43 protein-coding genes, 1 tRNA gene and 2 pseudogenes are annotated in these 49,144 nt (G+C 68.0%); 20 read left to right on the forward strand and 26 right to left on the reverse strand.

Annotated elements, in window-relative coordinates:
- Positions 1 to 142: 142 nt before the first annotated feature.
- The 8 genes and pseudogenes from AC1DEY_RS18270 to AC1DEY_RS18305 all read right to left on the reverse strand — a co-directional run.
- Positions 143 to 817: pseudogene (locus tag AC1DEY_RS18270) on the reverse strand (NADPH-dependent F420 reductase); the annotation flags it as partial.
- Positions 818 to 947: 130 nt separating this feature from the next.
- Positions 948 to 1,097, reverse strand: a complete 150-nt coding sequence (locus tag AC1DEY_RS18275) for a hypothetical protein (RefSeq protein WP_441411460.1) — start codon at positions 1,095 to 1,097, stop codon at positions 948 to 950.
- A gap of 100 nt (positions 1,098 to 1,197) precedes the next feature.
- Positions 1,198 to 2,613 carry an LssY C-terminal domain-containing protein gene (locus AC1DEY_RS18280; RefSeq protein WP_476869207.1) on the reverse strand — a complete coding sequence of 472 codons (1,416 nt, stop codon included), beginning with the start codon at positions 2,611 to 2,613 and terminating at the stop codon, positions 1,198 to 1,200.
- A gap of 103 nt (positions 2,614 to 2,716) precedes the next feature.
- Positions 2,717 to 4,000 (reverse strand): S8 family serine peptidase, encoded by a 1,284-nt coding sequence (locus AC1DEY_RS18285; RefSeq protein WP_476869208.1) that lies wholly within the window; start codon positions 3,998 to 4,000, stop codon positions 2,717 to 2,719.
- Positions 4,001 to 4,408: 408 nt separating this feature from the next.
- Positions 4,409 to 5,755 (reverse strand): ammonium transporter, encoded by a 1,347-nt coding sequence (locus AC1DEY_RS18290; protein WP_476869243.1) that lies wholly within the window; start codon positions 5,753 to 5,755, stop codon positions 4,409 to 4,411.
- A 396-nt stretch (positions 5,756 to 6,151) separates the two neighbouring features.
- Complete coding sequence (locus AC1DEY_RS18295; protein WP_476869209.1) at positions 6,152 to 7,186, reverse strand: CapA family protein; 1,035 nt, start codon at positions 7,184 to 7,186, stop codon at positions 6,152 to 6,154.
- Positions 7,187 to 7,217: 31 nt separating this feature from the next.
- Positions 7,218 to 7,460, reverse strand: coding sequence for a DUF2630 family protein (locus tag AC1DEY_RS18300; RefSeq protein ID WP_476869210.1), 243 nt, complete (start codon positions 7,458 to 7,460; stop codon positions 7,218 to 7,220).
- 133 nt (positions 7,461 to 7,593) lie between these two features.
- On the reverse strand, positions 7,594 to 9,468 hold the full coding sequence (locus tag AC1DEY_RS18305; RefSeq protein ID WP_476869211.1) for a Na+/H+ antiporter: 1,875 nt from the start codon (positions 9,466 to 9,468) through the stop codon (positions 7,594 to 7,596).
- A gap of 41 nt (positions 9,469 to 9,509) precedes the next feature.
- Between AC1DEY_RS18305 and AC1DEY_RS18310 the strand changes: the two are divergent.
- From AC1DEY_RS18310 to AC1DEY_RS18320, 3 genes and pseudogenes are all read left to right on the forward strand, one after another.
- Positions 9,510 to 9,656: pseudogene (locus tag AC1DEY_RS18310) on the forward strand (DJ-1/PfpI family protein); the annotation flags it as partial.
- A gap of 206 nt (positions 9,657 to 9,862) precedes the next feature.
- Positions 9,863 to 10,276, forward strand: a complete 414-nt coding sequence (locus AC1DEY_RS18315) for a VOC family protein (RefSeq protein WP_476869212.1) — start codon at positions 9,863 to 9,865, stop codon at positions 10,274 to 10,276.
- 105 nt (positions 10,277 to 10,381) lie between these two features.
- Positions 10,382 to 10,591 (forward strand): hypothetical protein, encoded by a 210-nt coding sequence (locus tag AC1DEY_RS18320; RefSeq protein ID WP_476869213.1) that lies wholly within the window; start codon positions 10,382 to 10,384, stop codon positions 10,589 to 10,591.
- A 90-nt stretch (positions 10,592 to 10,681) separates the two neighbouring features.
- Here the strand turns inward: AC1DEY_RS18320 and AC1DEY_RS18325 are convergent, their stop codons facing one another.
- Complete coding sequence (locus AC1DEY_RS18325; protein ID WP_476869214.1) at positions 10,682 to 11,416, reverse strand: GAF and ANTAR domain-containing protein; 735 nt, start codon at positions 11,414 to 11,416, stop codon at positions 10,682 to 10,684.
- 244 nt (positions 11,417 to 11,660) lie between these two features.
- On the opposite strand from AC1DEY_RS18325, the gene mgtA reads away from it, so the two are divergent.
- A complete protein-coding gene (gene mgtA, locus AC1DEY_RS18330; RefSeq protein ID WP_476869215.1) occupies positions 11,661 to 14,396 on the forward strand; it encodes a magnesium-translocating P-type ATPase in 2,736 nt (911 codons plus the stop codon).
- Positions 14,397 to 14,543: 147 nt separating this feature from the next.
- Positions 14,544 to 15,908 carry a phosphoribosyltransferase family protein gene (locus AC1DEY_RS18335; protein ID WP_476869216.1) on the forward strand — a complete coding sequence of 455 codons (1,365 nt, stop codon included), beginning with the start codon at positions 14,544 to 14,546 and terminating at the stop codon, positions 15,906 to 15,908.
- 71 nt (positions 15,909 to 15,979) lie between these two features.
- Here AC1DEY_RS18335 and AC1DEY_RS18340 read toward each other — a convergent pair whose 3' ends face one another.
- Positions 15,980 to 16,696 (reverse strand): SRPBCC family protein, encoded by a 717-nt coding sequence (locus tag AC1DEY_RS18340; protein WP_476869217.1) that lies wholly within the window; start codon positions 16,694 to 16,696, stop codon positions 15,980 to 15,982.
- A gap of 336 nt (positions 16,697 to 17,032) precedes the next feature.
- On the opposite strand from AC1DEY_RS18340, the gene AC1DEY_RS18345 reads away from it, so the two are divergent.
- Positions 17,033 to 17,905: an NAD-dependent epimerase/dehydratase family protein gene (locus tag AC1DEY_RS18345; RefSeq protein ID WP_476869218.1), complete on the forward strand. Its 873-nt coding sequence runs from the start codon at positions 17,033 to 17,035 to the stop codon at positions 17,903 to 17,905.
- Positions 17,906 to 17,924: 19 nt separating this feature from the next.
- Positions 17,925 to 18,956: an aldo/keto reductase gene (locus AC1DEY_RS18350; protein ID WP_476869219.1), complete on the forward strand. Its 1,032-nt coding sequence runs from the start codon at positions 17,925 to 17,927 to the stop codon at positions 18,954 to 18,956.
- A 184-nt stretch (positions 18,957 to 19,140) separates the two neighbouring features.
- On the opposite strand, the gene AC1DEY_RS18355 is transcribed toward AC1DEY_RS18350, so the two are convergent.
- Positions 19,141 to 19,350 (reverse strand): hypothetical protein, encoded by a 210-nt coding sequence (locus tag AC1DEY_RS18355; protein ID WP_441411262.1) that lies wholly within the window; start codon positions 19,348 to 19,350, stop codon positions 19,141 to 19,143.
- 472 nt (positions 19,351 to 19,822) lie between these two features.
- Between AC1DEY_RS18355 and AC1DEY_RS18360 the strand changes: the two genes are divergently transcribed.
- The gene (locus AC1DEY_RS18360; RefSeq protein ID WP_476869220.1) at positions 19,823 to 20,605 is read left to right on the forward strand and encodes a phosphatase PAP2 family protein; all 783 of its coding nucleotides are present in this window, start codon (positions 19,823 to 19,825) and stop codon (positions 20,603 to 20,605) included.
- Between the two features lie 37 nt (positions 20,606 to 20,642).
- Here the strand turns inward: AC1DEY_RS18360 and AC1DEY_RS18365 are convergent, their stop codons facing one another.
- A complete protein-coding gene (locus tag AC1DEY_RS18365) occupies positions 20,643 to 21,200 on the reverse strand; it encodes a TspO/MBR family protein (RefSeq protein WP_476869221.1) in 558 nt (185 codons plus the stop codon).
- Positions 21,201 to 21,315: 115 nt separating this feature from the next.
- Here AC1DEY_RS18365 and AC1DEY_RS18370 point away from each other — a divergent pair, with 115 nt between their 5' ends.
- Positions 21,316 to 22,839 carry a GH1 family beta-glucosidase gene (locus tag AC1DEY_RS18370; protein WP_476869222.1) on the forward strand — a complete coding sequence of 508 codons (1,524 nt, stop codon included), beginning with the start codon at positions 21,316 to 21,318 and terminating at the stop codon, positions 22,837 to 22,839.
- 7 nt (positions 22,840 to 22,846) lie between these two features.
- Here the strand turns inward: AC1DEY_RS18370 and AC1DEY_RS18375 are convergent, their stop codons facing one another.
- Positions 22,847 to 23,914 (reverse strand): App1 family protein, encoded by a 1,068-nt coding sequence (locus AC1DEY_RS18375; RefSeq protein ID WP_476869223.1) that lies wholly within the window; start codon positions 23,912 to 23,914, stop codon positions 22,847 to 22,849.
- A 216-nt stretch (positions 23,915 to 24,130) separates the two neighbouring features.
- Here AC1DEY_RS18375 and AC1DEY_RS18380 point away from each other — a divergent pair, with 216 nt between their 5' ends.
- The 4 genes from AC1DEY_RS18380 (at position 24,131) to AC1DEY_RS18395 (ending at position 27,739) form a co-directional block, all read left to right on the forward strand.
- Positions 24,131 to 25,924, forward strand: a complete 1,794-nt coding sequence (locus AC1DEY_RS18380; protein ID WP_476869224.1) for a glycoside hydrolase family 15 protein — start codon at positions 24,131 to 24,133, stop codon at positions 25,922 to 25,924.
- Positions 25,925 to 26,057: 133 nt separating this feature from the next.
- Entirely contained in the window at positions 26,058 to 26,363 is a 306-nt protein-coding gene (locus AC1DEY_RS18385) for a YegP family protein (protein ID WP_476869225.1), read from the forward strand.
- A gap of 136 nt (positions 26,364 to 26,499) precedes the next feature.
- On the forward strand, positions 26,500 to 26,817 hold the full coding sequence (locus AC1DEY_RS18390) for a hypothetical protein (protein ID WP_476869226.1): 318 nt from the start codon (positions 26,500 to 26,502) through the stop codon (positions 26,815 to 26,817).
- A gap of 160 nt (positions 26,818 to 26,977) precedes the next feature.
- Positions 26,978 to 27,739 (forward strand): SDR family oxidoreductase, encoded by a 762-nt coding sequence (locus AC1DEY_RS18395; protein ID WP_476869227.1) that lies wholly within the window; start codon positions 26,978 to 26,980, stop codon positions 27,737 to 27,739.
- Between the two features lie 76 nt (positions 27,740 to 27,815).
- Here the strand turns inward: AC1DEY_RS18395 and AC1DEY_RS18400 are convergent, their stop codons facing one another.
- The 3 genes from AC1DEY_RS18400 to AC1DEY_RS18410 are packed head-to-tail and all read right to left on the reverse strand — an operon-like array spanning position 27,816 to position 30,874.
- Complete coding sequence (locus AC1DEY_RS18400; RefSeq protein WP_476869228.1) at positions 27,816 to 28,211, reverse strand: sterol carrier family protein; 396 nt, start codon at positions 28,209 to 28,211, stop codon at positions 27,816 to 27,818.
- A 17-nt stretch (positions 28,212 to 28,228) separates the two neighbouring features.
- The gene (locus AC1DEY_RS18405) at positions 28,229 to 29,245 is read right to left on the reverse strand and encodes an asparaginase (RefSeq protein ID WP_476869229.1); all 1,017 of its coding nucleotides are present in this window, start codon (positions 29,243 to 29,245) and stop codon (positions 28,229 to 28,231) included.
- A 36-nt stretch (positions 29,246 to 29,281) separates the two neighbouring features.
- On the reverse strand, positions 29,282 to 30,874 hold the full coding sequence (locus AC1DEY_RS18410) for a molybdopterin-dependent oxidoreductase (protein WP_476869230.1): 1,593 nt from the start codon (positions 30,872 to 30,874) through the stop codon (positions 29,282 to 29,284).
- 410 nt (positions 30,875 to 31,284) lie between these two features.
- Between AC1DEY_RS18410 and purD the strand changes: the two genes are divergently transcribed.
- Together purD and AC1DEY_RS18420 are read left to right on the forward strand one after the other, a co-directional pair.
- Positions 31,285 to 32,595, forward strand: a complete 1,311-nt coding sequence (gene purD, locus AC1DEY_RS18415) for a phosphoribosylamine--glycine ligase (protein ID WP_476869231.1) — start codon at positions 31,285 to 31,287, stop codon at positions 32,593 to 32,595.
- Positions 32,596 to 32,597: 2 nt separating this feature from the next.
- Positions 32,598 to 33,557 (forward strand): phosphoribosylaminoimidazolesuccinocarboxamide synthase, encoded by a 960-nt coding sequence (locus AC1DEY_RS18420; RefSeq protein WP_476869232.1) that lies wholly within the window; start codon positions 32,598 to 32,600, stop codon positions 33,555 to 33,557.
- Positions 33,558 to 33,640: 83 nt separating this feature from the next.
- Here AC1DEY_RS18420 and AC1DEY_RS18425 read toward each other — a convergent pair whose 3' ends face one another.
- The gene (locus AC1DEY_RS18425; RefSeq protein WP_441411278.1) at positions 33,641 to 34,906 is read right to left on the reverse strand and encodes a helix-turn-helix domain-containing protein; all 1,266 of its coding nucleotides are present in this window, start codon (positions 34,904 to 34,906) and stop codon (positions 33,641 to 33,643) included.
- Positions 34,907 to 35,036: 130 nt separating this feature from the next.
- Between AC1DEY_RS18425 and AC1DEY_RS18430 the strand changes: the two genes are divergently transcribed.
- On the forward strand, positions 35,037 to 35,255 hold the full coding sequence (locus AC1DEY_RS18430; RefSeq protein ID WP_441411279.1) for a hypothetical protein: 219 nt from the start codon (positions 35,037 to 35,039) through the stop codon (positions 35,253 to 35,255).
- A gap of 188 nt (positions 35,256 to 35,443) precedes the next feature.
- Here the strand turns inward: AC1DEY_RS18430 and AC1DEY_RS18435 are convergent.
- From AC1DEY_RS18435 to AC1DEY_RS18455, 5 genes are all read right to left on the reverse strand, one after another.
- A tRNA-Pro gene (locus tag AC1DEY_RS18435) sits at positions 35,444 to 35,520 on the reverse strand.
- 107 nt (positions 35,521 to 35,627) lie between these two features.
- Positions 35,628 to 37,493 carry an ABC transporter ATP-binding protein gene (locus tag AC1DEY_RS18440; protein WP_476869233.1) on the reverse strand — a complete coding sequence of 622 codons (1,866 nt, stop codon included), beginning with the start codon at positions 37,491 to 37,493 and terminating at the stop codon, positions 35,628 to 35,630.
- Entirely contained in the window at positions 37,490 to 39,343 is a 1,854-nt protein-coding gene (locus AC1DEY_RS18445; protein WP_476869234.1) for an ABC transporter ATP-binding protein, read from the reverse strand. Before AC1DEY_RS18445 ends, AC1DEY_RS18440 begins: the two co-directional genes overlap by 4 nt.
- A gap of 370 nt (positions 39,344 to 39,713) precedes the next feature.
- The gene (locus tag AC1DEY_RS18450) at positions 39,714 to 40,661 is read right to left on the reverse strand and encodes a metallophosphoesterase (protein WP_476869235.1); all 948 of its coding nucleotides are present in this window, start codon (positions 40,659 to 40,661) and stop codon (positions 39,714 to 39,716) included.
- A gap of 3 nt (positions 40,662 to 40,664) precedes the next feature.
- A complete protein-coding gene (locus AC1DEY_RS18455) occupies positions 40,665 to 42,941 on the reverse strand; it encodes a transglycosylase domain-containing protein (RefSeq protein WP_476869236.1) in 2,277 nt (758 codons plus the stop codon).
- A 37-nt stretch (positions 42,942 to 42,978) separates the two neighbouring features.
- Between AC1DEY_RS18455 and AC1DEY_RS18460 the strand changes: the two genes are divergently transcribed.
- The 3 genes from AC1DEY_RS18460 to AC1DEY_RS18470 are packed head-to-tail and all read left to right on the forward strand — an operon-like array spanning position 42,979 to position 44,655.
- Positions 42,979 to 43,134, forward strand: a complete 156-nt coding sequence (locus tag AC1DEY_RS18460; protein WP_009359196.1) for a DUF4177 domain-containing protein — start codon at positions 42,979 to 42,981, stop codon at positions 43,132 to 43,134.
- A 2-nt stretch (positions 43,135 to 43,136) separates the two neighbouring features.
- Positions 43,137 to 43,727, forward strand: a complete 591-nt coding sequence (locus tag AC1DEY_RS18465; protein ID WP_476869237.1) for a RidA family protein — start codon at positions 43,137 to 43,139, stop codon at positions 43,725 to 43,727.
- Between the two features lie 16 nt (positions 43,728 to 43,743).
- Entirely contained in the window at positions 43,744 to 44,655 is a 912-nt protein-coding gene (locus AC1DEY_RS18470) for an NUDIX hydrolase (protein WP_476869238.1), read from the forward strand.
- Positions 44,656 to 44,950: 295 nt separating this feature from the next.
- On the opposite strand, the gene AC1DEY_RS18475 is transcribed toward AC1DEY_RS18470, so the two are convergent.
- On the reverse strand, positions 44,951 to 45,628 hold the full coding sequence (locus tag AC1DEY_RS18475; protein ID WP_011693220.1) for a Crp/Fnr family transcriptional regulator: 678 nt from the start codon (positions 45,626 to 45,628) through the stop codon (positions 44,951 to 44,953).
- Between the two features lie 216 nt (positions 45,629 to 45,844).
- Between AC1DEY_RS18475 and AC1DEY_RS18480 the strand changes: the two genes are divergently transcribed.
- Entirely contained in the window at positions 45,845 to 47,029 is a 1,185-nt protein-coding gene (locus tag AC1DEY_RS18480) for a MarP family serine protease (protein ID WP_476869239.1), read from the forward strand.
- Between the two features lie 85 nt (positions 47,030 to 47,114).
- Here the strand turns inward: AC1DEY_RS18480 and AC1DEY_RS18485 are convergent, their stop codons facing one another.
- From AC1DEY_RS18485 to AC1DEY_RS18495, 3 genes are all read right to left on the reverse strand, one after another.
- Positions 47,115 to 48,248 (reverse strand): DUF2332 domain-containing protein, encoded by a 1,134-nt coding sequence (locus AC1DEY_RS18485; RefSeq protein WP_476869240.1) that lies wholly within the window; start codon positions 48,246 to 48,248, stop codon positions 47,115 to 47,117.
- A 2-nt stretch (positions 48,249 to 48,250) separates the two neighbouring features.
- Positions 48,251 to 48,727 (reverse strand): type II 3-dehydroquinate dehydratase, encoded by a 477-nt coding sequence (gene aroQ / locus AC1DEY_RS18490; protein WP_476869241.1) that lies wholly within the window; start codon positions 48,725 to 48,727, stop codon positions 48,251 to 48,253.
- A 193-nt stretch (positions 48,728 to 48,920) separates the two neighbouring features.
- Positions 48,921 to 49,144 (reverse strand): AMP-binding enzyme (locus AC1DEY_RS18495; protein ID WP_476869242.1); only part of this gene is annotated, 224 nt, incomplete at its 5' end.

Consider the following 49,144-nt stretch of genomic DNA (forward strand, 5'->3'; position numbering starts at 1 on the left):
GACGACCCGACGCACTACTCCGGGGCCCGTGCCCTGTAGTCCCGTGCCCTGCGCGAATTCGCCGGAAAGCTGCGAGGTCGCTGGAAATTTCCGGCGACCTCGCAGGCTTCCGGCGAATTCGCGCGCCAGGCCGGAGGAACCGTCAGATGGTCCGCGGGGCCTTGGCCACGTTCTCGGCCAGCTCGGCCGCGTTCTGCCGGATCACGTAGGCCGGGCGGTCCCGCTCCGTGCGCCAGCTTTCGGACAGCGGGCCCATGTTGACGGTGTCGAATCCGAATTCGTCATAGAGCCGCGTGACAAGCTCCGCCGCTTCCGGGAAGTCGCTTGCCGTGGCCAGGGCCCGGCGGTTGGGTGTGCCGCCCGGGGCGCCGTCGGTGGTGATCTGGGAGAACAAGATGTGGTTGAAGGCCTTGGCCACCTTGGACTGGGGAAGGTGCTCCTGCAGCAAGCCGGAGGTAGTGGCCTCGCCGGCATCCAGGGCCGGGAAATGCCCGTCGCGTTCCCAGTAGTAATTGTTGGTGTCGAGGACGATCTTGCCCGCCAGCGGCTCCACGGGCACGTCCGCGAGGCTTCTGAGCGGCACGGTCACGACGGCGAAGTCGCCGGCCGCCGCGGCCTCGGCCGGCGTTGCCGCCCGGGCTTTGGGCCCCAGCTCCGCAACGAGCCCCGCCAGGGATTCCGGCCCCCGGGAGTTGCTGATCACGACGTCGTAGCCGAGTTCCACGGCCTTGCGGGCGATCTGGCCGCCAATGTGTCCTGCACCGATGATTCCGATTGTTGTCATGTCCGGACCAACACCCGGACGCCCACGGATATTTCGCCAGCTACCGGGTGTGCGCCCGGGGCCGTCAGCCCACTGGCCTGCCTAGTAGCCGGAAACCTGCGAGTTCGCCGGAAAGTTCCGGCGAACTCGCAGGTTTCCAGCGAACTCGGGCGTGGGCGAAGCTTTAGGCCGTGGTCCCCGGTTCGTCGTCGATATCCGGGCCTTCTGCCGCATCCTGGGAATGGGCCCGGTCGTCAAAGGGTTCAGCCGTTGCGTCGCCCTCGGCGGGGGTCTCGCTGTGGGCGCGTTCCGGCGCCTGTGAGTCCTGGCTCATGTCCGCTCCTCTGCTGCGAATCCTGCGGTGGATTGTCGACTATTGATCATCTAGCTCCCGCAGTCACAGGGCTGTCAAGGCCTTCCGGATCCGTGCGGTGTCAGAGCGGTGCCCGGCCGGCCGGGCGGCTGGAATCCCTTTTGGGTTCCTTGCGGGGGCGCAGGGCATAGTCGCGCGCCCGTTTGCTGGAGAGTGCCAGAAGCAGCAGGATGTCCAGCGTCAGGCCGGGCAGATTGGACACCAGCGTGATGTCGGGACCGCCGTGGAGGACGTCGAAGGCCTGGATGCAGATGGCGCCCGTGCTGAGCGCCATGGCCAGTGTCCGGGCCCAGTTCCGGCCGAGGAACACAAACCAGGCCAGCAGGACGTAGGCCAGGGCAAAGACCAGGACCAGCACCGTTGCGATGCTGACGGCCACTTCAGCCTGGGCCTCCGTGATTCCCGGGCCGGTTGCGGGCCGCACCAGGGATCCCACGTGCGCGTCCCGGAAGGCCACCGTCGAGATGGCGAGCAGGACTGCCGCCGCCGCGCGGGCGGCGACGAAGATTGCCCCGATGATGGTGGGCGCCGGGCGCCTGTTCCGGCTGTCGCCCGGAAGCCTGCCGCCCGGAGAAGTTTCAGTTGGAGAAGTTTCAGTTGGAGAAGTGTCGCTTGGAGAAGTGTCCGTTGGAGGTAAGGCCGCCGGAGCCGCGGCGGTCTGCCTGAGATCCACGATCGGGAGGTCGCCGTCGGTGGTGATGGTGTCGCCTCCGCCGTTGCGTGCGTGATAGCCGGTCGAAAAGTCACGGATCACGCGGAGTTCGGCCGTGGGGTCTGCCTGGGTGATGGCTTCGACCACGTGGTCGCGTTCGGCGTCGGTGTTCTGAGCGATCTTGTGGGTGATCTGCAGGGTAAAAAGGGACAGCCCGACGCTGCGGTCATACGTGCCGGCAGCCAACCAGTCCACGGCCAGACCGCCGGGGAGCAGCCAGCCGGGCGGACAGCGCCAGAAACGGACGTGGTGCCGCTTGCCCGGGGTGCCATCAACTTCCTGCTGATAGGCAAAATCCTGTTGGCGGCCGAACAGGAACAGGGGACTCACCGGGGCCTCGAGGTAGCTGCGGTGCAGCAGCGTGGAGGAGACGATCCTCCGGCTGCTGGCCAGTGTCACGTCATCGGCCAGCGTCCAGCCCGCGGCCTGCATGACGCCGTGCACCTGCGGCCCGGATCCCAGCAGGGCCACGTTCACGGGATCGCCGAGAAGCCCGTCGCTGGTGCGCGCCCGGCCGATGAAGTAGTCGGGTACGTAGAGCCGGGTCAGGATTCTGTGCAGCCGGGGGAGCACCAGATAGGCGAGCAGGGCCCAGAAGACGAAGATGAACCAGACCTGTCCCCAGCCCCATTGGAAGCTCAGTTCTAACAGCAGCGAGGTCAGCCACACGGCCGCGACGCCACCCACTACGAAGAAGATGGTGTCCAGCAGGGAGTACGGCACCGCGTCGGCGGGGGCGGTGACCTCAACCGCGGCCTTGGTCATGGCCGTCATGTTACGCGCACCGGCGGCAGTTGGCTCGAAAGATGAAGCCCCAAAGGTTGACCCGGCCGCAGGTCTCTCGCGGCCGGGTCGTCCTTGCTGGTCCTCAGAAGCTGGTTGTCTGGGTCAGGTAGCCGTAGTACTTCGAGCTGATGGGGTGGACGGGATCGCCTTCGAATCCGTAGTCGTGGTGGCGCTTGGTGTATCCCTTCGTCAGGGACAAGTACTGTTCCATGACGTGCTCGGCTGATCCCGTGCAGGCCTTCTGGCTGATGCACAGGGCCACGGACCCTGCCACGGCCGGGCTGGCGAAGCTGGTGCCGTGGTTGATGCCGTACCCGCCCCCGGGAACGGTGGAGAGGATGCACTCGCCGGGGCCGGAGACCGTGTGGGCCTTGTCGTCGCTCGTGGTGGCGAAGTTAGAGAAGAATGCCGGATCGTCATCCTTTTGTCCGTACTTCGAAAAATCCGTGGTGCCGCAGGTTGGGGCGGCGAGGCCGCCGGGCTTCCCGTCGAAGTCGCCCATGGCGGTGGCGGTCAGCACCTGGTCGTAGGTGGCGGGCACTGTGTTCGCGAAGTCCTCACCGGCGTTGCCGGCCGCGACAGCGTAGGTGACACCGGCGCGGACTGAGCGGCAGATGGCGTAGTGCATCGGGTCCGTGCCCTTGCCGCAGTTAGGCGTGTCCGCGGCGCCGCCCGCGATGCTGATGTTGGCCACCGCGATGTCGTTGTTCGGGTCATCGTCCTTCTGTGTGGACGTCACCCAGTCGATGGCGCAGATCAGGCTCTGCTCGGAGATCAGGCCGTTGTCGTCAACCACCCGTACGGACCACAGCGGGGTTCCGGGGGCTGTCCCGATGACGCCCAGACGGTTGTTCTTGGCGCCGATGACACCCGCGACAAATGTTCCGTGCCCCAGTACGTCAATGGGTGTCACGTCCACCGGTGAGCCGGACTGGCAGTCAACGCCGCCCTTGACGTTCAGGTCCGGGTGGGTGGCATCGATGCCGCTATCGATCACGGCGACGTTGACGTTGATCCGCGAAGGCCCCTTGTCGAGCGCCTTCCGGACGTCTGAGTCCGTTCCGGCGATCCGCTCCCGCCAGAACGGCGTCTCCTGGCTGGCCGCGGATCCCAGATCCCGCGGCTGCTGGAAGGTCCGGCCCGCAGTGACGAAATCGACGTTGGGGTCGGCCTGAAGGCGTTTCGCCTGCGCCGCCGTCAGGGTGGCAGAGTAGCCGTTCACGGCGTTGCGGTAGACCTTGGATGCCGTGAATCCATAGGCGCTTTGCTGGGCGGCCGCCGCCGCCCCGGCGTCCACGACGCCGTCCTTGAGCACCACAATGTAGCTTTGCCCCGTTTCAGCCGCCGACGAGGGGGCGGCCGCCACCAGGGAAAAGCCGGAAACCAGCGCAAGGACACTCAGCGAGGCCAGCGCACGCCGAAGGGGGAGCCTGCCCCGTCTGGGAAGGGTGCTTCGCCGGTGTCTGCGCGGGACCCGCGCCACCGATGTTAGCTGCGGGTTTGACGCCTTGCGGCTGGCTTGGCTGAACATCGTGGCCTCCCATTAAGCGAGTTCGCTAATTCGAGTGCCCCCCGCCCATATCTTAAGCCTCCGGCCGTGTCTTATACCCGGGCCCTTTGAAAAAACTTGTGCAGCCCCCGGTCCGAGCCGGCCGCGGTCACGGCGGCCCGTAAGCCCTCAGGACTGCGGCTCCTGCCCAACTGACTCGCAGCAGGGGCCGTTATGAGCGCTCAAAGCGGCCCCTGCTGCGAGCCAGTTGGGAAACCCGCGGCCTCAGACCAGGCTGTCTTCCTTCACGCGTGCCGGGGTCGGCGCGCTCGTCGGTCCCCGGCCAGCCGCGTGGGCCGACGCCGCGGCGCGCACGGGGTGTCCGGCGTGTGACGTGTTGACGTGGTGGCCGAATGGGTTGAACCGGCTGAAACCGAGTTCAGCAAAGGCATAGGCGGTCTCGGCGTGCTCGGACCGGTCCACTCCGGCGAGTTCGTCCTCGCGGCTGACCCGGAACCCGAGCGTCTTGTGGATGGCGAGACCGATCACGGCGGTCCCGAGGCCGGACACCGCCACCGTGATGAGCACGGCCACGGTCTGCGCAATGACCTGGTGGAGCCCGCCGCCGTAGAGCAGGCCGCCGCCCGCGCCGTCCACCGGCAGGGCGATGAAGCCCAGCGCCAGGGTTCCGATCAGGCCGCCGCCAAGGTGGACGCCGACGACGTCGAGCGAGTCATCGAAGCCGAACTTGAACTTCAGGTCCACGAACACCGCACAGGCCGCACCGGCCACGAAGCCCAGGCCCAGCGCGGCGAGGGGGCTGATGTTGGCGCACGACGGCGTGATCGCCACCAGGCCGGCAACGGCGCCGGACGCCGCACCCAGGGAGGTGGGGTGGCCGTGGCGGACCTTTTCCACCACGAGCCAGCTGATCATGGCCGCGGCGGGAGCGGCCAGGGTGTTCACCCAGATCAGGCCGGCCTGTTCCACGGTGGTGGCGGCGCCGGCGTTGAAGCCGAACCAGCCGAACCACAGGATGCCCGCACCGAGCATGATGAAGGGGATGTTGTGCGGACGGTGGCCGGGGTCCTTGCCGAAGCCGTGCCGGTTGCCCAGGATCAGGACCAGTACCAGCGCCGCAGTGCCGGAGGCGATTTCCACGACGGTGCCGCCGGCGAAGTCGATGACCTGGCCGAAGACGGCACTCACGGCACCGCCGGCGCTCATGAGGCCGCCGCCCCAGACCATGAAGGCCAGCGGGCAGTAGACGAGGGTGATCCAGATGGGAACGAACAGGGCCCAGGAAGTGAATTTCGCGCGGTCCGCGATGGCGCCGCTGATGAGGGCCACGGTGAGGATGGCAAAGGTGGCGCTGTAGCCGGCCTTGATCAGGTCGGGCGAGCCGATGACGTTGCTCAGGCCGAAACTGGCGAACGGGTTGCCGAAGACGCCCAGGACGCCCTGCCCGGTAGTCATCGAGTAACCCCAGAGGACCCACACCACGCCGACGATCCCGACGGAGACGAAGCTCATCATCATCATGTTCAGTGAGGCCTTGGCCCGGGTCATGCCGCCGTAAAAGAGGCCAAGAGCCGGGGTCATCAGCAGAACGAGCGCCGCCGAAATGATCATCCAGACGCTTCCAGCAGTGAGTTCCACCGGGGGTCCCTTCTCGTCAGTCTTCCTTTGCCGGGACACGTCGCCACCGGCCCCCCGATCCGGATTTAATCCTCGCGGAGCCATGTTTCCGGCAGTGGGGCGGAAAGTTGCAGGCACGTTACAGGAATCGCGGCGGCGTGAAGTTCGCGTGACCGGCATGTTTCAGGCATGTAAACGGTGTCTCTTGCGGACGCCTTGTCCCGTACTGGGCGCTGGCGCCGCGAAGGGCGGAACGGCGGGGGCTGCAGGAGAATGCTGTGCCGGACGGCAGTGAGGCGCCGCCGCGAAGGAATATTGGCGTCACTGTGCGCTAGCGGAGGGTCCTCCCGCTGGCGCGAGAGTGCACCCACTGGCGGGCAGGGGCCGCGGTCAGCCCGGTCCGCTGGCCCGCTCGAGCGGAATCTCCAGGCAGCGGCCGGCCGCGTTCCAGCCAGTGGGCGTGCCGAGGTGCCGGCTCAGCCGCTGCATCCGGGCGGCAATATCGGGCCCCGCCCCGCGCGCCAGCCGGGCCTGGAACCCGGTGATGACCGTGGGATGCAGCCGCAGCATTCGGGGTTCGCCGCCGTCGGTATCGAGCACGAACACGAAGGACTGGTCATTGCGCTCTGCCGGGTCCACGGCGTAGTCGTCTATGAAGTCCCCGGCGCTGAAGATGATGGGCCGGTTCCGGTGGATCCCGACGCCGCGGAAGACATGCGGGGAGTGGCCGAAGACGACGTCGGCGCCGGCGTCGATCAGGTCCCGGGCGAGATCCCGGTGCCGGGCCGGGACGTCGTAACCCCAATTGCCTCCCCAATGGGCCGAGACGATCAGCAGTTGGACCCGGGACTTGGTCCGCCGGACCAGGTCCAGCAGATCGTCCAATCGGGCGGCACCGCCCCGGCCACCGCCGTCGTTCGCGGGAAAGCCCTTCAGTGGAACATACTCCACGGGAACGTAGTGGACTCCCGGGGCCGTGGGGCCGGCCTCCCAGTCGGGCTCGTTGTCAGTGAAGGCAATGACGCCGACGGCGGTGGTGCCCACGCGCCGCACGGCCGGCCTTCGGGCCGCGTCCAAGTCAAGGCCGGCTCCGGCATGCAGGATGCCGCGGCCATCCAGTACCGGGAGCATTTCCCGGAACGCATCCTGGCCGTAATCCAGGACGTGATTGTTGGCGAGCGAGACGACGTCGATCCCAGCCGCGAGGAGGCTGGCGACATTCTTCGGGTCGGAGCGGAAAGTGAAGACCTTGCCGGGCTCGGGCTCGCCGCCGGACGCCAGGACGCATTCGAGGTTGGCGATGCGGAGGTCCGCCTGCCGGAGGACCTCCAGCGTATCTCCCCACGGGTAGGTCGGCCCGGCCGTTGCCAGGTGCATGTTCACCAGGCGGCCCAGCATGACGTCTCCCAGCAGCGCAATCCGCATGGCCAGCCGGTCCGTCAGGTCATGGCCGGGGCTAGCTTTGGTAGCCCTCGACCTCGCTGACCGGCCGCACCTCCGCCTCGTCGGGGTTCTCTCCGTAGTCCTTTTTGGCGCGCCGCTGGCGGAGCAGGTCCCAGCACTGATCCAGCTGTTCCTCCACCTGCTGCAGCCTCAGGACATTGGGGGCTCCCGTCCCGGCCGGGGCGGAGCCTTCGCGGAGGTTGTGCTCTTCCGCCACGAGTTCCTTGATGCGCTCCAGGATGTCCTGGTTGTCCACGGTGTCCTCTTTTCGTCCGACGGCGGCGGTCCCCCTCCGCAGGTCCCTTCCCAGCCTACGGAGGGGGAGGGGCCCTGAACAGGGGTTCCCGCGGCACACCCGCCTGCGGCACACCTTGGCCTAGGGTCTTGGCCTAGCCAAGGAGTTCGTCCGGGTAACACCAGCGCCAGTCCTCGTCCGGCTCGATGCTGCGCATGACGGGGTGGCCGCTGGCTTTGAAGTGTTTGTAGGCATGGGTTCCGGACGAGGAATCGCAGCAGGCCACGTTGCCGCACTGCGCGCACATCCGCAGGTGAACCGTCGTCGTCCCTTCCCGCACGCACGCGGCGCAGAAGGGATCGGCCGGAACGGCCGGGGCCGGGGCCGATTCCAGGTGCGGGCACACGCCGCGGGGGCGGGCGATCCCCTCGCCGCCGCTGCCGCCGTCAGCGTCTGGTTCTTCCAGTGTGGCGTCCAGCATGGACTCTTCGACATCGAGGCGGTCAAGGACGTTAAGCAGGACCTCGTGCGCGTATCCGCCGCCGCGCCGCAGCTCGAGGACCTTGGCGCGCTCGGCGTCCAGCATCGCCAGCCGCAGCTGGGCGTAGCGCTGGCTGGGGGTGACCGATTCCGCGATGGGCCGTCCCAGCCGCTCCCACGCGGCAAGCCCGCGCTCCTGAGCGCGCCGCTTCAGCATCGCCACAACCTCCGGGGGGTCGGCGTCCGAGCGCAGTTCCTGGAGCCGCTGCACGCCCGCCGCCGTCGCCATCTGCATGAGCGACGCCTCGTTGAGCGCGTCCTCGCGCGCGTCCGGTCCCTTCAGGCGCAGCAGCCGGACCAGGGCCGGGAGTGTCAGGCCCTGCAGAATCAGCGTGCCGGCCACCACCACGAGGGCCATGAGGATCAGGACGGACCGGTGCTCCAACGCTGCCGGCAGGACCAGGACGGCGGCAAGGGTCACCACGCCGCGCATGCCGGCCCAGGAGACAATCACCGGAACTTTCCAGGACGGCCGGGGATCCTTGCGCCCGACCGCGGGAATGAGCCTCGGCAGGTACGTTGCGGGGAAGACCCAGACCGGGCGCAGGACCAGCACGGCCAGCAGCACCGCGGCGCAGCCGAGCCAGATCCGTTCCGGGCCCAGCGAGTCGTCCCGGACGCCCTCGATGATGGTGCGGACCTGCAGCCCGATCAGGAGGAACACAGAATTTTCCAGCAGGAACTGGACCGTGTGCCAGTTGCTGCGCTGGCTCAGCCGTGCGGCCCCGTTCGGCATGGACGGCGCCTTGGTCCCCATGATCAGCCCGGTGACGACGACGGCCAGTACGCCTGAAGCGTGGATCGCTTCCGCCGGAAGGTAGGCCACGAGCGGGGCGATCAGGGATATGGAGGTGTTGATGGAGACGTTGCGGATCCGTTTGCGGAGCGCGGTGAGCACGAAGGCCGCTGCAATGCCCACCACCAGGCCGCCGCCGGCAGCCAGGACGAAGCCGCCGGCGATCTCCGCGGCGGACACCGTTCCGGCGATGGCCGCGATGGCAGCGCGCAGGCAGACCAGCGCCGTGGCGTCGTTGACCAGCGACTCGCCTTCCAGGATGGTGACAATCCGCCGGGGCATGCCCACCTTTCGCGCGATGGCGGTCGCAGCCACGGCATCCGGCGGTGCGACGACGGCGCCCAGGGCCATGGCCGCCGCCAGCGGGATCTCGGGGAACAGCCAGGCGACCACCAACCCGATGCAGACGGTGCCGAAGATGACATAGCCCACCGACAGCAGGCCGATGGCGCGGCGGTTGGAACCGAAATCGAACAGCGAGGTCTGCAGGGCCGCCGCGTAGAGCAGCGGCGGCAGCAGCCCGACCAGCACGAGCTCGGGGTTCAGCTCGATGGTCGGGACGAAGGGGAGGAAGGAACATCCGACGCCGGCCAGCACCAGCAGGAGTGGGACTGACACGTTGATTTTGTGCCCGAGCGCGCTGCAGGCGCACACAACGGCGACCAGGGCCAGCAGCCCGAAAGCGACTTCCATTGGCCTATTCTGACAGCTTCGGGTCCGTCGCCGGAGACCCCCGCGTCGCCGGCGCGATCTGGACCGACCAGCAAGTGGTGGTGGACCAGGGCCTGGTGACCAGCCGCAGCCCGCGCGACCTCCCCGCCTTCAACGCCAAACTCGTGGCGGAAATCGCCGGAGGCGATCACGCGGGACAGACCGCGTAGCCGCGTCCCCACGCAAGCATCCGACGGCGGTACCGGCCGCCGTCGGATGCCTCCGGCTGGTTCATTTGTTGCTTTGTCTTCTTTTGTTTTGAACTTCCGCCGGGCACCTACCCACGCTGCCGGTTATGCGGCAGGATATGCCGTGTACGTGCACCGTCGTCGTTGCCGCCCGGCCGGCGCCCCCAAGCAGCAAGGAGATTTCGGACATGACCACCCTCAATCCCTACCTCGGGTTCCGCGACACCGCGAAAGATGCCATGACCTTCTACCAGACCGTATTCGGCGGGGAACTGACCATGAGTACCTTCGCCGAGTACCACGCCAGCGAAGACCCGGCCGAGCAGGAAAAGATCATGCACGCCCAGCTCAGGACGGACGGCGGCATGGTGCTCATGGGAGCGGACACACCCAACAGCATGGACTACACCCCAGGCAACAACTTCTCCGTGTCCCTCAGCGGGGCCGACGAAGCCGAACTCCGCGGCTACTTCGACAAGCTGGCCGACGGCGGCACCGTCGCGATGCCGCTCGAGAAGGCACCCTGGGGCGACATCTTCGGCATGTGCAAGGACAAGTTCGGCGTGGACTGGCTGGTGAACGTCGGTTCCGAGCCCGCCTAGGAAAGGCCGACGCCGGAGGCCCGACCCGCGCCGGTTAGAGCTATCCTGAATCCAGCCAGGACAGTGCAGGCTCGAGTCCGTCCGCCTGGCCCAGAGAGGCATGTAATGACCGAGAAGCTGCACCTCACTCCGGACGATGAATTCCCCGAGGACCTCACCAAGGTTGCGGACAAGGATCTTCAGGTCCTCGACAGCCAAGTCCAGCGCCAGCTGGATTATGAGTACGTATCGGAGGGGGAGCCGAATCCGGAGACGGAATTCCGGCACTATGACCTCGATGAGGAGTTCGAAGAGCGGGACAAGCGGGACACCTGAACACCTGAACACCCGATCCTGGCCGGGAAGGTCCCGTGCGGATCGGGTGTCTAGCCCGGTCCTGGCCGCACTGGCTGGTCCGGGACCGGGCTAGACCTCGAAGTGGGTCCGGGTAGGGCCCTGGCCGAGCGACTCGACCACTCCGGCCGCGACGGCGTGGAGCTTGATGTTCCGGGCGCTTGACGCCGACTTCAGGAGCTCAAACGCCTCCACCTGGCTGCAGCGGTTCTGCGCCATGATGATGCCGACGGCAACGTCGATCGCGGTTCGGGTTTCCAGGCTGGCCTTGAGGTTGGCGGCCGTCTCGCTGCTGTGCGCGAACCGGACCGCGAGCCGCAGGGCCATGGTTGTCTGGTGGACAAACTCACGGGCCAGTTCCGTGGCACGGTCATCGAATCGGCCCGGCCGGTGCGAATACAGGTTCAAGGCGGCGCGGGTTTCGCCTTCGAGCAGGAACGGCAGCGCCAGGATGGACCGGAAGCCGTGTCCACGCACCGTCGCGGCGTACTGCGGCCAGCGACCATCGAGCTCCAGGTCCTCAACGTAGACCGTTTCCTGTTCCCGGGACGCCGTCATGCATGGGCCGTCGCCGAAGGTGTACTGGATTTCGTCCATTGCCTGCGCGGCGGGGCTGCTGCTGGCGACGGTGGCCGCCTTACGCTGCCGCAGGAGCGTGATGCCGCAGAGGATCTCGTCTCCCGGCTCGGAGAGGCTGCGCGCGGACACCCGCGCGAGCCCGCCGAGGAAGTCCTCGACGTCGGAGCTGCTGAGCACCAGTTCATGCAGCTGCTGGTTTATTGAATTTGCGGTTGACTCGCTGACCACTTGTCTGTTGTGCCGTTTCACTCAGGTCAAGACGACCCGGCGGCGCTTCCCACCGCGGCAAGGGGCGGATACGGCAGCGGCCGGATCGAAGAACAATCCAACGGCTCGCTGCAAAACCGTACCGAGAGAGTATATACATCCCGAAAATGCGGTTCCACATACCGGGCCCGGATCCAGAGGCTGCTGACCCGTTCGTCCCGGGCATAGGCTGTGCCTTAGGCGAAATGTCGTGAACGGATTCCGCATGCCAGACCTCGATGTCAAGGACTCTCACTCCGCCCCACTGGCGATCTCCCGCGCCGCGGGCCGGCCAGTTGCCACCGTACTGGGAGAGCTGGGCTCGGGCGAGAACGGACTGACCGGTGCCGAAGCGTCCAAGCGCCTCACGGAACTGGGGCCGAATGCGGTGCGGACCCACATGGCCAGCGGGTGGTCGGTGCTGGGCCGGCAGTTGGCCAGCCCCATCCTGATCCTTCTGCTCATCACCGCGGGGCTATCCCTGTTCCTCGGGGACGCCACGAATGCGATCGTCATCGGCGTGATCCTGCTGGTCAGCGTGGGGCTGGGGTTCAGCAACGAATTTCGGGCCGAACGCGCAGCGGAGGCCTTGCATTCGCGCGTCACGCACCGCGCCGTCGTCGTCCGCGACGGAAGACCAGGTGAAATCAACGTCACCGCGCTGGTGCCCGGCGACGTCGTCCGCCTCGGGATCGGCGCGATCATTCCGGCCGACATGCGGGTGCTGACGGCGAAGGATCTCGTGTGCGATGAAAGTATTCTGACCGGGGAATCGCTGGCAGTCGCCAAGGACGCGGCGCCGGTACCGCAGGATGMGCCGCTGGCGGAGCTGAGCAGCTGCCTCTTCATGGGGACCGTGATCCAGTCCGGCAGCTGCACCGCGGTGGTGGTCGCCACCGGAGGCCGGGCGGAATTCGGCCGGATCGCACTGGGCCTGGGTGAGCGCCAGCCGCAGACCGAGTTCCAGCTGGGGTTGAAACGCTTCTCCTTTCTGCTGTTGCAGGTGGCCATCGGGCTGACGTCGCTGATCTTCGTCGCGAACCTGCTGCTGCACCGGCCCCCGATCGAATCGCTGCTGTTCTCCCTGGCGATCGCGGTCGGCATCACCCCGCAACTGCTGCCCGCGGTGGTCAGCACCAGCCTGGCCACTGGCACCCGGCAGCTGGCGCGGCGCAAGGTCCTCGTGAAGCGCCTGGTCTGCATCGAGGACTTGGGCGACATGGACATCCTGGTCACGGACAAGACGGGGACGCTGACCGAGGGCCGGATCAGTTTCAGCGGCGCGCTGCCCGCCGGCCCCGGCGTCCCGCCCGCCGAACTGCTCACGCTCGGGCTGCTGGCCACGGAGGCGGACTACGCCGAGGCGAGGCTCTCCACCGTGGGCCTGAACCCGCTGGATGCGGCCCTGTGGGAGTCCTCCGGCGCCGCGGCCTTCCGGCCGGAACGGTACGAACGCCTGGACGTCCTTGACTTCGACCACCAGCGGCGCCGGACCAGCGTGTTGGTGCGCGAAGCCGGCGGCCCTGCCCGCATCATCACGAAAGGCTCGCCGGAGGATGTCCTGGCCCTCTGCGTGGGCACGCCGGCGGACGTGCAGGCGATGCTGGACAAGCAATTCGACGCCGGATCCCGGGTGGTGGCCGTCGGAACCCGGCCCGCGGACGGGCTGGAGGACCTGACGCCGTCAGAGGAGAAGGACCTGGTCCTGGCCGGATTCCTCATCTTCCTGGACCGGCCCAAAGTCAGCGCGCGGGCCTCCCTGGACCAGCTTGAGGCGCTCGGCATCATGGTCAAGATCGCCACCGGAGACAACGCCAGGGTCGCCGAAAAGGTCTGCGACGAACTCGGTGTCCTCTCCGGCGGTACGCTCAGCGGCGCCGCGGTGGAGGCCATGTCCGATCCCGAGCTGGCCGCGGCGGCCCGGGAGGCCAGCATCTTTGCACGCGTTTCGCCCGAGCAGAAGGCCCGGGTCATCAGGCTGCTGCGGCAAAGCGGCGGTGCCGTCGGGTTCATGGGCGACGGCGTCAACGACGCCCTGGCCCTGCACGCCGCAGACATTGGCATCTCGGTCGACAGCGCCACCGACGTCGCCAAGGACGCCGCCGACGTCGTGCTGCTCGACAAGGACCTGGGGGTCCTGGCCGAGGGCGTCATGGAAGGCCGGCGGATCTTCGCCAACACCATCAAATACGTTCTGATGGGCACGTCCAGCAACTTCGGCAACATGTTCAGCGCGGCCACGGCCTCCGTGCTGTTGAGTTTCCTGCCCATGCTGCCGGGCCAGATCCTGCTCAACAACCTGCTCTACGATGCCGGCCAGCTGGCCATTCCGGGCGACCGGGTGGACAAGGAACAGTTGGTGGCGCCGTCGCACTGGGACATCGGCTTCATCCGCCGTTTCATGTTCCTGTTCGGCCCCATCAGCTCCATCTTCGACTTCGCGACCTTCGCACTCATGCTCTTCGTCTTCGACGCGGTTCCCGGCGAATTCCGGGCCGGCTGGTTCATCGAGTCGATCGTCACGCAGACGCTGATCATCTTCGTCATCAGGACCCGGCGCGTACCCTTTTTCCGGAGCAGGCCGTCGGCGGGCCTCGTATGTGCCTCCGTGGGCGTGGTGGCAATCGGGGTGTACCTGCCGTTCTCGCCCCTGGCCGGCGTGCTGGGCTTCGACCCGCTGCCGGTCCCGTTCTTCCTCGCGTTGCTCGGGATGGCAGTGGTGTACCTGGTGCTGGTGGAACTGGCGAAAGTCTGGTTCTACACGCGCGCCGCACAGCAGCCGCGCCCACCCCGGCCGGCCGCGCTCAGGCACCGCGGCCGGACCCACCGCATTGCCCGGCGGGCCGCCCGCTTCAGCATCCCCGCGGCCACGCCGCTGCTCGTCAACCGGGGCCCGGGAAGGCGCCGCTGGCGCCTCAACCGCGGCCCGGGAAGGCGCCGCTGGCGCAAAATCGGGCATTAAGGCCCTCACTGCGCTTCGGCGGCAGGCGGATAGTTGGAGGGAGCGGCCATCTGGTCCATTCCGGGCGTGGGGAGCCTGCAGGAGCGCGCCAGTTCAGCACCCGACTGATGGCCGATGGCCGACGCCTCGACTGGAAAGCCATAACCCATGAGCATCTTTGAAGACAGGGTCGACGCCGGCAGGCAGCTCGGCCGGCGTCTTGCGGAACTGCGTGGCCAGGACATCGTGGTCCTCGGCCTGCCGCGCGGCGGGGTGCCGGTCGCCTTTGAGGTCGCCGCCGCCCTGGATGCTCCCCTGGATGTGATCGTGGTGCGGAAACTTGGGCTTCCCTACCAGCCCGAGCTCGCCATGGGGGCGATCGGTGAGGGCGGCGCGAAAGTCTTGGACGAGCAGGTCCTGGCCCATTCGCGGGTCACCGCACAGGAACTGCAGGCCGTCGAGGAGCACGAACGAGCCACGCTGGAAAACCGGGTGGTCCTGTTCCGGAAGGGCCGGACGCGGCACGACCTGACCGGACGCGTGGCGGTGATCGTCGACGACGGGATCGCCACCGGGTCCACCGCCCGGGCTGCCTGCCGGGTCGCCCGCAAACAGGGGGCGGCACGGGTGATCCTGGCCGTTCCGGTTGCCCCGGCGGAGACCCTCGCCAACCTGAGCGAGCCGGATGAAGTCGTGTGCCTGGCCACGCCGCGCCAGTTCACCGCCGTCGGCTACCACTACCGGGATTTCTCGCCGACGGATGACGACGAAGTGATCCGCCTGCTCGACCTGGCGGCCAAACGCCTCGAGACCGCGCCGTCGCCATTCCGGACCGCGGCGGGTGCCCGCGCCGACGCCGCTGCCGACGTCGACGAGGAAGTGGAGATCCCGTCCCGCGCGATGCGGCTCCAGGCCCAGCTGCACCTTCCCGTGCCGGCCCGGGCCGTGGTGCTGTTCGCCCACGGCAGCGGAAGCAGCCGCCACAGCCCCCGGAACCGGTATGTGGCCGGTGTCCTGCAGCAGGCCGGGCTCGGCACGCTGCTGCTGGACTTGCTGACCACCGCGGAGGAGCGCAACCGCGCCAACGTCTTCGACATCGAGCTCCTGGCCCGCAGGCTGTCCTCGGCAACGGACTGGCTGTCCACCCGGGCAGACACTGCCGCGTGCGCCGTGGGCTACTTCGGCGCGAGCACGGGCGCCGGGGCCGCGTTGTGGGCGGCGTCGGAGCCGTCAGCGCGGATCTCGGCTGTTGTGTCGCGCGGCGGACGCCCCGACCTCGCCGGCCCGCGTTTGTCCGCCGTGAGTGCGCCAACGCTCCTGATCGTGGGCAGCCTGGATCACGAGGTCCTGGAGCTCAACCGGCGGGCGAAGGCCATGATGCGCTGCCCCAGCCAGCTCGCGGTCGTGCAGGGGGCCACGCACCTGTTTGAAGAACCTGGCACGCTCGCGGCGGCGGCCATCCTGGCCCGGGACTGGTTTGTCGACTACCTGCTGCCCCTGGGCACTCCCAGCCCGCGGGCCGCGGGTGTCTGAGGGCAACCGGGGAGGGCAACCGCTGAGGGCAGCCGGGGAGGGCAACCCCAGGCGCCTACGAGCCCAGCGCCCTAACGCCGGCGGCCCTCTGCCCTGGAGCGGATACCCAGGAGCATCCGCCGCTCCATCAGGAACTGCGCCGGTTCCAGCAGCGTGCGCAGGGCCACTCCCTCGGCCACGGGCGAATAGTCGTACCGCGTGCGGGACAAGAGCCTGGTGGCCCGGGGCCCTGCGGGCCGCAGCACCAACGTCCAGCCGACGTCCAGCCGGGGCCCGGTTGGACGCATTCCGGCCGGCGACATCTTCCCCGTGCGCAAATCGAAGGATCCGCCCAGCCCCAGCACAACCTCGGCCTCGAGGAGCCTGACCGGCAGGCCGCCGTCGGGGGACAACGGAATGATGTCGCCTACCACCAGGTGCTGCAGCTCGGGGCGAATCCTGTCGGCACTCCGGATGCCCAGGCCCGCGGCGTTTTCCAGCCAGTCGTAGGAGTAGAAGCCGCCGCGCCCGGCGCCCAACTGGACCAGCCAGGGCCACACTTCTGAAGCCGGCGCCGCAATGGTCACCGCGCGGGTGGTCTGCATGCGCGGGCCCGGAACCATCTCGTCCCCGGCGAGCGGCCCGGCGGCCTCCTGGGTGGTGGCACCCCAGCGCAGGAGCCGTGGACGCAGCGCCAGGACGTAAGCGGCCCCGGCAGCTGCGGCAACAAGCGCCGCGAGCGGTCCGCGCATCTGGCCGGGGGCGTGCTTGGCCGGCCGGGTTGCCGGCGGAGTTCCGGGGTGGTTCATTCGGCGGTCCGGTGGACCTGGTGGCAGGGATGATGCCGGTCCGCGCCGGCAACATCGCGCTGGTCACCGTTCATGGCCCCCAGCCTCCCGCCTGGTCCGGGAACTGCCTAGGGCCGAAAGTCACGCGGGCCCCCGACGGCGGCACGGCGTCCGGCCGCTGTCGACCGCCGTCGACCGCCGGGCGGATCCGGGCTGGCCGGAAGATGGAACGCGAGGGGCTGGGCACCGCGCCCGCCTCCCCATAGGGTGGAACGGTGACTGCCGGCACCGGACCAGGTGCCGGACCATTTGCCGGACCATGACGGTCAGCAGAGCCTGCCACCCGAGGAGTACCTGATGAAAGTTGCTGTTACCGGAGGAAGCGGAAAGCTGGGACGAAGCGTCGTGCGGCGCCTCAGCGACGACGGGCACGACGTGACCAACCTGGACCGGACGGGCGCGCGTGGCCGCGCGTTCACGCAGGTGGACCTGCGCATCTATGGCCAAGTGGTGGATGTGATCCTTGGCCTGGACGACCGCCACGCCGGCTTTGACGCCGTGGTGCATCTGGCCGCGATTCCGGCGCCGGGGATTGCCCCGGACGCCGCCACGTTCGAGAACAACATGCTCTCCACTTACAACGTGTTCCAGGCCGCCCGTCGGGCCGGGATCAAGAAGATCGTCTACGCCTCCAGTGAGACTGTGCTGGGGCTGCCGTTCGACGTCGACCCGCCTTACATCCCGGTGGACGAGGACTACCCGGCACGGCCGGAAAGCACTTACTCCCTGGTCAAGCACCTGGAGGAGCAGATGGCCATCCAGCTGACGCGCTGGGACCCGGAGCTGAGCATCACCGGCCTGAGGTTCTCCAATGTGATGGACCCGGAGGACTATGAGGAGTTCCCGTCCTTCGACCACGACGCCACAATGCGCAAGTGGAACCTCTGGGGCTACATTGATGGCCGGGACGGCGCGCAGGCCGTGGCCCGGGCCCTGGAGCACGCCAAGCCGGGCTTCGAGGCGTTCATCATCGCCAACGAGGACACCGTGATGAGCCGCTCCAGCGCCAGCCTCGCCGCCGAGGTGTTCCCCAACGTCACGGTGGTCAAGGACCTTGGCGAGCACGAGACCATGCTGTCGATCGACAAGGCCAAGCGGCTGCTGGGCTACGCGCCCGAGCACAGCTGGCGGACCTACCACTCGTTGCGCACCACGCCCACGGAAGACTGACCCCAACCTGAGGAGTCCCATGCAATACCGCACCCTGGGCAACAGCGGCGCCGTCGTCTCCAGCTTTGCGCTGGGCACCATGACCTTCGGCGCCGAGGCCACCGAGGAGCAGTCCCGGGCCATCCTGGATGACTACTTCGCGGCGGGAGGCAACTTCATTGACACAGCCGACGTCTACAGCTCCGGGGTGTCGGAGGAAATCATCGGCCGGTGGCTGGCCGACCGGGCAGAGGTCCGGGACCGGGCTGTGGTGGCCACGAAGGGCCGCTTCCCGATGGGCCAGGCCCCCAACGACGTCGGGACCTCCCGCCGGCACCTTGTCCGGGCGCTGGATGACTCGCTGCGCCGGCTCGGCGTCGAGCAGATCGATCTCTACCAGCTGCACGCATGGGATCCCGTAACTCCCCTCGAAGAGACCCTCCGGTTCCTGCACGACGCCGTCACTGGCGGAAAGATCGCCTACTACGGCTTCTCCAACTTCCTGGGCTGGCAGTTGACCAAGGCTGTCCATGTGGCCAAGGCCCATGGCTGGAGCGCCCCGGTGACCCTGCAGCCGCAGTACAGCCTGCTGGTCCGCGACATCGAATCGGAAGTGGTTCCGGCCTCGCTCGACGCCGGAATCGGACTGCTGCCCTGGTCCCCGCTGGGCGGAGGGTGGCTCTCCGGCAAGTACAAGCGCGACGAACCGCCCGCCGGGGCCACCCGCCTTGGCGAAAATCCGAAGCGCGGGATGGAAGCCTGGGAGGCCCGGAACGCCGATCCGCGCACCTGGGAGGTGATTGCCGAGGTGGAGGAAACCGCCGGGCGGCACGGCGTAAGCCCGGCCCAGGTGGCGCTGGCCTGGCTCGCGGACCGGCCCGCCGTCACCTCGGTGATCCTGGGCGCCCGCAGCACAGGTCAGCTGGCGGACAATCTCGCGGCAGCGGATCTCACGCTCACCGCGGGCGAGACGGAGCGCCTGACCGAGGTCAGCCGTCCGCGCGTCGGCGTCTATCCGTACGGGCCCATGGCCCAGGAGCAGCGCAGCCGGAAACTCGAGGGCGGCCGTTAACCGGACAATGCGCTAGCCAGACAATGCGTTAGCAAGACAACGCGTTAGCAAGACAACGCGTTAGCAAGACAACGCGTTAGCAAGACAACGCGTTAGCAAGACAACGCGGGGCCAATCGCGCCGGTCCAGGTGGTGTGGACGGGCGGGAAGTGACCCCGCATTGTGGTGTTGCGGAAGATCCGGCTCAGTGAACGAGCTCGCGGGTCATGCCGAAGGGAACCTGCTCGGAGAGGGCCGCCGTGTAGTGGCCCGGCTTGTGCCGTGTGAGCAGGATGCCGTGGGTTCCAGTGGCCATGGCGATCTGCTGGAGGCCGCGGACGGCGTCGTTAAGCCGTTCGTCGAGGACGTTCCGGCTGTCGACCTGGATCTCAATGGACTCGGTAATGGTGGTCATCGCTCTGTCTTTCTTGGAGTACTTCTAGTCGGCCCCAATGGATTCAGGAACAGTAACGTCATATTTATTCATGCGTCAAATCGTTAAAGGATCAACTTTCGATGGGGAAATTCGGTTCCGCCGGCATGTGGGCTGCTGACCTGCGCTTCCTGTCGATCCGGGACCTTCGGCCCTAAACTTCCGTCGGACAGGCGGAGAGGTGCTCATGGACACTGAGGATGCGGCCGTCCGGAGTCCGGGCGAAGACGATGGTTTCGCGTTCGTCGCTGGCCGCCCGGGCACCGCACCGGTCCGTTCGGACGGTCGTGGCCACCCGGTGGGAAAACACGGCCGAACTGCCCTCCGCCTGATGCCCGGACTCCATTCACGCTCGGATGCTTTCGGCGGCGCCCCTGCCTGCTTCCGCGGCGAATAGAGGGGATAATCGTCAGCGGAGACCATCCACAACACGGAGCAAAGGCGGCACGGCGACATGGCACAGGCTCAAACAGGAAAACCACAAGGCCGCTGGCGGGCCTTCCACGAAAAGTTCGTCGTGGAGGAGCGGTTCATGAGCCCGGCGGCACGCCGCAATCTCTACCGCACCGCCGTCGCCCTGATGATCACGGGCGCTGTGCTGTTCGCGGTCATCCTGGCCGGCGTGCTCCAGCACGGCGGCCTCTCGGCGGCGGACGAGCCCACGCGGTCCTGGCTCCTGACCCTGCGCGGGGAACCTGCCACCACCATCATGATCATCCTGGCGATCATCTTCGGCCCCATCGGCCTGCCGATCATAGTTCTCGTAGTGACCGTGGCCTGGGGCCTGCTTGCCAAGCATGCCTGGCGGCCGATGCTCCTGGCCGGCGCCATGCTGACCGGGGTGATCCTGGCGCAGGTCATCGGCCACATCGTCGAACGCCAACGTCCGCCCATAGAGCTGATGCTCTTTGGGGCCGACACCACCTTCTCCTTTCCCTCCGGCCACGTCCTGGGCGCCTGCGATTTCCTGCTGGTCACCACGTACCTGGTCTTTTCGCGCCGGAAGAACCCCATGGCCGCCGTCGTCGCTTTCATCGTGGCGGGGATCGGCATGTTCTTCGCCGCCGTCAGCCGCCTCTACCTGGGCTACCACTGGCTGACCGATGCCCTGGGCGCCTTCTCGATCTCCCTCGTGGTCCTTGGCGGTGTCATTGCGCTGGATACGTGGCGGACAGCCCGGATCCCGGGCGAACAGGTCACCGGGACGCTGTCAGCCGCCGACGCCGGCCAGGACTAAGCGCCGACGGGGGCTGGCCGGCTCGGGCCCGGCCCGGTCAGTTGCTGGCGGCGGCGTAGACGTTCAGGCTGCACGAGAACACAACCCACGACACGTACGGCATCATGAGCAGGCCCGCTGCCCGGCTGATGATGCCAAAGCGGACAGCGGCGGCGCCAGCCGCCACGGCGTGGGCGGCGATAACCACCAGGGCCAGCCAGAGGGCCGCCGAGCCGATCATGGGGTACATGCCGAAGAACAGGGGCGCCCACGCCAGGTTCACGAGCAGCACGATGCCGTAGAGGGCCATTGCGCCCCGGCTGGACGCGGAGAGAAGTCCCGTTCCCCGGCGCCAGACGAGCCACGCCGCCACGGCCATGGTTGTATAAAGCACCGTCCAGACCGTTCCGAACGCCCAGCCCGGCGGGGTCCAGGGGGCCGTGTCCGCCGCCGCGTACCAGCCGCCGGCGTTGCCGATGATGGCCCGCGAGGCCATGTAGGACACGCCATGGGAAACCGCCAGGAAGCAGATCAGGACCAGCGCCTGGCGGGCCGCGCCGGGCGCTCCTGCCCGCAGCGGCCGGCGGCTGACACTTTGTTGAGTTTTCAGGTGCACCGCTCAACAGTGGCTAACGGCGTCGCGTCCGTCAAACTGCCCGGGTCGTGGCGCCCGCCCCGGGGGAAGCCTAAGATCAGTCCACCACTGCTGAAACTACATAGAGGTCCCGTCGATGAACGCTTCCGCCAAGGATCTGGCTTCCCTCCTTCCGCCCGGCTTCACCCTTGGTGTGGCAACGTCGGCCTTCCAGATCGAAGGCGCGCTCGACGAAGACGGCCGTGGCCCCTCCGGGTGGGACGTGTTTGCCGCGAAACCGGGTTCGATCGTGGAGGACCAGAGCCCGGCCGTCTCCTGCGACCACTATCACCGGATGCCAGCGGATGTGGCGCTGATGAAGGAACTGGGGATCGATTCCTACCGGTTTTCGCTGTCCTGGCCGAGGATCCAGCCCGGCGGCAGCGGGCCCGTGAACCGTGCCGGACTGGACTTCTACGACAGGCTGATCGACCTGTTGCTCGCCAGCGGCATTTCCCCCATGGCCACCCTCTACCACTGGGACACCCCACTGCCCCTGGAGCAGGCCGGCGGCTGGATGAACCGGGACACGGCTTACCGGCTGGGGGAGTTCGCCGCCATCGCCGCGGCTGCCTTCGGGGACCGCGTTAGCCGCTGGGTGACCGTCAACGAGCCCGCCACGGTCACCACCAACGGTTACGTCCTGGGCATGCACGCGCCCGGCGAAGCACTCATGCTCAAGGCGCTCCCCAGTGTGCACCACCAGCTGCTGGGCCACGGCCTGGCGCTCCAGGCGCTGCGTGCCGCCAACGTACGCGGGGAAATCGGCCTCACCAACGTCTACTCGCCAATGGTTCCGGCCACCGCCAACCCCCTGGACAAGGTCAGCGCCGGACTCATGGACGTGGCGCAGAACCGGCTCTACGCGGATCCCGTGCTGCTCGGCAAGTATCCGGACATCATCAGGGCCGCCACGTTCTTTTCATCCTCCTTCGGCCCCTCCGACGAGGACATGGAGCTGATCTCGCAGCCCTTGGATTTCTACGGCCTGAACTATTACATGCCCACCCGCGTCGGGGCCGGTAGGGGTGAGGGAGCCGTGCCGCCGGGCATGGCCGAGGCCATGGGGGACGACCTTAGCGGGACCCCGGGCGCTCCGTTGCACATCGAGTCGTTCCCGGATACCGAGACCACGGCCTACGGCTGGCCCGTCAAGCCCGAGTACATGTCCGTCGCGCTGGCCGAGATGGCCGAGCGCTATCCGGACCTGCCGCCGGTCTACATCACCGAGGGCGGGGCCAGTTTCGAGGACGTCGTGGTCCAGGGGTCCGGGGCTGACGGTCGGATGGTTCCGGATGAGCGGCGCCTGCGCTACCTCGCGGACCACATCGGCACGGCCGTGGAAGCGACACAACCCGGCGGTGCCGCCGAGTCCGTGGACCTTCGCGGCTACTACGTGTGGTCCCTGATGGACAACTTCGAGTGGTCCGCCGGCTACAAGCAACCGTTCGGTCTGGTGCACGTCGATTTCGACACCCAGGTCCGCACTCCGAAGGCCTCCTACTACTGGCTCCAGGAAGTGATCGCGGCCCGGAGCGCGGCGGCGGGCGCCGCCGCCGGGCAGAAGGACGGCGACGACGTCGGACAGTCCCGCCCGGCGCCGCCGTCGGAACTGCCGTAGTTCCGGCCTAGAGCAGGTCCAGGTCCTGCAGGCCCTTGGCGAGTCCGGCGCCGTCGGGCGAATAGATCCACGGGACCGAGGATTCCGAGTGGTCTCCGGTGTCCGAATGGCCGCCGGCGAAGACGGCCTCGCTGGCCGAAAGCTGGCGGATGCCGATCGCGGCAACCCGGTCAGGGTGCTCCTGCGCGAAGCCGGAGTAAATCTCTTCATCATGCTGGCCGTTGTCTCCAAACAGCAGCCAGCGCATGTTCGGGAACTCCTGTGCCAGCAGCTCAAGGTTCCGCCGTTTGTGTTCCTGGCCGCTGCGGAACCACCGGTCGTGGGTCAGTCCCCAGTCCGTGAGCAGCAGCGCGCCCGAGGGATAGAGGTTCCGGGCGATGAAGCGGCCCAGGGTGGGCGCCGCGTTCCACGGCCCGGTGGACAGGTAGATCACGGGAGCCTCGGGGTGCTCCACCTTGAGCCGGTCCATCAGGACTGCCATGCCCGGAGTCGCCATCCTGGCGCGTTCGTTCAGGACGAAGGTATTCCACAGCGCCAGGAAAGGCCGGGGGAGGGCCGTGACCATGATCGTGTCGTCAATGTCCGAGACAATGCCCAGCGTGGTGTCCCGGGAGATCACGAAAATCTTGGCCTCCACCGGTTCCGTGCCTTCAGCCCGCAGCACGGCCGTGTGCCAGCCCGGAGTCAGGGCCACGTGGACCAGCGTGTCCACCAGGCCGCCGCGGTCCGCGCGCACGCGGGTAGTGATGCCGCCGATCTGGATTTCCACCTCGGTGAACTGGACCGGGACGCTGGTGAAGGCGCGCCAGCCGCGGAAGTTCTGGTTGCCGTTCCGGGCAACACGCTCGGCCTTGCTGCCGGGCACGGGCCTGCTGGTGAGGACCACGCGGCCCAGTACCCTGACCCACTCCGTGGAGCCGTACCCCTGGTAAGCGACCGTCTGCGGGATGAACTTCCAGCGCCGGGCCGTCCTGAGGCGAACCCCGTTGACGGTGTCCGACACGAAGTGGGCGAGCCTGAGGGCCCTGTTGCCGGACACGGGCAGGTGCTGCGCTGGTTGTGACGCCAATTCCATGCCTCCACTCTCCCACAGCGCTACCCTCCCACAGCGCCGGGCTCCGGCTGCGCCCGCGGCGTTGCGGGAGGGGCCGCCCGTGACACCGGATTACCGGCGTGTCGGCTCGCCCGGCCGCCCGCGCAGTGTGGCGGCGTTGCGGAGGCGTCGCCGCCGCCGTCGGAGTCCGCGGTCCGGTTCTCGTCTGCCGCGGCCCGGTGTGGCACTGTAAGTCCCATGGCACGCATCGAGGATTATGCAATGGTCGGGGATCTGCACACGGCGGCCCTGATCAGCACCGAAGGCTCCATCGACTGGCTGTGCCTGCCGCGATTCGACTCGCCTGCGTGTTTCAGCGCCCTCCTGGACACCCCCGCAGCCGGCCGGTGGCTGCTGGCCCCCGAAGGCGGCGGCGAATGCACGCGGCGACGCTACCGCGAGGGCACACTTATCCTGGAAACCGAGTGGGACCTGCCCGAGGGCAAGGTCAGGATCATTGACTTCATGCCACCGCGCGACGAAGTGGCGGACATCGTGCGGATCGTCGTCGGAGTCCGTGGCACGGTGCGGATGCGCGGCGAACTGGCGCTCCGGTTCGACTATGGCCACATTGTGCCGTGGGTCCGCCACGACGATCGCGGGATCCACGCCGTCGCCGGGCCCGACGCCGTCTATCTGGTGACCCGGGCACCGCTGCGCGGCGAGCGGATGCACACAGTCAGCGACTTCACGGTCTCGGCGGGTGAGCGCGTGCCCTTCGTGCTGACTTGGAGCCCCAGCCACCTCCGCCGGCCACGGACCGTGAACCCCGAAGCGGTCCTTGCCTCCACCGAGCAGTTCTGGCAGGACTGGTCTGCGAAGTGCAAGATCACCGGGCCGCACCGCGACGCGGTCCAGCGCTCGCTGATCACCCTCAAAGCCTTGACCTTCGCGCCCACGGGGGGCATCGTCGCCGCCGTGACGACATCCCTGCCGGAGGAGATCGGCGGCACGCGGAACTGGGACTACCGCTTCTGTTGGCTGCGCGACGCCACCCTCACCCTGCAAGCGCTGCTGGCGGCGGGCTACACGGAGGAGGCCGGCGCGTGGCGGGACTGGCTGCTGCGCGCCGTCGCCGGTGATCCCGCGGATCTGCAGATCATGTACGGCCTCCATGGCGAACGCCGGCTGCCGGAGCTCGAACTGCCGTGGCTGAAAGGCTACGAGAATTCCGCTCCGGTCCGCACCGGAAACGGCGCCGCCGGCCAGCTGCAGCTCGACGTCTGGGGAGAGGTGCTGGACTGCCTGTCCCTGACCCGGAACTCGCTCCTCAAGCACACCGACGACGCCTGGGATGTCCAGGTGGCACTCATGGAACATCTCGAGACTGCATGGACCCAGCCGGATAACGGGCTGTGGGAAATGCGCGGTCCGCAGCGCCACTTCACCCACTCCAAGGTGATGGCGTGGGTGGCGGCGGACCGCATGGTCAAGGGTGTCCGGGACTTCGGCCTGACCGGACCGGCGGACAGGTGGGAGGAGTTGCGTGACAGGATCCACGACGAGGTCATGGCCAACGGCTTCGACGCCGAACGCAACACCTTCGTGCAGTCCTACGGGCGGCCCGAGCTGGATGCGAGCCTGCTGCTGCTGCCCCGGGTGGGGTTCCTCCCGCCGGACGATCCGCGCATCATCGGAACCATCGACGCTGTCCAGCGCGAGCTGACGCACGACGGTTTCCTGCGCCGCTACCTTCCGGCGCAGAGCGACGACGGGCTGCCGGGCGAGGAAGGGGTGTTCCTGGCGTGCTCGTTCTGGCTGGTGGAGGCCCTGATCGGCGCGGGCCGCCGCCACGAGGCCCGGGAGCTGTTCGAACGCCTGCTGGCGCTGCGCAACGACGTCGGGCTCCTCAGCGAGGAGTGGGAGGTCGAGGCCGGCCGGCAGCTGGGCAACACGCCGCAGGCCTTCAGTCACTTCGCCCTGGTGATGAGCGCGCTGGAACTGCATGAAGACGGCGTCCGCCGCAGCGACACCCCGCCGCCGCGCGGGTAGCGTGCGCTTCCCCAAGGGCACGGAGCGTGCGGTTCCCTGGGGACGGCGGGACTTTCAGCACTTTCCCTCCACCGCAAAGTAAGTACACTTACTAATACCAAGGCGGGGGATACGAGGGAATGAGGATTTTGCAATGGCGGGATATTTTGAGCTCGTGGACGCGCCCGACGGCGGCTACCGCATTCGGATGATGGACGGGGCAGGAAAGCTGATGGCCGTCTCGGTCACGTTTCCCACCAAGAAGGCGGCGGTTGCCGGCATCGCCCAGGCGCGCGAGATCGCCGGAACCGGCCTGATCAGGGACCGCAGCGCTGATGGGCGGGCCGCCGTGCCCGGCTCGTCCGCGCGCGTGATCAGGGGGCGGCGCGCCAGCGGGCGGTCACACTCCGCAGTGGTCGGGCCGCTGGCGGCGGGAAAGCGGGCACAGGCCCGCCACTGATCCTCCACCGATCGCCCACCTTGGACCGCCGCTGCCACCGGTCCTCCGCTGGTACCCCTCCGCCGCCGGCACCGGTCCGCCGGGGAGGGCCGTTTCCGCTGGCGCGTTCCCGGTGCCGGGCGGTTACAGTATGGCCATGGACCAGCAGGGGAACCGGAGAGCCGGCGGTGCCCGGAAGAATGCAATCGGCCGGGTGGCAGTGCCGCTCGTTGCCGCGGCCATGCTGCTCGCCGGCCTGGTCCTACTTGCCCAGCCGGTGTCCTCCGAGGACTTTGGCTGGTTCGCGTATGCCCCGCTGGCCACGAGGCCCGACCTGCCCCAAGGGCTCATGTTCATGGGTGCCGAGACCTGGACCGGTATCGCGCTGGTCGGCGTCGGGCTGCTGGTGCTGGCCTTCTGGTCCGGCTACCACACGGGGCGGCAGACCCGGGAGCGGGATGACGACGCCCGGTAGGTCAATCCCACACTGGATGCACCCGGCTGCCCCGCCGAAATCCGCCGTCGAGATGACAGTACGCGGCGGTCGGGCCGCGCAACACTGCCGTGATCTGCCGTCTCGGCGATAGGCTGGCCGGGCAGCCGCGCAGACCGCGCAAATCGTCGAGGAGGACCGAATGAGCCAGCACCATACCCCCGGAAAGGTCGCCGTCGTCACCGGAGCCGGCTCCGGCATCGGCCGGGCCGTGGCCCGGCTCATGTTGGCCGAGGGCTACCGCGTGGTGCTGGCCGGGCGGCGGGAGGAGCCCCTCCTCGAGACCGCGGCCGGCCACCGCCAGGCGCTCGCGGTCCCTTGCGATGTCACCGTTCCCGCCGACGTCGAGCGACTCTTCGCCACGGCGCTGCAGCAGTGGGAACGGGTGGACGTCCTCTTCAACAACGCCGGCGTGTTCGGCCCCGGCGCCTCGGTGGACGAGATCACCGTGGAGGACTGGGACGCGACCGTCGCCGTGAATCTCACCGGCTCCCTCCTCTGTGCCGCGGCCGCCGTCCGGGCCATGAAGGCCCAGTCGCCCCAGGGCGGACGGATCATCAACAACGGTTCGATCGCGGCGCATTCGCCCCGGCCGCGGACTGTCGCCTACACAGTGACCAAGCACGCGATCACGGGGCTGACCAAAAGCATCGACCTCGACGGGCGCGGGTTCGGCATCAGCTGCGGACAAATCGATATCGGCAATGCGGCAACAGACCTCATGGACGAGATCGGCGTCGGCTCCGGGGCTGTCCAGGCCGACGGCAGCCTGCGGGCCGAGCCGACATTTCCGGTGCAGGACGCCGCCCGGGCCGTGCTGCTGATGGCCGGGATGCCGGCGTCGGCCAACGTGGGATCCGTCGTGGTCACGGCCGCGGGCATGCCGTTCATCGGGCGGGGCTGAGTCCCGGCCGCAGGTGCCCTGGCATAGGGGCCGGCAACGGGGCCCGGCCAGGGGACCAGCGCCCAGGGCGTCGCGGTTACAGGGGCAGGAGGGCGGAGAGGTCCGCGCGCAGTCCTGAGGCGGCAACTTTGCCGGCCGCGACGGCGTCTGCCCAGCCCAACTGCCCGCTGACCATCGCCAGCCAGGTGGCGGCGTCGCACTCGATCACGTTCGGCGGGGTGCCGCGGGTGTGCCGCGGGCCCTCCACACACTGCGTGACGCCGAACGGCGGGACGCGGACCTCGACGGAGTTGCCGGGCGCCCGGGCGGTGACTTCCTCCAGTGAGTAGCGCACCGCCGTCGCGATCGTGGAGCGCGGGACGGCGCTGGTCCCTTCGGTGTCCGGTGCCGCGGCAGCCGGGTTGGCGGCCTGCCAGGCGGCAAGCGCCGCCCGGCCTTCGTCCACGGCGATTCGACGGCGCGATACAGCCACGTTCCTGCCTCCGGTTCCTAGTCCAGCAGTGCCGCGACGGCCCGCCCGAGCCGGATCTTGCCTACCGGGCGTCCACCGCCCAGGACCGGGTCCACCACCTTGTCCAGGACGCTGGACACTTCGGGAATTTCGACGGCGCCGGAAGCGGCGAGGAGGGTCAGCCCCACGAGCGTGGTGGCCCGGATGTTGCCGTCGAGCATCTTGATGGCAACGGAGACACCCTGGCGGGTGGCCATGACCAGCACTCCCTCGGCGCCGATCTTGGCCAGGATGCCGAGCTCGTCCATGACAATCGTGTTGGCCTGTCCGCGTCCCTGGACCGCCCAAGGGTAGTCCAGCATGGAAGTGGCAATCGTGGCGGCCCGCGCGTTGGAGTTCTTGTCGCCGGGGGCCTTGGCCAGCTTCGAGTAGGCCCGGGCCAGGCCGGTCAGGGAGACGGCAGCCACCGGCGCGCCGCAGCCGTCGATGCCGAGATGGGCGATGTGTTCGCCGCAGTACTCCTCGATGACCGAGCGGATGCGCTGCTGCAGCGGGTGGTTCGGTTCGAGGTAGCTGTTCTTGTCCCAGCCGTTCTCCGTGCAGGCCCACAGGAACGCGGCGTGTTTGCCCGAACAGTTGAAGGCCAGCCGGGACTTGCCTCGCTCGGTCTGGACGAGCCAGTTTCGGGCGGTCTCATCCTGGGGCCAGTCGGCCGGGCACTGCAGCTGGTCTTCCTTGGCCCCGGCCGCCTTCAGCATGCCCTCCACCACGTCCATGTGGTCAAGGGACCCGATGTGGCTACCGCATGCGATGGCCACCTGGGCTCCGCGCAGGGGCACCCCGGACTGCATCGAGGCAAGTGCCTGCAGGGGCTTGAGCGTGGACCTGGCAAAGATGGGGGCGGTGACATCGCCGAGCTCGATTACGACCGTTCCGTCCGCAGCCATCACAACGGCAGAGCCGATGTGGCGGGACTCAACGAAGCCGCTGCGTTCGATGACTGCCAGTTCGACGGCGGAGTCGACTGTGAAGGTTGCATGCGGGTTCAAAGCCATGCAGCAAGTCTATGGTGCCGGGTGCCGATACCCCGGTTATTCCACGGTCACCATGACTGACTGCCAGCCGGAGGCGCCGTCCGGGACCGGGTCCGCGCGTTTGTCCGTTTGGAGCTCGCCGGTGCCGTCCGTGGCGCGGACCTTGATGTAGTGCGGTCCGGGCGTGGCATCCCACTCGAAGGACCATTGCCTCCACGTGATGAGGGAGGCCTCGTCGGAGAGCACTGCCTCGGTCCAGGGGCCGCTGTCGATCTGCAGCTCGACCTTGGTGATGCCGCGGGTCTGGGCCCACGCGGTGCCGCCGACTGCGACCTTTCCGGCGGGCACTTTGGCGAAGGACTTGGGCACTTCCACCCGCGCCATGGTCTTGATCGGGCCGCGCTCGGACCAACCGCGCTGGGTCCAGTACGCCTTGCTGTCCGCGAACCGGGTCACTTCCAGGTCCACCACCCACTTGGTGGCAGAGACGAAGCCGTACAGGCCGGGTACCACCATCCGCACCGGGTAGCCGTGTTCCAGGGGCAGGGCCTCGCCGTTCATGCCGATCGCCAGCATCGCGTCGCGGCCGTCGTCCTGGAGGACCTCCAGCGGGGTGGAGGCACTGAAACCGTCGATCGAAGTGGACAGCACCATGTCCGCACCCTGTTTAGGCCGGGCCATCTTCAGGACATCGCGGAGGGGCATGCCCAGCCATTTGGCGTTGCCGGCAAGGTTGCCGCCGACCGGGTTGGACACACAGGTCAGCGAGACATGGGATTCGATGAGCTGGGCGTCGAGGAGGTCCTGGAAGGTGAGCCGGATTTCCTGCTCGACGAGGCCGTGGATGCGCAATTCCCAGTCCTGGGCGTTGATCTCCGGGACGCTGAGGGCGGTGTCGATCCGGTAGAAGTCCTTGTTCGGGGTCAGCCACGGCGTGACGCCGGGGACCTTGGACTGGACACCGGCCGGGACCGCGGCGGCGGCCTTGGAGGGTGCGGGCAGCTTCAGGGATTCGCGGGCCGCGGCCACGTTGCTGCGGGCGGCGCTCAGCAGGCGCCCGCCGGTGGCGGCAATGCCCGAGGCGGCCGCGGTGATGCCGGCGGCGGCGAAGAAAGCGCGCCGCGTAGTGGCCGGGCGCTCGGGATCCTTCGCGGCGACGTCGGCGGCGCTGTCCGGCCACTCCTGCATCCGCCACAGCCGGGTGATCAGGAGACGGAGCACCACCAACCCGGCCACGGTGCCGATCAGGGAAGGGATGGCGTCGACCGGTTTGACGCTGGCCCGGGTGATCACACTGCCGACGATGACGGCGCCCATGAGCACTACACCGGCCACCCCCAGGGCCCATTTCCGGTACGCCACGATGCCGAGCACGCACGCGAGAAGCAGGATGGTGACAGCCATCCCGACGAACAGCGCGGCTTTGTCATTAGTGCCAAACGTTTCCACGGCAAAGTTCTTCATCCATAGCGGGGTGAAGTCGATGAACGTCGAGCCCAGCGCGATCAGCGGCGTCGCCCGCGTGGTGAAGAACGCGCCGATCAGTTCCGCGACGGACAGGACGACGGCGGCGGCGGCCACACCGGCCACCGCGGCCAGGGCCGTGGCGCCGCGGGACCGCTTGCTGGGCTTCATGCTGGGCTGGTTCATACAGGCCATTCGTAGCGGCGCGCCCCGCGGATTGTCTGACGCCCGGTCATTCTCCCGGCGTCACGGACATGCTCCCCGACCGAGGTGGGACATGTCCAGCCTTGGGGTCCCGGCATGGACATGCTCCCGGGCCCGGGGGACATGTCCAGCTTCGGGGTCCCGACGTGGACATGCTCCGGAGCCCGGGGGACATGTCCAGCCTTGGGGTCCGGGCATGGACATGATGGCATTGTGCCCACTGGTCGCGGCCAGGACTGGGCATGTCCCGCGGTTTGCTGCGGCGGCGGGGTCGGCCGCACAGCGAAGCCCCACCGTCAAGCCAACAGTGAGGCCCGCCATGAAGATTGAGCATGTCCGGCGGCCGACACAGCTTAGGAGCCTGCGGGGTGCACCACGTACCCTTGGAGACTGTGAAGGTACTTGTCATCGGCCCCGGCGGCCGCGAACACGCCATTGTCCGATCCTTGCTCGCCGACCCCAACGTTTCCGAGGTCCACGCGGCCCCGGGCAACGCCGGCATCAGCGCGCTGGTCCCCACATATGCGATCGACGCGAACGACCCCGACGCCGTCGCCGCGTTGGCCGTCAAGCTCAGCGTGGACCTGGTGGTGGTCGGCCCCGAGGCGCCCCTCGCCGCCGGAGTGGCCGACGCCGTCCGCGCCGCCGGCATCCCGGTGTTCGGTCCGAGCCAGGCAGCGGCCCAGCTCGAAGCGTCCAAGGCCTTCGCCAAGGAAGTCATGGCCGAGGCCGGCGTCCCCACGGCGATGGCCCGCGTGGCCTCCAATGCCGAGGAAGCCGCCGACGCCCTCGACACGTTCGGTGCCCCCTTCGTCGTCAAGGATGACGGCCTCGCCGCCGGCAAGGGCGTCGTGGTCACCGGGAACCGCGATGAGGCCCTGGCCCACGCCCAGACCTGCTTCGACGCCGGCGGAACCGTGGTTATCGAGGAGTTCCTGGACGGCCCCGAGGTCTCCGTGTTCGTCCTGTGCGACGGCACCAACACGGTGGCCCTGTCCCCGGCGCAGGACTTCAAGCGCATCTTCGACAACGACGAGGGCCCCAACACCGGCGGCATGGGCGCCTACACGCCCCTGGAATGGGCCCCCGAAGGCCTGGTCCAGGAGGTGCTGGACCGCGTCGCCCAGCCCACGGTCAACCAGATGGCCCACCGCGGCACTCCGTTCGTTGGCGTCCTGTTCGTCGGCCTCGCCCTGACGTCGCGCGGCACGCGGGTCATCGAATTCAACGTCCGCTTCGGCGACCCCGAAACCCAGGCCGTCCTCGCCCGGCTCAAGACGCCCCTCGGCGGGCTGCTCATGGCCGCCGCCAAGGGCGACCTGGACAAGGTGCAGCCGCTGCGCTGGTCCAAGGACACTGCCGTCGCCGTCGTCGTGGCCGCGGAAAACTACCCCGACACACCGCGCACCGGCGACCGCATCCGGGGCCTGAAGAAGGTCGATGCGCTGGACGGCGTCCACGTCATCCACGCCGGCACGAAACTGGACGACGAAGGCCGGGTGGTCTCCGCCGGCGGCCGCGTCCTGGCCGTCGTCGCGCTCGGCACGGACCTTGTGGAGGCCCGGGAACGGGCGTACGACGGCGTCGAACTCGTCCAGCTCGACGGCAGCCAGTTCCGCACCGACATTGGCCGCAAGGCCGCCCGCGGCCAAATCCGGGTTGCTGCGCCGGGAACCCCGGCCGCGTCGAAAGCGAAGGCGTGACCATGAGCGAACCCGCAGCCCAGGCACCCGAGACCAAGCCCAAGGGCGGACTCGACACCGCCACGCTGGACCTGCCCGGGTGGCAGCACGTCTACTCCGGAAAAGTCCGCGACCTCTACGTCCCGGCGGACCCGGCTTCCGCGGAACGCTTCGGCCAGGACTGCGTCCTGGTGGTGGCGAGCGACCGCATCAGCGCCTACGACCACGTGCTGGCCAGCGAAATCCCGGACAAGGGACGCATCCTGACCCAGCTGAGCCTGTGGTGGTTCGAACAGCTCGGCGTCGCCCACCACGTCCTCGCGTCCACGGTCGACGGCGGTGTCCCCGCCGCCGTCGAGGGCCGGGCGATGATCTGCAAGAAGCTGGACATGTTCCCGGTCGAATGCATCGCCCGCGGCTACCTCACCGGCTCGGGGCTCCTGGAGTACCGCGAGTCGGGCACCGTGTGCAGCATCCCGCTGCCCGCCGGCCTCGTTGACGGATCGCGGCTGGAGCACGCCATCTTCACTCCGTCGGCGAAGGCCGAGGTGGGCGAGCACGACGAGAACATCACCTACGACGCCGTCGTGGGCCTTGTGGGTGCGGACGTCGCGGCGGAGTTGAGCCGGCTGACCCTGGAGATTTACACCAAGGCCGAAGAAATCGCGCGCGGCCGCGGCATCATCCTGGCCGACACCAAGGTGGAGTTCGGCCTCGACGCGGCGACCGGCGTGATCACCCTGGGAGACGAGGTGCTGACCCCGGATTCGTCCCGCTTCTGGGATGCGGCCACGTACCAGCCCGGTCAGGCCCAGCCCTCCTACGACAAGCAGTACGTGCGCGACTGGCTGACCTCGCCGGAATCCGGCTGGGACAAGGCCTCCGACACCCCTCCGCCGGTCCTTCCAGCCGACGTCGTGGCGCGCACGCGCAGCCGCTACGTGGAGGCCTACGAGAAGCTCACCGGCCGCACGTTCGCCTAGAGGGCGGCGCGGCGGCAGTTTCCCGCGGCTGCAGTGCTCCGGCGGCGGCAGTACCGCCCCGGGAGCGCGCGAGCCGCGCGGGCCTATGCCTCCGCGGAGGCGGCCTCGGCCCGCCGCTGTGCCAGCTTGATCTCGAGCACGGCATCGAGCGCCTGCTGGACCCGGTCCGAGGCGCCGGCCGCGCTGAACTCCTTCTGGGCCTCCTCGAGGTACACCAGGGCCTCGGCGGACTCCCCGGCAGCCTTGAGGGCCTTGCCGAGCAGCAGCGAGACCTCGCCCGCCGTGTGCCGGGCCAGCGCCTCGCGCTCGGCGTGGATCTCGCGCAGCTTCTGGACGGCTGCGACGATGTCGCCCGTGAGGTAGAGCCAGCGGGCCCGGATGAAGGCCACCTCGAGCTGGTCCGTTTTGTTGCCGCCAACAATGGAGAGGGCCAGTTCGGCGCGCTCGATCGATGACAGGGTTTCGGGTTCAACGATTCCCGAGGACAGGCGGACGGCGGCGGAGGCCTTGTTGAACCGGGCCCAGAGGTCGATGTCATTCGCCGGGGAGAGCAGCCTGCCGGCACGCTCGTGGTACTTGATCCCCTCCGGGTAGTCGTGGCGCATGAAGGCCACGTTGCCGATCACCCATGCCACTTCGCCGGCGAGCTGGGACATCGAGTGGTCATCCATCTGCTCGTTCATGGCCTGGCAGTATTCCCAGGCCTCGTCCAGGCGGCCGCTCTCGGCCAGGGCGCCGATGAGGGCGCGGAGGGCGCCGATAATCATCGTGGAGCCCTTGGGCAGCTCGGCACAGAGCCGGACGGCTTCCTGGGCGTGCTCGACGGCGGCAGTCAGCTGTCCCTGCCCCTGCGAGGCTGCGGCGAGCATCTGCTGGGCCCGGACGCCGAGTCCGGCGGACTCCGCGGCCATGGGGTGTTCCAGCAGATTCTGCACGACGTCCTTGCACTCCTGCCAGAGGCCCTGCTTGATCAGGCACTCGGCCTGCATGTAGGTCATGTTCCACCATGCGCTGGTGTTCTTGGCCTCCAGGGCGATTTTGGCGGCGGCGGCGGCGTGGGTGGCGGCCACGGGGTAATCCCGCAGGTCCCAGGCCTGCCGGGCGTACAGTCCCGCAAGGACGTATTCGGCGTCGCTGACCGATACCGGCTGGCTCCACGCTTCGAGTGCCTTGGGGGCCAGTTCGAGCCGGCGGGCAAGCTCTTCGATGACATCGGCCGTCGGCTCGCGGCGTCCGGTTTCCAGCAGAGAAATGTAGCTGGGGGAGTACAGGTCACGGCCCAGTTCCGCTTGCGTCAGGCCCCTTTCGAGCCGTTCCGCGCGGAGCTTCTCCCCAAATCCGTTCCCCACGGATACCTCCTAATTCCGGACATTCTTTGTACTAAATGCTTGACAGTCTCTGTGGAAACCATTTTACAATGTGTGTCAACAAGGGTAGTGCTGACTTGGTTAAGGACCCCAACCCATATTGAGGAACTCTATGTTGAAGAAGATTGCAGCCGGCGCCGTTTTGGCGGGCGCACTGGCATTCTCCGCCGCGGCCCCGGCCGTGCTGTCCGCTGCTTCACTTACTGATGTCTCACACGTTGCCGCCGTCGGCAACTGGCCGGATCCCATGCGCGCGGCCCAGGCGGTGGGCAACTGGCCCGACCCCATGACCCACAAGCTGAACGTCGGCAACTGGCCCGATCCGATGTAACAGCCCCCGATCCAACAGCACAGCCCCGGGAGACTTCTCCCGGGGCTCTGCTGTGTCCGGAGCATCGTCCCTGCGCCGGGGATCACTGCGCCGGGGATCACCGCGTCGGGGGTTCCCTGCGCCGGAAGCCAGAACAGGCAGGGAAACAAAAAGAGGACCCTCCGTGTGGAGGGCCCTCTTTTTATCTATGGTCGGGATGACAGGATTTGAACCTGCGACCTCGTCGTCCCGAACGACGCGCGCTACCAAGCTGCGCCACATCCCGATCCGCTGCTTCAAAAGCAACTTCACAAGAGTATCCGATCAAGGCCCCGGATGTGAAATCGGGGATGTGGCGAGGCGGTGTTGCGCCGTCGTCACGGCCCAGGGGGATCAGACCAGCGAGTCTTTCCAGGCGCCGTGGAGCCYGGCGAAGGCGCCGCCGTCGCCGATCAGCTGCTCTGGGGTGCCGTCTTCGACGACGCGTCCGTCGTGCACCACCAAGACCCGGTCCGCCGTCTCCACGGTGGAGAGCCGGTGGGCAATGATCAGCGCTGTCCGCCCGACGCCGGATCCCTGGGGGCCCGATACCTCACCGGCGTCCGCCTCCCGCGTGCTGCGCAACAGCCCCGCGAGGCCCTGCTGGACCATGCGCTCCGACGGGATGTCCAGCGAGGACGTCGCCTCGTCCAGGATCAGGACGGGCGGGCGGGCCAGGAACGCCCGGGCAAAGCTGATCAGCTGGCGCTGTCCGGAGGAGACGCGGCCGCCGCGCTTGTTGACGTCCGTGTCGTAGCCGTCCGGAAGCTCCGTGATGAAGGCGTGCGCCCCCACGGCCCGGGCCGCGTCCTCGATCTCCTCGCGGGAGGCTCCCGGCCGGCCCAGGGCGATGTTGTCCGCCACGGAGCCGCTGAACAGGAAGGCCTCCTGGGTGACCATGACGACGTTCCGGCGCAGGTCCTCGGTGGTGAGCTGGCGCAGGTCCACGCCGTCGAGGGTGAGGGACCCGGCCGAGACGTCGTAGAAGCGGGCGATCAGCTTCGCGAGGGTGGACTTGCCGGCGCCGGTCTGCCCGACGAGGGCGACCGTCTGGCCGGCCGGGATGTGCAGATCCAGCCGCGGGATCACCACCGGGCCGTCGCCGTAGCGGAATTCGACGCCGTTGAAATCGATGCCGCCCCGCGCGTGCTCCAGGGCCACCGGGTTTTTCGGCGGCCGCACCGTGGGGACCTCCTCGAGCAGGCCCGAGACCTTTTCCAGTGCCGCCTGGGCACTCTGGAAGGAGTTGTAGAACATCGCCATCTGGTCCACGGGCTGGAAGAACCGCTTGGTGGACAGGATCAGGGCCAGGAGCACACCCACCTCGAGCTCGCCGCTAAGTACCCGGAAACCGCCGGTGAGCAGCACGAGGGCCACACACACGTTCCCGATCAGCACCAGCCCCGGCTGGAAGATGCCGTTGAGATTGATGGAGCGGACCGTCGCGCGCCGGTAGTCCTCGGAAAGCCCGGCATAACGCGCGGCGTTCTCGCCTTCCTTCCGGAATGCCTTCACCGCGCGGATGCCGGTCATGGTCTCCACGAAGTGCACAATCAGCCGGGCCGAGACCACCCGGGATTCGCGGAAGGCGATCTGCGAGTGCTTCTGGTACCAGCGGGCCAGGAAGTACATCGGCACTCCGGCGGCCAGCACCAGCAGCCCGCTGCGCCAGTCCAGGACGAACACCGTCACGGCCGTGAACGCCATGAACAGCATTCCCGAGGCCAGCGAGCTTACCCCCGAATCCAGGAGCTCGCGCAGGGCCTCCAGGTCCGAGGTCTGCCGGGCGATGATGCGGCCGGAGGTGTATTTCTCGTGGAATTCCAGGCTCAGGCGCTGCGTGTGGCGGAACACCCGGACGCGGAGGTCCAGCAGCATGGCCTGGCTGAGCCGCGCCGTCGAGGTCACGTACAGGGCTGTCAGGCCGGCCGCCACGGCGGCCGCGGCGAGGTAGGCGACGCCGGCGAGCATCAGGGGGAGGCTGTTGCCGGCGCGCACGGCCGGCAGGGCGTGGTCGATCCCGAAGGCTATCAGCGCGGGTCCGGCCACGCGGGCGGCCTGGGACAGGACGACCGCGCCAATGGTCAGCCAGAAGCGCGCCCGGACGGGGCGGATCAGCGAGCCCAACAGGGCCAGGGAGCGGCGCCGCACGGCCTTGCTCTCATTCCTGCTGAGGTGCGCGTTGTCCTCATTGGCGGTGCCGAACGTTGCGCTGCTCATCGGGAAATCTCCTCGGACTGGTCCTCGAGGGCGGACAATTCTGAATCCAGGTCCCGCGGTTCCGTGTCCAGGCTGGCGATCACGTAGCGGTAGTGGCTGTTCTTGGCGAGCAGTTCCGTGTGGGTTCCGACGGCGGCGATCCTGCCGTCCTCGAGAAGGGCCACGCGGTCGGCCAGCGCCACCGTGGAGGGCCGGTGGGCCACGATCAGCGTGGTGGTGTCCGCGAGGACCTCACGCAGCCGTGCCTCGACGAGTACCTCGGTGTTCACATCCAGCGCCGAGAGCGGGTCGTCCAGGACCAGCACGGCAGGTTTCGCGGCGATGGCGCGTGCCAGGGCGATGCGCTGCCGCTGGCCGCCTGAAAGGCTGAGGCCCTCCTCGCCGATCAGCGTGTCCACCCCGTCCGGCAGGGAATAGGCGAAGTGGGCCTGCGCGACGTCGAGCGCTTCCTCCAGGGCCGCGTCGCGGCCTTCCGCCGAGCCGGCGCCGGGCGCATCGCCGTCGGGAGCACCGCCGTCGGGGGCGCCAAGCAGCACGTTGTCCCGGACGGAACTGGAGAACAACGTGGTGTCTTCGAACGCGACGGCGACTACCGTGCGCAGCTCCTCCACGCCGAACTCGCGCAGGTCCACGCCGTCGATGGTGATGGAACCACCGGTGACCTCGTACAGGCGGGGGACCAGCTGGAGCAGGGCGCTCTTGCCACTGCCCGTGATGCCGACGAGGGCCATGGTTTCGCCGGGGCGGATGTCCAGGGTGATGTTTTTCAGGATCGGCTTGTCCGGGGCGTCCTCGTACGCGAACGAGGCGTCGCGGAAGCTGAGAGCGCCCTTGAGCCGGGACGGCCGGCGGGGCTGGTCCGGGCTGGTGATCGTGTTCTGCGCGTCCATGACCTCGAAGTGCCGGTCCACCGCGGACTTCGCGGTGAGGGCCATCGCCAGCAGCATGCCGCAGAACTCCACCGGCGCGGCAACCACGGCGGCGGTGGCGAAGAAGGCCACGAGCGAGCCGATGGACAGCTGGTCCGTCGAGGCCAGCAGGACGCCGACGACGAGCCCGGCGCCGAGCGCGAGCTCGGGCAGGAGCGTCACCACCAGGCTGAAGGTCGCCAGGTGCTTGGCTTTGGCGATCTCGGTCTGGCGGAGTCCCTCGGCCTGTTCGTTGAAGTTCTCCAGGGCTTCCCGGCTGCGGCCGAAGGCTTTCAGGACGCGGATGCCGTGGACGGATTCCTCGACCGTCGTGGCGAGGTCCCCGGCCTGGTCCTGGCTGCGGCGTGCCACCTTGCTGAACCGGGTCCGGAAGCGGAACCCGTAGATCATGATCGGCACGGCGGCGGCCAGGAAGATCAGGGCCAGCTGCCAGCTCATGGAAAACATCACCACGACGCCGATCACCACGGTGAGCGTGGTGACCACCAGCATGATGGCGCCGAAGGCCATCCAGCGGCGCAGGAAGTTCAGGTCCGTCATGGCCCGGGAGAGCAGCTGCCCGGAACCCCAGCGGTCATGGAAGGAGACCGTGAGCTCCTGAAGGTGCCCGTAGAGCGAAACGCGCATCCGGGTTTCCACTGTGGTGGCCGGATTGATCACGAACTGACGGCGCAGGGCCACGAGGCCGGCCTCGGCGATGCCCAGGACGAGGATCAGGAGCGAGGCGCCCCAGACGGCATCCGGGCTGCCGCCGGGCTGCAGGGACTCGTTGACCAGCACGCGCAGCACCTGGGGGATCGCCAGCGCCATGACACTCGCCAGCAGGGCGCACAGCAGGCCCATCACCAGCCGCGGCATGATTGGCCTGACGTGCCGATAGAGACGGCTGATGGAAGTGAAGAACGAACTCTGCTTGGCCATGCCTGCTTCTTAAGACGCCCGTGCGTAGATAGCACATTGAATGTAGTTTCCTGTAGCAACTACCCTAGGCCATCGCGTGACCGGATTCACTCGTTGCGCGGCGGTCCCGGGATCTCGCCCAGTCATCACAGTCCGCAGTGCCTGCCGGGCGGGCGGGTGGCGTTGCCGGACCCCTGGGACATGCCCAGTCTTGGCGCCGACCCCGGTGGGACATGTCCAGCGGTGGCCGCATGGAGTGGACATGATGCCGATATGTCCAGTGCTCGCAACCGGGGGAGGGCATGTCCACCCGTCAGACTGAATGGCGCCGCGGGGAGGGCATGTCCACCCCTCAGGCCGCAGACGCGGGCAGGACCGGGCGCGAACAGGCTCAGGCGCGGGAGGTCAGCGTGAGCAGTACGGCTTCGGGGCGGCAGGCGATGCGGACGGGGGCGAAGCGGGAGGTGCCGATCCCACCCGAGACGTTCACCGGCGTCGTGCTGCCGTTGCTTACCCAGGTGTGCAGGCCCTTGGCCCGCCAGGTGGGAAGGTCGCAGTTGGTGACCAGGGCCCCGTATCCCGGAACGCAGATCTGTCCGCCGTGGGTGTGCCCGGCCAGGAGGAGATCGGCCCCGGCTTCGGTGAAGTGGTCCAGGACGCGCTGGTATGGCGCGTGCGCCAGCGCGACGCGCAGGTGCGGGTCGGCGGCCCGGCCCTTGGTGCCGCGCGGCCAGTCGGCGTACCGTTCCAGGCGCAGATGGGGATCGTCGACGCCGGAGAAATCGAAGCGGATGCCCCTCAGCACCASGGACTGGCAGCGGTTGGTCACATCCACCCAGCCGGACATGCCGAACTCGGACCTCAGCCGCGGCCAATCGAGTTTCTCCGGGTCCTTGCGCTGCGCCGAGGGCCCGCGCAAATATGAGGCGGGGTTCTTGAAGCTCGGGCCGAAGTAGTCGTTCGAGCCGGGGACAAACACGCCGGGGAAATCCAGCAGGGGGCGCAGGGCCGCCAGCAAGGGTGCCACGCCCTTGGCATGGCTGAGGTTGTCGCCCGTGTTGACCACGAGGTCCGGCCGCAGCTCCGCGAGGGAGGAAAGCCACTGGGCCTTCCGGTGCTGGCCCGGAACGAAGTGGATATCGGAGAGGTGGAGGATCCGGAACGGGCCAAACCCGGCCGGCAGGATGGGAACGGTTTCTTCCCTGAGAACGAACTGGTTTTTCTCCCACAGCCCGTACCCCGCGGTCGCCGCCCCTGCCGCCGCCCCGAGCGCCGCGGTCACGGCAAAGCCGCGTCCGATGTTTCGAACGCGGCTCGCCAGATCATTTCCCGGGATCAACGGCTACTTCTTTTTGCCGGACGACTGTGTAGGTGCCGGCGTCGGGTTGGCGGACGGTTCCGTGGCCGGCGCGGTGCTCTCGCTCGTCGGGGTGGTGGCCCGGGGCGTTGTCACCGGCGCCGGGGAGTACAGCATGCTCGACGGCGGAGCAGGGAACGGATCGGTGCCGTAAGCCGGCGCGACCTGGGACATGTAGTTCGAGAACTGCGGCCCGGCGATCATGTAGCCGTCGATGCCCTTGTAGAAGTTGCCGTTGATCGTGACATTCTGCCCGGCGCGGTCCTGGGCGCCCAGGGGATCGCCAAACCACGTGGCGGTCGCGAGGCCCTTGGTGTAGCCCGCCACCCAGGTGGAGCTGTTGTTGTCATTGGTTCCGGTCTTGGCGGCGATCGGGAAGCTGGTCCGGGTCGAAATCCGGGGCTGGATCAGCGAGCCCGAGCCGCGGTTGAGCACTTCCTGCATGGCGTACGCGACGCCGTGGGCCACGTCGGGGTTGACCGCATCCTTGCAGTTCTGTGTCTGGGCCGGCAGTTGGGCGCCGGTTGCATCCGTCACCGAATCGATGGCCATCGGCTCGCAGTAYTTGCCGTCATTGGCGAAGGTGGCGAACGCGCTGGCCATGGTCAGCGGCGCCGTCTGGGTGGCTCCAATGAGGTTGGAGAGCCGGGTCATGTTGACCTGGGGGTTGGGGCTGTCCGGGGTGGGCAGACCGCCGTGGATCCCGACGGCRTCGACGACCTTCTGGATCCCGCAGAGGTCCACCTGGGCGGCAGAGGCGAAAGTGATGGTGTTGATCGAGTTCGCCAGCCCGTCAAGGACAGACATGTACTTGTAGTGGTTCTCGTCGGCATTCTGCAGGTCGTGGGTGCCGGCGGCGCTGTCGTACGAGTCGGTSGTCGGTGTTGGGCACGTGTTCTTCCACGGGAAGCCGGGCGAGTACCGGCGCACGGCTCCGTTGAGCTGCGTGCTCATCGACTTGCCCTCATTGAGCCATTCCGCAAACGTGAACGGCTTCATGGTGGAGCCGGGCTGGAAGCCGCCGAGGCCGTTGAGGTCATTGCCCTTGGCGTCCTGGACGTCCACGTTGAAGTTCTGGGTCTGGTCGAACTTGCCGTCGGCCGGGAACCAGACGGTGTTCTGGGCCATGGAGATGATCTTGCCGGAGCCCGGCTGGACGGACACCAGGGCGGCGCCCCACTTGTCCGGGTTCGCGCCGGCCGAACCGTCAACCTGGGCCTGGGCGACGGCCTGGGCCTTCGGATCCAGTGTGGTCTTGATGGTCAGGCCGCCGCGGAAGATCTTCCGCTCACGCTCTGCGGCGTCGGCCCCGTAGGCCGGGTTGTTCAGGAGCAAGTGGAGCACGTAGTCACAGAAATACGGCGCCGTCTGCGAATAGGCGCAGCCCTGGCGGGGCTGGGTGACCTTGGTTTCGACCGGCGTCGCGACTGCTGCATCGTAGTCGGCCTGCTTGATCTTCCCCTGGGTGAGCATCGCCTTGAGCACSAGGTCGCGGCGGACCTTGGCGTTCTCCGGATTCGTGATCGGGTCATAGAAGGAGGGGCTGTTCACGACGCCGGCYAGCAGTGCCGCCTGCGGCAGGGTCAGATCCTTGGCCGTGGTGCTGAAGAAGAACTTGGAMGCGGCTTCGATGCCATAGGCGTCCCGGTTGAAGAASACGATGTTCAGGTAGCCCTCGAGGATCTGCTCCTTGGTGAACTTCTTTTCCAGCGCGATGGCCAGCTTCATCTCACGGAGCTTGTCCCCGACGCCCTTGTTGACGCCGTTGAGGAGGACCTCGTCGCCCTTGCCTTCGGCCTCCAGCGAGGAGTTGATGACGTTGTTCACGTACTGCTGCGTAATSGTGGACGCGCCCTGCTTGTTGCCGCGGGCGGTGCTCACSAGGGCGCGCAGGATGCCGGTGGTGTCCACRCCGCCGTGCTCGTAGAAGCGGCTGTCCTCGATGGCGATGATCGCGTCCTTGATGTGCGGRGACATCTGGTCAAGCGAAACGCGGGTCCGGTTCTCCGCGTAGAGGTTSGCGATCACGCTGCCGTCGGAGGCCAGGATCGTGGTCGACTGGCTCGGCGGATCGACCTTCAGCTCCGCSGGAAGGGTGTCAAAAAACTGGATGGAACCGCTTGCCGCGCTGCCTGAAACGGCTGCCGCGGGGACCAGGAGGCCTGCCACCAGGACGCCGCAAATGGCGCTCACGCCCAGGAAAAGAAAGATCTTTCCGAGGGTGGTGGCCGTGTCGAATAAAGGGTTCTTGCCAGTCGCCATGTTTTCCACTTTACCGGCAACGACTAGGCTTTATGTCATGACCAAATGGGAGTACGCCACGATTCCGCTCATTATTCACGCCACAAAGCAGATCCTGGACCAGTGGGGCGAGGACGGCTGGGAGCTCGTCCAGGTCGTTCCCGGGCCTGACGGAAACGGCCTGGTTGCCTACCTGAAGCGGGAGAAGCAGTAGCCATGAGCAACCCCTCAGAAACCGTTCCGGCCACGTCGGCCGCCGCGGGAAACACCTCCGAAAGCGCCGCAGGCGCAGCGGCCCACGTTAACGGCGCGGGCGCGTCATCCGCCGTCGAACAGCGCCTGGCCGAGCTGGGCCTCACGCTTCCCGAGGTCGCCGCCCCGGTCGCTGCTTATGTCCCCGCGGTCATCTCCGGCAACCACGTCTACACCTCCGGGCAGCTGCCGTTCATCAACGGCAAGCTCGAGGCCACCGGCAAGGTGTCCTCCGGCTCCCAGGGCGCCTCCGACGAATCCACCGTCTCCCCGGAAGACGCGAAGGCCTACGCCGCCGTCTGCGCCGTCAACGCCCTTGCTGCCGTCAAGAGCGTGATCGGCGACCTMGACCGGATCACGCGGATCGTCAAGGTTGTCGGGTTTGTTTCCTCCGATCCTTCCTTTACCGGCCAGCCCGGCGTCATCAACGGCGCCTCGGAGCTGCTGGGCCAGGTCCTCGGCGACGCCGGCCAGCACGCACGCTCCGCTGTCGGGGTCTCTGTCCTGCCGCTCGACTCGCCCGTCGAAGTCGAACTGATCGCCGAATTCGCTTAGAAGGCCGGTCACTTCGTTGCCTCAGTTAGCMCGTCGCTTGTTCGTTCTGCCCCCCGATCTCGAGGGAGCAGCCCGGAGCTGGATTGAACACGGTGAGCGGACCCCCCGCGCCCCCCGCCTGGCCTCCTCGGTGATCCTTCTGCGGGATTCGCCCACAGGCCTGGAGACCTGGCTCGGCTACCGGACGGGCTCTTCCCCGCTCGGTGTCCTCGCCTTCCCCGGGGGATCGCTGGAGGCATCCGACGACGACGCCGTCGGCTGGCTTGGCCCGTCGCCCCAGCATTGGGCCGAGCAGATGGGGACGGACGACGTCGGGCTGGCGCGACGTCACGTTGTGGGCGCCATCCGTGAGCTGTTCGAGGAGACCGGCCTCCTGCTGGCGGGCCCCGACCTGTCCACCACGGTGGAGATGACCTCCAGCGCGGACTGGATGCGTGCCCGTGAAGCCGTCGCGGAGCAGGAGAAGTCCTTCACTGAACTGCTCGCCAAGCGGGGGCTCTCGCTGCGCACGGACCTGCTCAAGCCCCTGGTGAACTGGCTCAGCCCCGATTTCGCGCACCGCCGGTTCAACACCCGCTACTTTGCTGCCACCGTGCCCGTGAACCAGCAGCCGTCACTGCTGGCCAGCAAGGGCGTRTGGGGTCGCTGGGTGTGCGCCCGGAAGGTTGTGCTCGAGCGCGACACCACGGCTCTCGGCGACGAGGCAGGGCAGGAAAACACCGTCGGGCGAACCCTGGGCGAACTCCTGGTGCCGGGCTCGGAGATCATGCTCGAGAAGATGGCCAAGGCCAACGGCTGCATCGCCTACCTCAGCTACAAACGCAAGGCCCACGTCTACCAGCCGAAGCTCGTCGAGGAAGACGGCCGGCTCGTGCTCGAAGTCGAGGCCGCCACGACCGTCGCCGGCGAACCCCAAAGGGAACGCTAGGTCCGGGAGGTCCGGGAGGTCCGGGCGCGGAAGTCGGCGGCCGGGGGTTGAAGTCAGTGTCCGCGGGGGACATGCCCTTCCCTGCTCGGCACGAATGGACATGTCCCTCMTTGGCCCGCCTGAGCCCGGGACATGCCCACGGGTGGCTCTGGCCGGTGGACATAGTGGCATTATGYCCAGTCCYCGCAACCAAGGCTGGGCATGTCCCGCGGACAATCRCCCGGACGARGCCGKGGTTTAACAACAGAAGGCCGGTCCCGTTTCCGGGGCCGGCCTTCGTGGTTGCTGTGGATCCCTASCGGGAACGCTGGCGCAGGCGCTGCATGTCGAGAATGACGACGGCGCGGGCTTCCAGGCGGAGCCAGCCGCGCTGCACGAATTCAGCGAGAGCCTTGTTGACCGTTTCGCGGGARGCGCCGACCAGCTGGGCCAGCTCTTCYTGGGTCAGTTCGTGYGCGACCAGCACGCCGTCGGTCGCCGGCCGGCCGAAGCGGTCGGCCAGGTCCAGCAGCGCCTTGGCCACACGGCCCGGCACGTCGGAGAARACGAGGTCGGAGAGTGAGTCGTTGGTGCGGCGCAGGCGGCGGGCCAGGGCCTGCAGCAGCTGGGCCGAAACCTCGGGGCGGGTGCGCAGCAGCGCGTTGAGGCTCTCGTTCTTCAGGCCGGCGAGACGCGTCTCGGAGACGGCGGTTGCCGTGGCCGTGCGCGGGCTGGGGTCAAACAGYGCCATTTCGCCGAAAAGTTCGCCCGGGCCGAGGATGGCCAGCAGTGATTCGCGGCCGTCCGGGGACGTGCGGCCAAGCTTGACCTTGCCGGAGACGATGAAGTAGAGCTGGTCACCCTGATCGCCTTCCCGGAATACCGAGGCACCGCGTGAAAGGTCCACCTCGGTAAGTTCGTCCGTCAGCAGACGGAACGCCTCGTCGTCGAGCGTGGCGAAAAGGGGTGCGCGGCGCAATACCTCGATATCCATGAAATCTCCTGACTAGCTGTGTCGGCTGGGGCGCTTCAGCCATTSTTTCAGAATTTTGSSGCTTCTGTGACGTAGTTGGCACCAAAACGCCCGAAGGGGCCGAAAGCGCACGGCCCGGGATGTCCGCGCAGTTCCCTGTGCAGGCCGGCGGCCGGTCGGCAAACGTTCAGCTTACACCGGTACAATCGTCGCTGAACTGTCTGTGAGGAGCCCCCGGTGTTTGGCTTGACCATTTTGGACCTGGCGTTGATTGTGGCGCTCTTGTCCTACCTGATCCACGGTCTTCGCAACGGCTTCCTTGTAACGCTCGGAGGCATCGCCGGATTCGCGGCGGGCGCGGTGGCCGCGTTCGTGTCCGTGCCCATAGTGAGCGGGCTCGTGGAGGACAGCGGCTGGCGCCTGACGGCAATCGTTGCCACCGCCGTCCTGCTGATGATCGTRGGAAACGGCCTGGGCACCATGATCGGWCGGCGCATCCGCAGCGTGGTCCCGTTCAGCCCGCTGCGGGCCGCAGACCGCCTCGTCGGCGGAGGCGTGAACGTGGTGGTGTCCGCCCTCGTGATGTCGATGCTGGCGTTCAGCATYGGGGCCYTGGGCGTGCCGTTCGTGTCCCAGCAGCTCGCGGAGTCAAAAGTCATCAGGTTCATCGACGGCGTGACGCCGACGCCGGTCAAGGCRTCGATGGCCCAGTTGCGCTCAGCGGTGATCGGCGAGGGCATTCCCACCCTGCTGGACGGCTTCGGCCAGAGCCAGCCCGTTGCCATCCCGGACACGAGCACGGACACGCCGGCGCTGAACAAGGCAGCCGCGTCAGTACTCAAGATCGCCGGCACCGCGTACCAGTGCGGCCAGAACCAGACCGGAACCGGCTTCGTGGTCGCCCCCGGCCGCGTGGTGACCAACGCCCATGTGGTCGCCGGCGTCGACGAGCCCGTGGTGGAGACCCCCGGCGGCCGCGCGCTGCCTGGGCGCGTTGTGTACTTCGACTCCCAGCACGACCTCGCCGTCGTGGCAGTGGATGGCCTGCGCACGGARCCCCTGGCGCTGGCCGCTGACCTGCCGTCCGGCAGCGCCGCAGCCTTCGCCGGCTATCCGCATGGYGGCCCCTTCCAGTCCAAACCTGCCACGGTGCAGGACATCACCACCGTCCTGGTCCCGGACATCTACGGCAAAAATGCCKYGCCCGAGGACGTTTACCGGCTCGCCGGCGACGTGCAGCCGGGCAACTCCGGAGGCCCGCTCCTGACAATGGACGGGCAGGTGGCCGGGGTGGTCTTTGCCAAGGCGACCACTGAGTCCTCGCTCGGATTTGCGATCACCATGAATGACCTCGGCCCCGTCGCGGCCCAGGCGCCCGGTTTGGGCAGTGCCGTCTCGTCCGGACAGTGCATTAAGAAATAACGCTGCAGCAAGCACGGATCGGCAAARAACAGCGGGACTGCCGCCCTCCGGTTACGGTCGCGGTCGGTTTAGAAACGCCCTCCGGTTAGAGCCACTCCAGGCTCTGCCCGTGCGGGCCGGTGATGGCAGCCGGCTCGCCGTCCTGCAGCAACAGGAACCGGCCGCGGAGYCGGGCGTCATCCATTTCCGGGACCACGTTGGAGCCGTCCGCCTGGGCCAGAACTGTATGGCCTTCGTTCGAGAGCCAGCGGCAACCACGCTCCGCCGCGAGATCGGCCATGGTCAGCCGGAACCGGGAGCGGCCCGCGGCATCGAGATAGGCCATGACGGCGCTGTGGAATACCACCAGGGCGGCATCCGCCGGGGCGCGCCCCGCCAGGTCCACGAGCTGTTCGTTGAGATCGCCGGCCACCAGCAGGGGCGGCCGTTCCTGGGCGATGGCGATCGCCTGGCGCAGCCGCTCGAGCCGGAACTCCTGCTCCGGCCAGACGAGCGCTTCGAGCCAGGCGACGTCGTCCGGGTTGCGCACGTCCAGCGGGTTGAGATCGATCCCTGCGCGCCACACCACGCGGGGGACTTCCGCCGGTAGCGGCACCGGACCCGAGGTGACGCAGCGCAGGACGGGGTACGTGCCGGGCGCGGCGCCGGCCGGAAGCAGCCGCGTCGTCCGCGCCTCTGCGGCCGCCGCCGGGTCGGTGCCTGCTTCCGCAGCGTCGCCGTCGTCCCCCRCTCGGACAAACTCGTATCCATAACGGTCAGGGAACAGGGCCAGGCCGGCGGAGGCGCCCACCTCGATGAGGGCCAAGGGCCGGTCCTCCACGGCCGAAATCTGCGCCAGCGACGGCAACAAGGTGGCGCAGCGTCCGGCCTCGTTCGTCTGGGTGGCCCGCGAAAGGACGATGTCCGAGACCTGGGCCCAGTGCTCTTCCAGGAAAATCCGGAAGTCGCGGTAGGGGCTGACCTGCGCGCCGAGGAATCTCGCCGCGGCCAGGATCAGCAGCGGCTGGCGCTTGTTATGCGGCCACCGGTCGATCCGCCGGATCAGCTCGGCGTCTCCGGCGATCCCCACGGTCCACGCCGCATAGCACGGGGAGGAACCGGGCGCATCGACCGTGCCGAAGTGCCGGTACCACTGTGCTGTGTCTGACTCCGTGGCCGACCCTGTGTCTGACCCCGTGGCCGATTCCCCAGACGCCGCTGCCGGCTCCGCGGGGGACATGCTCAGTCTTTGTCCGCGTGCAGCCCGGCGAGGTATTCGACCGCAAAGCGGTAGCCCAGAATCCCGGCGCCGGCGATCACTGCCTTGCTGACATCCGAAAGGTAGGAATGRTGCCGGAAGGCCTCGCGGGCGTGAACATTGGTGATGTGCACCTCGACCGTCGGCAGGGCAACAGCGGAAATCGCGTCCCGGATGGCCACGGACGTGTGCGTGTAGGCGCCGGCGTTGATCACGATTCCCACCGCCTTCCCGCGGGCGGCGTGAATGGCGTCCACCAGGGCACCCTCGTGGTTGGACTGGAAGCACTCGACGTCCAGTCCGTGTGTCGCACCGGCGTCTTTGGCGAGCTGTTCGACGTCGGCCAGCGTCGCCGTCCCGTATTTCTCCGGCTCGCGGGTGCCGAGCAGATTCAAATTGGGTCCGTTGAGTACCAGAATGGTGCCGCGGCCTGCGCCGCTGGCGGGGGTGGCTTCAGTCATGTCTGCAAATCTATCGCGCCGAGGGCCCGCGCCCGCTGTTCGTTACCAGCCCACTGTCCGTTCCCGGGGATGTTGACCGCTGCTGCGGCTTTCAGCCGGCAGGRTCAACGACGGCGGCGGCGCGGCCCACCAGGGTGGGCGGCGCCGCCGTCGGGCGAACGCTGTCGGCAACCCGTGTCGAAGGGGGCGCTGGCTATTTTTTCAGTGATTGGGCGATCTGGGTCATGACGGTGGTGTCGGCGAGGGTGGTCGCGTCGCCTGGGTCGCGGCCTTCGGCGACGTCTTTGAGGAGGCGGCGCATGATTTTTCCGGACCGGGTTTTGGGCAGTTCGGGGACGATGAGGATGGTTTTGGGTTTGGCGATCGGGCCGATTTCCTTGCCGACGTGGTTGCGGAGTTCGGTGACGGTGTCCTCGC

This window comes from Arthrobacter sp. 05T47 (genome assembly GCF_056395825.1).

Excerpts from the sequence above, each read along its gene's own strand:
- AC1DEY_RS18275 (WP_441411460.1), bottom strand. The coding sequence starts at position 1,097 with ATGAGCCAGGACTCACAGGCGCCGGAACGCGCCCACAGCGAGACCCCC.
- AC1DEY_RS18280 (WP_476869207.1), bottom strand. The coding sequence starts at position 2,613 with ATGACCAAGGCCGCGGTTGAGGTCACCGCCCCCGCCGACGCGGTGCCG.
- AC1DEY_RS18290 (WP_476869243.1), bottom strand. The coding sequence starts at position 5,755 with ATGATCATTTCGGCGGCGCTCGTTCTGCTGATGACCCCGGCTCTTGGC.
- AC1DEY_RS18295 (WP_476869209.1), bottom strand. The coding sequence starts at position 7,186 with ATGCGGATTGCGCTGCTGGGAGACGTCATGCTGGGCCGCCTGGTGAAC.
- AC1DEY_RS18305 (WP_476869211.1), bottom strand. The coding sequence starts at position 9,468 with ATGGAAGTCGCTTTCGGGCTGCTGGCCCTGGTCGCCGTTGTGTGCGCC.
- AC1DEY_RS18315 (WP_476869212.1), top strand. The coding sequence starts at position 9,863 with ATGACCACCCTCAATCCCTACCTCGGGTTCCGCGACACCGCGAAAGAT.
- AC1DEY_RS18320 (WP_476869213.1), top strand. The coding sequence starts at position 10,382 with ATGACCGAGAAGCTGCACCTCACTCCGGACGATGAATTCCCCGAGGAC.
- AC1DEY_RS18335 (WP_476869216.1), top strand. The coding sequence starts at position 14,544 with ATGAGCATCTTTGAAGACAGGGTCGACGCCGGCAGGCAGCTCGGCCGG.
- AC1DEY_RS18340 (WP_476869217.1), bottom strand. The coding sequence starts at position 16,696 with ATGAACCACCCCGGAACTCCGCCGGCAACCCGGCCGGCCAAGCACGCC.
- AC1DEY_RS18345 (WP_476869218.1), top strand. The coding sequence starts at position 17,033 with ATGAAAGTTGCTGTTACCGGAGGAAGCGGAAAGCTGGGACGAAGCGTC.
- AC1DEY_RS18350 (WP_476869219.1), top strand. The coding sequence starts at position 17,925 with ATGCAATACCGCACCCTGGGCAACAGCGGCGCCGTCGTCTCCAGCTTT.
- AC1DEY_RS18355 (WP_441411262.1), bottom strand. The coding sequence starts at position 19,350 with ATGACCACCATTACCGAGTCCATTGAGATCCAGGTCGACAGCCGGAAC.
- AC1DEY_RS18360 (WP_476869220.1), top strand. The coding sequence starts at position 19,823 with ATGGCACAGGCTCAAACAGGAAAACCACAAGGCCGCTGGCGGGCCTTC.
- AC1DEY_RS18370 (WP_476869222.1), top strand. The coding sequence starts at position 21,316 with ATGAACGCTTCCGCCAAGGATCTGGCTTCCCTCCTTCCGCCCGGCTTC.
- AC1DEY_RS18375 (WP_476869223.1), bottom strand. The coding sequence starts at position 23,914 with ATGGAATTGGCGTCACAACCAGCGCAGCACCTGCCCGTGTCCGGCAAC.
- AC1DEY_RS18380 (WP_476869224.1), top strand. The coding sequence starts at position 24,131 with ATGGCACGCATCGAGGATTATGCAATGGTCGGGGATCTGCACACGGCG.
- AC1DEY_RS18385 (WP_476869225.1), top strand. The coding sequence starts at position 26,058 with ATGGCGGGATATTTTGAGCTCGTGGACGCGCCCGACGGCGGCTACCGC.
- AC1DEY_RS18390 (WP_476869226.1), top strand. The coding sequence starts at position 26,500 with ATGGACCAGCAGGGGAACCGGAGAGCCGGCGGTGCCCGGAAGAATGCA.
- AC1DEY_RS18395 (WP_476869227.1), top strand. The coding sequence starts at position 26,978 with ATGAGCCAGCACCATACCCCCGGAAAGGTCGCCGTCGTCACCGGAGCC.
- AC1DEY_RS18405 (WP_476869229.1), bottom strand. The coding sequence starts at position 29,245 with ATGGCTTTGAACCCGCATGCAACCTTCACAGTCGACTCCGCCGTCGAA.
- AC1DEY_RS18410 (WP_476869230.1), bottom strand. The coding sequence starts at position 30,874 with ATGAACCAGCCCAGCATGAAGCCCAGCAAGCGGTCCCGCGGCGCCACG.
- AC1DEY_RS18420 (WP_476869232.1), top strand. The coding sequence starts at position 32,598 with ATGAGCGAACCCGCAGCCCAGGCACCCGAGACCAAGCCCAAGGGCGGA.
- AC1DEY_RS18430 (WP_441411279.1), top strand. The coding sequence starts at position 35,037 with ATGTTGAAGAAGATTGCAGCCGGCGCCGTTTTGGCGGGCGCACTGGCA.
- AC1DEY_RS18445 (WP_476869234.1), bottom strand. The coding sequence starts at position 39,343 with ATGGCCAAGCAGAGTTCGTTCTTCACTTCCATCAGCCGTCTCTATCGG.
- AC1DEY_RS18460 (WP_009359196.1), top strand. The coding sequence starts at position 42,979 with ATGACCAAATGGGAGTACGCCACGATTCCGCTCATTATTCACGCCACA.